This is a genomic window from Streptomyces sp. NPDC050211, from assembly GCF_040656035.1.
In the GTDB taxonomy this organism is placed as follows: domain Bacteria; phylum Actinomycetota; class Actinomycetes; order Streptomycetales; family Streptomycetaceae; genus Streptomyces.
Genome location: NZ_JBFALC010000050.1, coordinates 1 through 48,150 on the forward strand (window position 1 = coordinate 1; position 48,150 = coordinate 48,150).

Genomic DNA, 48,150 nt, shown 5'->3' on the forward strand with positions numbered 1-48,150 from the left:
GCTCCGGCCGGTGCGGGTGCCGGCTTCGGCGGCCAGGCGCCGGGTGCCCCGCAGGGCCTGACGGCCGCGGGCACGGGCGGGCCGTCACAGGGTCAGAACGCGCAGGACGCCGTATCGAACAAGGAATCCGGACGTGGTGGGCGTCGTGGCCGTCGGCCGCAGCTGCCGCCGCGGGGCGGAGCACGGGCCGAGCTGCCGGGCGGCAACGCGCAGCAGCCGCGCACGCCGAGCTGGAGCGACGAGAACGCGCAGCCGTCGGTGTCGCGCGCCTCGCTCGACACCCCGCGCGGGCACGACGAGCAGCGCGACCCGTCGCAGACCGCGCCGATGCCGCGGATCGACGACCGTGGCCCGGCATCGACCTCCGGCTTCCCGGCGGTTCCGCGCAGCGAGGGCCGGCAGGGCCCCGCGGACTTCGCCCCGCAGCAGCCGGGTGCGAACGGGCCGCAGAACACCGGGCAGTTCACGCGCCCGGGCACCGGCGCCCCGCACCACACGGGTGAGTTCCCCAGGCCGGACCAGAACTCCGGTGAGTTCCCGCGTCCCGGAGCGGTTCCGCAGAACTCCGGCTCCGGCCAGGACACGGGCCAGTTCGTCCGCCCGGACGTCTTCGGCCAGACCGGGAACCAGCCGGCCCCGCAGGCGTACGACAACAACGGCTCCACGGGCGGCTACGGCTACCCGCCGCAGCCCGGACGGCAGAACCCGGCGAGCGCCAACGGCACCAACGGCTACGGTGCCGGGCGTCCGCCCGTACCGCCGCGTCCGCCGCAGCGGCCCACCCGCCAGGAGCCGGAGGCGCTGCCGCCGGCCGGCCCGGGTGACGGACGTACGCCGCTGTACGACACTCTCGAGACCAACTGGTTCCACGGTCAGGGCAGCCAGGGCGGACCGCAGCAGGGCAACGGCTCGGCTCCCCCGCCGGCCGCCCCGCCGCAGCCGCAGCACGCTCCCGCCCCTCAGCGTCCCGCAACCGGCAACTGGCGCAGCTCGCCGAATGACGATCTCATTCGGCAGGCAGAGCGTGTGCGGCAGCCGGCCGCGGGCGGAGTCACCACCTCCGGCCTGCCGCGCCGGGTACCCAGGGCGAACCTCGTCCCGGGTACGGCTCAGCAGCAACAGCACAACAGCGGTCCGCAGGTCTCCCGTGCGCCTGATGACGTACGCGGCCGGCTGACCAATCTCCGTCGGGGTATTTCGCAGGGTCGCCAGGCCGGTAGCGGTCAGACCGGCAGCTTCCCGAACCCCACTCACCAGCAGGAGCGTTAGTTGAGGCAGATGAGCCAGGCGGCACAGAATCTGAACTGGTTGATCACCAACTTCGTGGACAACACCCCTGGGGTGTCCCACACCGTCGTCGTGTCCGCCGACGGTCTCCTTCTGGCGCTGTCGGAAGGGTTCCCGCGCGACCGGGCCGATCAGCTCGCGGCCGTCGCGTCGGGTCTCACCTCGCTGACGGCCGGGGCCTCCCGGATCTTCGAGGGGGGCGATGTGGCACAGACGGTCGTCGAGATGGAACGCGGCTTCTTGTTCCTGATGTCCGTCTCGGACGGCTCGTCCCTGGCCGTCCTCGCCCATCCCGAGTGCGACATCGGTCTGGTCGGCTACGAGATGGCGCTGCTGGTCGACCGCGCGGGCGCAGTGCTCACGCCCGACCTGCGCGCCGAACTGCAAGGAAGTCTGCTCCACTGACCCGCCCCGGATCCACCCGTCTCACCAAATCACCGTCCGGCCGCCACAATCCCCCCACCGGCCACCGTCTGACGGCACGACTGACCGACTTGCTGTCCCGCCCGGAGGATTCATGACCCCGCCCACCGCCTCTCATGATCCGTACGCGGAGCCGTACGGGGACGAAGGCGACGAGCCGCTGGTACGTCCTTACGCGATGACCGGCGGCCGTACCAGGCCGCGCTACCAGCTCGCCATCGAGGCCCTGATCAGCACTACGGCCGACCCGGCGGCGCTCATGGGACTCCTCCCGGAGCACCAGCGCATCTGCCATCTGTGCCGTGAGGTGAAGTCGGTCGCCGAGGTGTCGGCTCTCCTCGCCATGCCGCTCGGCGTGGCGCGGATCCTCGTCGCCGACCTCGCCGAGGCCGGCCTTGTCGCCATCCATCAGCCGGGCGGCGACGAGAGCACCGGCGCGCCCGATGTGACACTGCTCGAAAGGGTGCTCAGTGGACTTCGCAAGCTCTGACGGAGGTCGGGCCACCACCTCCGCGAAGATCGTGGTGGCCGGCGGCTTCGGCGTCGGCAAGACGACGTTCGTCGGCGCCGTCTCCGAGATCAACCCGCTGCGCACCGAGGCCGTGATGACGTCCGCGAGCGCGGGCATCGACGACCTCACCCACACCGCGGACAAGACCACCACCACGGTGGCCATGGACTTCGGCCGCATCACGCTGGACCGGGACCTGATCCTGTACCTGTTCGGTACGCCGGGTCAGGACCGGTTCTGGTTCATGTGGGACGACCTGGTCCGCGGCGCCATCGGTGCCGTGGTCCTGGTGGACACCCGGCGCCTGGCAGACTGCTTCCCGGCGGTGGACTACTTCGAGAACAGCGGTCTGCCGTTCGTCGTCGCCCTCAACGGCTTCGACGGACACCAGCCGTACGCGCCCGAAGAGGTGCGCGAGGCGCTGCAGATCGGTCCGGACGCCCCGATCATCACGACCGATGCCCGGCACCGGTCGGATGCGAAGAGTGCCCTGATCACGCTGGTCGAGCACGCTCTCATGGCTCGTCTGAGGTAGCGCTCACGTCACATTCAAGTCGGAAGCGCCATACGGCAGTTGTCGTAGATGTCCCGGAGCCGACTGTGTCCTTTGACACGGTCGGCCACGGTGTTCATAACGTTTCGGCAGAGGAATCGGGTGGTACCGCCACGCGTCGCGGTCGACTCGTGTCGCTGCGCACACAAAGGCCCCGTCATTTGACGGGGCTCGCTCTTTATGACCGTTTTATCTGGGGCTTACATCGCTTGTAATGATCGCTTTCCACTGTTTGGAAGAGCGCACGGCCACGTGCTGGAATGCCTGAACTGCCCAATAGTCAAAGACGTACTCATCAGTCGATGACGAACAGGGCTCTGAGACACTGCGGCACAACGAAGGTGCCGACCGCCGAGAGGTTGTTGGTCGAGTGAGGCGAAGCAAGAACGGTCCCGAGCCGTCGTCGGCGCGGGGCAACTTCACCCCGCCGCCGCGCGGAGCGGCGCCCGCCCATGTGCCCGGATCGGAGCCAACGGCCGCGCCGGCTCCAAGCGGCGGCCGTTTCTCCCCACGCAACTGGCGCGTGCCGACCCGGCTGAACGCGATCCTGCTCATACCCGTGGTGGTCGGCCTGGTCATGGGCGGCTTCCAGGTGAAGAGCTCGATCGACACGTGGCAGGAGGCCGAGGACGCGGAGAACACCGCGCGCCTGGTCCGGGCCTCCCTGAACTACGCCGACGCGCTCTACATCGAGCGTGACACCACCGCGGCGCCCCTGCTGAAGGGCAGCGCACAGAACGCCGAGGACAAGGCGACCGTCACCAAGCTGCGCGGGGCCACGGACAAGGCCGCCGACGCCTTCGACGAAGCGGCCCAGAACATGCCGCAGAAGGCGGGCCTGGAGCGCCGCCTGAAGCTGTTCCGCGACGCGGAGCCCAAGCTCGCCGATCTGCGAGCGGCCGCGTACACGAGCAAGCTGACCGGCGTGCAGACCGAAGAGGGTTACGTCGAGGTCGCGCACCCCCTCACCGAGTTCGCCAACGAGCTCGGTCTGGGCACCGGCAACATCACCAGCTACGGCCGGACCGTCTACGCCATCGAGCTGACCAAGGCGGCCCTGTCGCTGCAGCGCTCCATCGGCATGCACCTGCTGATCAAGCCCGGCCCGGACGCCCAGGGCTTCGGCAAGCAGCGCGTCGCCCTCTCCTCGTACGCGTACCTGGAAGGCATCGCCGTCGAGGAGTACATCGGCGGTGGTACCGCGGCGGACGAGCAGAAGCTCAAGGACGCCGAGGTGCGGATCAAGGCCGAGGGTGCGGCGATGGCCAAGCAGGCCGCCGCGGACGCCGCCGCGCAGGGCGAGAAGTACGTGCCGCCGCCGGCGAACACGACCACCATGGTCTCGGCGATCGCGACGATGCAGGGCATGGACCCCTCCGTCCGTGAGGCCCTCGGTGAGAAGGGCATCACCGCCCAGAACTGGTGGGCGGTCAACACCCTCAAGTACAACGCCTACCAGCAGATCGAGAACGACCTGGCCGACACCGCGGTGAACGAGGCCGCGACGATCGCCGACGAGGCCAAGCGGGACGCCATCATCGTGGGTGCCGCCGTCGTGGTCGCCCTGCTCGCCGCGTTCATCCTGGCCGGCATGGTGGCCCGCCAGATGTCCCGCTCGATGCGCCAGCTGCGCAACGCCGCCTTCGGCATCGCCGAGCAGCGCCTGCCGATGCTGGTCGACCAGCTCTCGCGCACCGACCCCGGCCGCGTCGACACCCGGGTCGCACCGATCCCGATCAACTCGACCGACGAGATCGGCGAGGTCGCCCGCGCCTTCGACCAGGTCCACCGCGAGGCGGTCCGGCTGGCCGCCGAGCAGGCTCTGCTGCGGGGCAACATCAACGCGATCTTCACAAACCTGTCGCGCCGCAACCAGTCGCTGATCGAGGGCCAGCTGACCCTGATCACCGACCTGGAGAACAACGAGGCCGACCCGGACCAGCTGGAGAACCTCTTCAAGCTGGACCACCTGGCGACCCGTATGCGCCGCAACGGCGAGAACCTCCTGGTCCTCGCCGGCGAGGAGCCCGGCCGCCGCTGGGACCAGCCGGTCCCGCTGGTCGACGTGCTGCGCGCCGCCTCCTCCGAGGTGGAGCAGTACGAGCGCATCGAGCTCTCCGGTGTCCCGGAGGCCGAGATCCACGGCCGCGCGGTCACCGACCTCGTGCACCTGCTGGCCGAGCTCCTTGAGAACGCCACCACGTTCTCCTCCCCGCAGACCAAGGTCCGCGTCACGGCGACCCGTCTCCCCGACGGCCGCGTGATGATCGAGATCCACGACAAGGGCATCGGCCTCACCGCCGAGGACTTCGCGGACATCAACCACAAGCTGGCCAACCCGCCGACCGTGGACGCCGCGATCTCCCAGCGCATGGGCCTGTTCGTGGTCGGCCGGCTGTCCGACCGGCACGGCATCCGGGTCCAGCTGCGTCCCTCCGGCGAGCAGGCCGGTACGACGTCCCTGGTCATGCTGCCCGACGCGATCACCCACGGTGGTGGCGGCGACTACCAGTCGGCCCCGGACGAGTTCACGGTCTCCCAGATCATCCCGGAGCGCAGCTTCCAGGGTGAGGACTTCAACCGCCAGCCGATGCGCACGGCCGCGGAACTCGGCTTCGACGACAGCCGCTACTCCGAGGTCCCGGACGACATACGCGAGCTGGACCCCGTAGGCCGCTCCCTGATGCGCGAGGAGCGCCGGGCGGCCCTGGAGTCCCAGAGTCCGCAGAACCCGGGTCAGCAGCCCGCCCAGGACGGTTCCGCCCCCACGTACGCCGACGCGTTCGACGACATGCAGCAGCCCTACGAGGGCGGCCAGACCGGCTACCCCGAGCAGCCCGGCGGGTACGACCAGCAGACGGCGTACGACGAGCGGCAGCAGACGCCGTACGAGGAGCAGCAGCGTCCGGCGTACGACGAGCCGTACTACGCGCCGAACGGGGGCCTGCCGCAGGGCGACACGTTCTCATCGAACGGCGGCTACCCCGAGCCCTCCTATCCGGAGCCGGTCCAGGAGGACCACTCGGCGCCCGGCGGCTCCGCGCCGGAGACGTTCGCGGCCTTCGAGGAGCGTCGCTACCAGGACGACTGGCCGCAGCAGAACGACTACCAGAACGGCTACGGGTCCGAGTACGCTCCGGAACCGGAGCCCACGCAGGCCGCTGACGTGAGTGAAAGCGACCACGTAGGCTTCGACCGTCCGGGACCGGCCCCCTCCGCGTCTCACGAGCTGACCGACGCCGGACTGCCCCGCCGCGGATCCACCCCCGCGAACGGCAACGGCTCGCGGCCCGTGAACCAGGAGCAGCCGGCCTCCGCACCGGAAAGCAACGGCAACGGCGACTGGCGCTCGGCGAACGACGCGCGCTGGCAGCAGGCCGCACAGCTCCGGAAGCCCAAGGCGGGCGGAGTGACCGCCTCCGGCCTGCCGCGGCGGGTACCCAAGGCCAACCTGGTCGAGGGCACCGCCGAAGCGACCCCTCAGGGTGGCCCACAGGTCTCCCGCGCTCCCGAGGACGTCCGGGGCAGGCTGAGCAACCTGCGCCGCGGTGTCCAGCGGGGCCGCAGCGCGGGAAGTGAAACGAACGGCCAGGCCACTAGGAATCAACACAGTGGTCCTGACAGCACCTACAACCAGGAGCGTTAGTGTGAGCCCGATGAGCCAGGCGGCGCAGAACCTGAACTGGTTGATCACCAACTTCGTGGACAACACCCCCGGGGTGTCCCACACGGTGGTGGTCTCCGCCGACGGACTCCTTCTGGCGATGTCCGAAGGCTTTCCGCGCGACCGCGCCGACCAGCTCGCGGCGGTCGCCTCCGGTCTGACCTCACTGACCGCCGGTGCCTCGCGCATCTTCGAGGGCGGCAGTGTGAACCAGACGGTTGTGGAGATGGAGCGGGGATTCCTGTTCATCATGTCCATCTCCGACGGTTCGTCGCTCGCAGTACTTGCACACCCGGAGGCGGACATCGGCCTCGTTGGGTACGAGATGGCGCTTCTGGTGGACCGTGCCGGTACGGTCCTCACCCCTGATCTGCGTGCGGAGCTCCAAGGGAGCCTTCTCAACTAACAGTCAGACGGTGCGTTTTGGCGTCCCGTGGCCGTAAGGTTTCGGGACGCGGCTCCACAGTGATGGGTGCCAGGCACAGTCGGAGGAGGAGAAAGTGGCAACACCCCCAGGCGGTTCGTCTTCGGGCAACTGGTCATACGGCCCTGCCCAGGGCCCGGGCCAGGACGACGGGTCGGCGAACCGGTACAACTTCCCCTCCGCACCGAGCCAGCGGCGGCAACCGTACGCGCCTCAGGGTCCGCAGGGTCCCGGGCCGTACGACCAGCCGCATCAGCCGCGCATCCAGCCGGTGCAGCCGCAGCGACGCGCCCCTGAGCCGGCGCCCGCCGGGGCGACGAGCAACCCCCTGGTGCGCCCGTACGCCATGACCGGCGGCCGGACGCGCCCGCGCTACCAGCTCGCCATCGAGGCACTGGTACACACCACCGCGCAGCCGCATCAGATGCAGGGCCAGCTGCCCGAGCATCAGCGGATCTGCAACCTCTGCCGAGAGATCAAGTCGGTGGCCGAGGTCTCGGCTCTCCTCACGATCCCCCTCGGCGTGGCCAGGATCCTCGTCGCCGACTTGGCGGAGGCGGGCCTGGTCGCCATCCATCAGCCCGGCGGCGACGAGAACGCCGGCGGCCAGCCAGACGTGACACTGCTCGAAAGGGTGCTCAGTGGACTTCGCAAGCTCTAGCGGAGGGCCTTCCCGCTCCACCACGTCCGCGAAGATCGTGGTGGCTGGCGGCTTCGGCGTGGGCAAGACCACGTTCGTCGGCGCCGTCTCGGAGATCAACCCGCTGCGCACGGAGGCCGTCATGACGTCTGCTTCGGCAGGCATCGACGACCTCACCCACACCGGGGACAAGACGACCACGACGGTCGCCATGGACTTCGGCCGCATCACCCTGGACCAGGACCTCATCCTGTACCTGTTCGGCACCCCCGGTCAGGACCGGTTCTGGTTCATGTGGGACGACCTGGTGCGCGGCGCCATCGGCGCGGTCGTCCTGGTCGACACCCGCCGTCTCGCCGACTGCTTCCCCGCGGTCGACTACTTCGAGAACAGCGGACTCCCGTTCGTCATCGCCCTCAACGGCTTCGACGGACAGCAGCCGTACAACCCGGACGAGGTCCGTGAGGCCCTCCAGATCGGCCCCGACACCCCGATCATCACGACGGACGCCCGCCACCGCGCGGACGCCAAGTCGACGCTGATCACGCTCGTGGAGCACGCGCTGATGGCGCGGTTGCGCTAGCCGCGCGGTGCAGCGTGAAGGGGGCGCCCTCTCCGTTTGGAGAGGGCGCCCCCTTTAGCGTGCGGCTACCGGGCTGCCCCTACGGGTAGTTGGCCGCCTGCAGGCCGTATGTGGCTGGTCGCGCAGTTCCCCGCGCCCCTTACGGGCGCGGGTCTCAGCGCCAGCTGTGCGGTGCCCGGAAGCCCGGCTCGCGCTCCAGGCGGCGCCAGCCTGCCTTGGCGCGGCCTCGGTGGGTCGGCTCGGTGGGCGGCTGGGCGGCGGCGCGGGCGAGGAGGATGGCCGTGATGGCGGCGACTTCCTCGGGCTCGGCGTGGCCCTTCTCGACGCGGATGTCAGGGGTGTTCATAGGTCTCAGTCTCCGTGAGAGAGGTTTCCGCGCGGGTAGCGCAGAGGGTCCGCCGGGTTACTGCGGAGGGTTGCCGTGCTTGCGGGAGGGCAGGTCTGCGTGCTTGGTGTGCAGCATCGCCAGGGACTTGATCAGGACCTCGCGGGTTTCCGCCGGGTCGATCACGTCGTCGACCAGACCGCGCTCGGCCGCGTAATACGGGTGCATCAGCTCGGACTTGTACTCCTTGACCATCCGCGCCCGCATCGCCTCGGGGTCCGGGGCTTCGGCGATCTGCCGGCGGAAGATGACGTTGGCCGCGCCTTCCGCGCCCATCACCGCGATCTCGTTCGTCGGCCAGGCGTACGTCAGGTCGGCACCGATGGACTGGCTGTCCATGACGATGTACGCACCTCCGTAGGCCTTGCGCAGGATCAGGGAGATCCGCGGCACGGTCGCGTTGCAGTAGGCGTAGAGCAGCTTCGCTCCGTGCCGGATGATCCCGCCGTGTTCCTGGTCGACACCGGGGAGGAACCCCGGCACATCGAGGAAAGTCACGATCGGAATGTTAAAAGCGTCACACATCTGGACAAAGCGCGCAGCTTTTTCCGAGGCCTCGATGTCGAGGACGCCGGCGAGGGTCTGCGGCTGGTTGGCGATGATGCCGACGACCTGGCCGTCGAGGCGGGCCAGCGCGCAGATGATGTTGCGGGCCCAGCGCTCGTGGACCTCGAGGAAGTCGCCGTCGTCGACGATCTCCTCGATCACCTTCGCCATGTCGTACGGCCGGTTCCCGTCCGCCGGGACCAGGTCGAGGAGGACGTCGCTGCGGCGGTCCGGGGCGTCCGTGGAGTCCACCCGGGGCGGGTTCTCGCGGTTGTTCTGCGGGAGCATCGACAGCAGGTAGCGCACCTCGGCGAGGCACGTCTCCTCGTCGTCGTAGGCGAAGTGGCACACGCCGGAGGTCTCGGCGTGTACGTCCGCGCCGCCGAGGCCGTTCTGGGTGATCTCCTCGCCGGTGACCGCCTTGACCACGTCCGGGCCGGTGATGAACATCTGCGAGGTCTCGCGGACCATGAACACGAAGTCGGTCAGCGCCGGGCTATAGGCCGCGCCGCCCGCGCACGGGCCCAGCATCACCGAGATCTGCGGGATCACCCCGGACGCCTTGGTGTTGCGCTGGAAGATGCCGCCGTATCCGGCGAGCGCGCTGACGCCTTCCTGGATACGGGCCCCCGCACCGTCGTTCAGCGACACCAGCGGCGCGCCGGCCGCGATGGCCATGTCCATGATCTTGTGGATCTTCGTGGCGTGAGCTTCGCCCAGCGCACCGCCGAAGATGCGGAAGTCGTGGGCATAGACGAAGACCGTGCGGCCCTCCACCGTGCCCCAGCCGGTGATCACACCGTCCGTGTACGGCTTCTTGCCCTCCAGACCGAAGCCGGTCGCCCGGTGCCGGCGCAGTTGCTCGACCTCCCGGAAGGAACCGGGGTCAAGCAGCAGCTCGATGCGCTCCCGGGCGGTCAGCTTGCCCTTGGCGTGCTGCGCCGTGGTCGCCTTCTCGCTCGGACCGGCTACCGCCTGCGCCCGGATCTCGTGCAGCTCGGCCACGCGCCCGCGGGCGTCGGTCGGCTCGCTCGTGGACTCACCCGGCGCCTCATCCAAAACGGTCATGTAGCGACCTTACGAAGGAGAGCAAGGAAAGAGGGCCGTCGACTCCGTACAGTCTCCGGCCTGTTTTCCTGGTACCCCTGAACAGAACCTCGACGGCATGCAGCCGTTCCGACTGGTCAGAGGGGATCCGGCTTGTAGGGGTCGCACAAACTCGTCAGCCGAGAGCCACCTCACATTCATGTGAGGCACATGCCATCGCCGGAGTGAAACTCAGGCGCGGTTCGACGGCCGGTCGAGGGTACCTCGAGGGGACCGCCCGGCCGCCTTTCAAGAACACGGCGCGAAGACGTTGAAGCTCGAACGGAATAGGTCTACGGTCGGCCGTGTTGAGCTCGTTGAACATTCAACATCACCGGCCGTGGTCTCCGCCCGGAGCCGCGACCCGTCCCCCTTGGAGCAGATCATGGGCATCTTCGGCCGCAAGGAAGCCACCACCGAGACCGCCGCCGCCGAGTCCGCCGCGGCGACCCCCGACCTGGCCGCGCTGACCGGCGACTACACCATCGACCCGTCGCATTCCGCGATCGGGTTCGTCGCCCGCCACGCCATGGTCACGAACGTCAAGGGCAAATTCCTCGACTTCACCGGCTCGCTGCACCTGGACGGCAGCGACCCGACGCAGTCCACCGCCTCCATCGACGTCAAGATGGACAGCGTCGACACGGGGTCCGCGGACCGTGACGGACACCTGAAGAGCGCCGACTTCTTCAAGATCGAGGAGTTCCCGACGATGACCTTCCGCTCCACCAAGGCGGAGGCCCTCGGCGACGAGGACTACCGGATCACCGGCGACCTGAGCATCCTCGGCGTCACCAAGCCGCTCACCATCGACCTGGAGTTCAACGGCGCCGCGAAGGACCCCTTCGGCAACGAGCGCGTCGGCTTCGAGGGCAAGGCGGAGATCAAGCGCTCCGAGTGGGGCCTGACCTGGAACGCGGCGCTGGAGACCGGCGGTGTCCTGGTCTCCGACAAGATCAAGCTGAACTTCGACATCTCGGCGATCAAGAACGCGTGACACTCCGCGACAGCGCCGGTGAGCCTCGGCTCACCGGCGCTTCGTCAACTCCCGGAGTATCGCGGCCACTTGATCCGCCCGGCGCTGCGGGGTCCGGGCGCGCAGGAGGCCCAGCATGACCTGGTAGCGGTCGGTCCTGCCCAGCTTCTCGAAGGCCGCCCTGGCGCGGGGGTTCTCGTCCAGGGCCACGGCCAGTTCCGCCGGGACCGTCGCCTCCTTCTGCGACTCGTACGCCGCCTCCCAACGCCCGTCCGCCTTAGCGGCGTTCACCTCCGCAAGGCCCGCGGGGCGCATCCGGCCGACCGCGCTCAGTTCCGCCACCCGCCGCACGTTGACCATCGACCAGAGGCTGCCCGGCCTGCGTGGAGTGATCCGCTGCAGGAAGTACGACTCGTCGAGCGCCCTGCGCTGCCCCGTGATCCAGCCGTGGCAGAGGGCCACGTCATTGACGTCGGCGGCCGTGACGGAGGCGATGCCCGAGCCCTTCTTCGCGACCCTCACCCACAGACCGGGATGCGGCGCCGGGTGAGCGGTGAGCCAGGCGTCCAGGTCGGCGACGGACGCGAAGGCGTGGGGCTGCGGCTCGTCGGGAGACGTCATGGGGGAACCGTAGGCGAGCCCTCCATGCCGCGTCGTCATCGTCGCGATCACGCCACGAAGGAACTAGGTGGTTGGCCGGTTTTCGGTCCTTGTGCACGCGCTCACAGCGTCCACATAATCCAGCAACCAGGAATTGACCGGTCCATGCCAGAAGCTTCATGTCGGACATGAGCGGGCGTGGGCCGGTCGATTGCCAACCCCCCACGGAAGGCGTCACGTTGAAGACTCTCCTCAAAGCCCTCAAGAGATGCGCGGTCGCCGGTGCGGCCGTGCTCGCGGTCGTCAGCCTTCAGCCCGTGTCCTCGGCGCAGGCCGCCCCCGCGCCCGTCGTCGGCGGAACCCGCGCCGCGCAGGGCGAGTTCCCGTTCATGGTCCGGCTCTCCATGGGCTGTGGCGGCGCGCTCTACACCCAGCAGATCGTGCTCACCGCCGCGCACTGCGTGGGCTCCACCGGCCCCAACACCAGCATCACCGCCACCGCCGGCGTCGTGGACCTCCAGTCCACCTCCGGCCGCGTCCAGGTCCGCTCGACGTACGTCTACCGCGCCCCCGGCTACAACGGCACCGGCAAGGACTGGGCCCTCATCAAGCTCGCCCAGCCGATCAACCTGCCGACGCTGAAGATCGCCACGACCAACCAGTACAACACCGGCACCTTCACCGTCGCCGGCTGGGGCGCCGCCAGAGAGGGCGGCAGCCAGCAGCGGTACATGCTCAAGGCGACCGTGCCGTTCGTCAGTGACGCCACCTGCCGGACCTACAGCGGCTACAGCGGCCTCGTCGCGAACGAGGAGATCTGCGCGGGCTTTGCCTCGGGCGGTGTCGACACGTGCCAGGGCGACTCCGGTGGGCCCATGTTCCGCCGTGACGCGTCCAACGCGTGGATCCAGGTCGGCATAGTCAGCTGGGGCATCGGGTGCGCCCGGCCGAACGCGCCGGGTGTCTACACCGAGGTCTCGACGTTCGCCTCCGCGATCGCTTCGGCGGCTTCCTCGCTCTGAGCTCCGCCTGAGCGCTCCCCCTCTCGTACGGCCCGACGGGCCCCGGTGCCGATGTGCGCCGGGGCCCGTCCCCGAACGCGAACTACCAGGTCCAGCGTGGGACTTCCCGCAGCGGATGCAGGTCGTCGTCCGTCTTCGCGTGCGAGTTCTGCTGGGCCACCCGTGAGCCGAACTCGACGTGTTCCCGCACAGCCGCACGGAACCGTTCGTCGTCGGGCAACCCCGCCTCGTCCAGCGACTCCAGATAGACCTGGACGAAGCGCTCGCGCTGTTCCTCGGTGATGTGCAGGCCGCGGTGGACGTCGATGATGTACGCGAAGCCCAGTTCGCGGGTGAAGCGGTCGGGGCCGCCGAAGGACTCGGCGGTGAACCAGGTCAGGTGGTCGACATGGGTCGGGACGCGGTGCGGGAACAGCGCGCGCAGGACGGGGTCCGCGAGCGCCTTCGCGTAGAAGATCTCCTCCAGGTGGTGGAGGGCCTCTGCGCCGCCCGCATGGTCGTAGAGACTCGTCATGGGTCCCAGGGTGCGCCGGTGGGGCGGGTTCCGCCCCGCGTGTTCAGAATCCTCCGCCGAAGTCCCCTCCGCCTCCGAAGTCCCCGCCGCCGAAGCCGCCGCTGAAGTCGTCCGTGCTGAAGTCGGCTCCGGAGACGTCGCCGCCCTCGTAGCCGGCGGTGCCGAAGTCGCCGTAGCCGGAGCCGTAGTCGGCGGCGTAGGAGGGGGTGGCCATCATGCTGCCGAGCATGGTGCCGATCAGGAGGCCGGGCAGGATGCCGCCGCCGAAGTAGCCGCCCGCCCAGGGGCCGTACGCCGGTCCGGCCTCCCAGTACGGGCGGCGGCCGGAGTCGGTGTCCACCTCGCGGACCATCGGGTCGCGGCCGTCGGCCAGCCGGGTCCGGTCGGCGGCGCAGACGGGCACCTCGCGGGGTGCGCCGCCGGACGGCGTCCACGTCTCGTCGGCGACGGACGGACCGTGCCGCGGGTCGAAGAAGCAGGGCGGACGGCGTTCGGGCAGCGGCCTCTTCTCCCGCCTCGCCTCCAGCCGGGCCAGCGAGAAGCGGCCGTCCTCCAGGGACTGTGTGACGGCACGGACGTGCTCGGGTTTCTCCGCCTCCGCCATGTGCGTCTTCGCCTTGTCGTAGGAGTCGAGCGCGTGCTCGTAGTCCTCCCGCATGGCGTCGTCCGCGCCGGGCTCGCCCGGATGGAAGTCGAGGCGGTCCAGCTCCTCGCCGAAGGCGGTGATGTCCTCGTCGACGACGACCCGCAGCTTCTCCAGCGCGGCCCGCTGCTCCTCCTCGTGCCGGCGCCGGTTGCGGCGCACGATCGTGTACGCGCCCGCGCCGCCGGCCGCCAGCACCGCGCCGATCGTGATCAGCCCGGCGACCGGCACACCGTCGTCGGTGCCGGTGGAGCCCCAGGAGGACGGGGCCGAGCCGCCCATGTTGGCCAGGGCCCGGTCGGTGAAGGCGGTGAGCTGGCTCTGGGTGGTCGGCTCGTCCTGCACGCTGGTGACGAGGTTCCGCACGGCCTCGTTCGACAGGACCGACGAGTCGGCCTTGGCGTCGAAGTCGTCGCCCAGGCGGATCGCATACGCACCCGTGATGCCCGTCGCGGTGCGCAGGTTCTCGAAGAGGTTGTCGGTGGGGTGGTCCGCGGGCAGAACCGCCACGAACAGCGGCTTGTCCGCGTCCTTGATCTGCTCGGCGAGCGCGTCCGCGTCCGACGTCGACAGCTGCGCGGAGGCGGCCGGGTCGACGTAGACGGGGCTCTCCTTGAGTGCTTCGGCTACGGCCGAGACGCTCGTGCCCGCGGAGGCGCGCGGGGCGTTCGCCGCTACGACGGTCAGCGCGGCGAGCGCCAGGGCGATCAGCAGTCCGATGAAGCCTCGGCGCGGTATCGCGACCTTCATACTGTCGAAAGTACCTGAAAGACCCGTGGATCGGACGTCTCCGTCGGGGGGAGATGCGGGCCGCGCACCGCACCTCCCCCCGACCAGTACCTCAAGCCGCCCGGTAGGCCGCCGTCAGTTTCTGCACGGCCGCCGCATAGCGTCCCGTGGTCAGCAGGTGATCGGCGTCGGCGAAGGGCCCCGCCACCGCCGCCGTGATCTTCGCGCCGGTCCTCTCCTGGACGATCAGCCGCGCCTTGCCGACGATCGCGCGGCCGGCCTCCGCAGAACCGGCCTTCTCCGCCAGCGCCGCCGCGATCCCGAGCGCCTTCAGCGTGGCCGCCCCGCCCTGCGGGACCTTCGTCAGCGTGGTCAGGCCCCAGCCGTACGGGAACTGCGGGTCGTACGCCGGGTCGCCGACGTTGATCGGCTGCTGCGCCTGCGACTTCGGCCAGGTCACGGGAAGCTGCCCGGTGAACGGCCGCCTGCCGTACAGCACGTCCGCCACCCCGTCGCCCTCCGTGCCCGGCAGCCAGGACGCCACCAGCGCGTCGATGTCGCCGAGCCGGTCGCCGATCAGCTGCGGGCGCCCGGAGACGATCAGCACCGCACACTTCATCGCCGCGCACACCTTGTCCACGGCTGCCTTGTCGGCGTCGGTCAGCTCCAGGTCGTGGCCGTTGCCGACGTCACCGACGCCCTCGGCGTACGGGGTCTCGCCGACGACCACGACACCGACGTCGTGGCCGGCCGTCGGCGCCGACGCGTCCTTGGAGTACGTCAGCTGCGCTGAGCTCTTCCGCATCCCCTCCAGGATCGTGGTGCCCTCGGTGATGTCCCCGGACGAGCCCTGCCAGGTGACCGTCCAGCCGCCGCTCTGGTTGCCGATGTCGTCGGCGTTGGACCCGGCGACGTACACCTTCTGCGACTTCTTCAGCGGCAGGACGGAACCCGCGTTCTTCAGCAGCACCTGCGACTCGGCCGCGGCCTCGCGCGCCACGGCCCGGTGACCGGCGGAACCGATCTCGGCGGCGCCGCTCGTGTCGGCGTACGGCTGCTCGAAGAGCCCCAGCCGGAACTTCTGGGTGAGGATGCGGGAGACGGCGTCGTCGATCCGCTGCTCGCTGACGCGTCCCGCCTCGACCTCGTCGACCAGCGTGGTGTGGAAGTCCTTGTACGCGTACGGGACCATGATCATGTCGAGGCCCGCATTGATCGACGTACGGACGTCGGACGGGTAGTCGCCCGGGATCTGGTCGATGGCCTGCCAGTCGCTGATCACGAAGCCGTCGAAGCCCATCCGGTCCTTGAGCACGCCGTTGATCATGTCGGCGCTCGCGTGCATCTTCACCGGGCCCTCGTCGTCGCCGAGGAGGTCGAGGGAGGAGAACGACGGCATGACCGTGCCGACGCCCCGGTCCACGGCGTCCTGGTACGGCGCGAGATGGACGGCCTCCAGCTCCCGCTCGGTGACCTTGGTGACGCCCTGGTCGATGGTGTAGGTGCCGGTGGTGGAGGAGCCGTACTCGGTGCCGCCGTCCCCGACGAAGTGCTTGGCGGTGGCGAGCACCTTGTCGTTCCGGTCCAGGTCCCGTCCGTCCGCGCGCCCTTGAAGGCCCTGGATGACCGTCTCCATGGACTCGACGAGGGCGGGGTCCTCGCCGAAGGACTCGTAGGAGCGGCCCCAGCGTTCGTCGCGGGTGACGCACAGGCAGGGGGCGAAGTCCCACGGGATGCCGGTAGCGCGGACCTCGGCGGCGGTCACCGCGCCCGCCTTGTAAGCGAGCCCGGGATCGCGGCTCGCTCCGATGCCGATGTTGTGCGGCATGATCGTCGCGCCGACCAGGTTGTTGTGGCCGTGCACCGCGTCGACGCCGTAGATCAGGGGGATCTGGAAGCGGGTCGCCTGGGCCCGCAGCTGAAAGCCGTCGATCATCTTCGCCCAGGCCTCGGGGGTGTTGGGCGTCGGCGTCGAGCCGCCGCCGGAGAGCAGCGAGCCGAGGTCGTACGCCGCGATGTCACCCGGCGCGGTGAGCGCTCCGCGTTCGGCCTGGGTCATCTGACCGGCCTTCTCGGCCAGGGTCATGCGGGAGAGGAGATCTGCGACGCGCTTCTTCACGGGCAACTTGTCGTTGAGATACGGCAGTCCGTGCGCGTCCACGACGACCTGCGCGGTTTCCGCCGGGGCCTTGGCGCCGGTGACCGTCAGCTTCAACGGGACCGTCTCCGCGGACTCGGCCGACCGGTCCTTGAGGGTGAGGACCTGGACGGTACGGGTCGTGCCGGAGGCGGTGCCGGCGGGGAAGGTGATCGTGCCGGAGACCGGGGTGAAGTCCTTGCCGGGGTCGGCGGTGCCGCCCACCGTCTCGTACGTCACCGTCACGGGCTCGTCGATCGGAGCGGACCCGGTGGTGACGACGGAGATCTGCACGCCCGCCGTGCCGCCCTCCCGTACCGGGTACACGGCGGCGCCGGTCGTCACGGACGCGCGCAGCGACTGGTCCGCCTTGCCGTAGAGCTCGACGCCGTCCATGGCGAAGTCGCCCTTGACGCCGACGGGGAGCGTGACGGCGTAGCCCCACATCGCGGTGAGGCCGAGGACCTGGTCGATGCCGCCGACGGGCTGGTAGTCCGTGCGATACGTGAAGTCGGTGAAGGGGATCTCGATCTGTTTCCAGCCACTGAAGTCGTCGGTGAAAGAGGTCGTCCACAGCTCGGAGGCCTCGCCGTTGGCGCCGCCGTCCTTGAGTTCGAAGGCGATCTTCTTGCCGTTGTTCCGGCCGTCCCACCAGAAGCGGATGCCCTTGTGGGCCGACCAGTCGTGGGCGGGCTTGTCGAAGGCGAAGTCGTGGGTGAAGCCGCCGTAGCCGCTGATGTCGTAGGTGCCGGTCAGGACCTTCTCGCCCTCTGGGGCGTCTGATCTTGGGCTGAGCTGGAGGGTGGGCGGGTCGTCGGCGTCGCTCCCCCACGTGAAGATGCCCTCGGCGGGCGGGCTCGCGAAGGGGATCTCACCCTCGAAGCGGTCGACGGGGACGGGCACGGGTTCATCGGCGCCGGCCGCCGCGCTCGCGGCGGTCAGCGGCAGCAATCCGGTCAGCAGGGCGGCGGAGACGAGCAGGGCGGTTCTTCGCATGGAACGCACAGAGCTTCCCCCTTGGCTCTCTTGGTCCACTCATCACTTACCTCACGGCGTGAGTGAACTGGCGCCCCAAAGAGCCGTCAAGGCACCCGGCAACCCTGAACTCGCACCAGACGACTTTGCCCGGATCCCGCTCCCTCACGCCCCACTTGTCGGCCGGCGCGGCCACCAGCAGCAGGCCGCGGCCGTGTTCCGACTCCGGGTCGGCGTCCGGGGTGCGGACCATGGAATGCTGCGGTCACGGGCCCTCTCACCGGATGAGAGCGTGCGTCGGCCAGGGTGGCGACTGCGTCGAGGTCGCCACCGGGCCCTCCGCCGTCCACGTCCGCGACTCCAAGAACACCGGCCCCAACCTCACCGTGACACCCGGAACTTGGGCCGCATTCCTCGGGTTCGCGCGGCAGGACAGGCACGGGTAGGAAGAGGGGGAAACCGCGCCCCAGCCACAGGAGCGGCCTCCCATTCCTCGTCACTCGCCTCCGTACAGCCGCCCCAGATCCACCAGCACCACGTCACCGGCGGCGTCCGCCGCCGCCCTCAAGTCGTCGGTGAAGCCGGCGCCGCTGTAGCAGGCCAGGCGTACCGCCGAGACGTCCTGGCCGCGCCCTGCGAGCAGGGACTTGATGTGGCGGAGCCGGTCGAGGTGGCCGGTGCTCATGACGCGGTCCCATTTCGCTTCCCCGAGGGAGAGCAGCACGCCGTTGCCCTGGCCCACCGCCCCGCGCACCACGACGTCGACCTCGTGGCTGGTGCGGGTGTGCGGGTCGGCGACCGTGCCGTACGAGACGTCGATCGGCATCCCGCCGGACTTGCCCTGACGGCGGCGCCCGGACACCACGGCCATCGTGGCTTCCGGGCCGTCATCCGTGGCGAACGCCGTCAGTTCGGGTCTCACGCCAGGGGAACCGCACTTCCGGGAAGTACGTTTCCCTGAACGAGCGCCAGGCCCGGATGGTCACCGCCCAGCTCACTCGGCGGGCTCGACCCCCGCCCGCAGCAGCCCGTACGCGTACGCGTCCTCCAGCGCCTGCCAGGACGCGGCGATGACGTTCTCGCCGACGCCGACCGTCGACCACTCGCCCTCGCCGTCGGAGGTGGCGATGAGGACGCGGGTGGTGGACTGGGTGCCGTGTTTGCCCTCCAGGATGCGGACCTTGTAGTCGACGAGCTCGAGCTTGGCGAGCTGGGGGTAGATCTTCTCCAGGGCGACGCGCAGGGCGCGGTCGAGGGCGTTGACCGGGCCGTTGCCCTCGGCGGTGGCGACGATGCGCTCGCCCTTGGCGAAGAGCTTGACCGTGGCCTCGTTGGCGTGGGTGCCGTCGGGGCGGTCCTCGACGATCGCGCGCCAGGACTCGACCTCGAAGTACTTCAGCGGCCTGCCCTCGACCTCGGCGCGCAGCAGCAGCTCGAAGGACGCGTCGGCCGCTTCGTATGTGTAGCCCTTGAGCTCCCGCTCCTTCACCCGCTCGACGACCCGGCCGACCAGCTCGCGGTCGTCGCCGAGGTCGACGCCGAGTTCCTTGCCCTTGAGCTCGATGGAGGCGCGGCCCGCCATGTCGGAGACCAGCATGCGCATGGTGTTGCCGACCTGCTCGGGGTCGATGTGCTGGTACAGGTCGGGGTCGACCTTGATCGCGGAGGCGTGCAGTCCGGCCTTGTGCGCGAAGGCGGAGACGCCGACGTAGGGCTGGTGGGTGGAGGGGGTGAGGTTCACGACCTCGGCGATCGCGTGCGAGATCCGGGTCATCTCGCGGAGGTGGTCGTCGGGGAGGACCTTCTTGCCGTACTTCAGCTCCAGGGCCGCTACGACGGGGAAGAGGTTGGCGTTGCCGACGCGCTCGCCGTAGCCGTTCGCCGTGCACTGGACGTGGGTCGCGCCCGCGTCCACCGCCGCGAGGGTGTTGGCGACCGCGCATCCCGTGTCGTCCTGGGCGTGGATGCCGAGCCGGGCGCCCGTGTCGGCCAGGACCGTCGAGACGACCGCCTGGACCTGCGCCGGGAGCATGCCGCCGTTGGTGTCGCAGAGGATCACGACGTCGGCGCCGGCCTCCGACGCCGTACGGACGACGGCCTTGGCGTACTCGGGGTTGGCGCGGTAGCCGTCGAAGAAGTGCTCACAGTCGACGAAGACGCGGCGGCCCTGCTCCCTCAGGAAGGAGACCGTGTCGCGGACCATCTCCAGGTTCTCGTCGAGCGTGGTGCGCAGCGCGAGTTCGACGTGCCGGTCATGGGACTTGGCGACCAGGGTGATCACCGGGGCGCCGGACTCCAGCAGCGCCCTGACCTGGTGGTCCTCGCTCGCCTTGCCGCCCGCGCGACGGGTGGCGCCGAAGGCGACCAGCTGGGCGTGCTGGAAGGCGATCTCCGCCTGCGCCCGTGCGAAGAACTCCGTGTCCCGCGGGTTGGCGCCGGGCCAGCCGCCCTCGATGAAGCCCACGCCGAAGTCGTCCAGGTGCCGTGCGATGGCCAGCTTGTCCGCGACGGTGAGGTTGATGCCCTCCCGCTGCGCGCCGTCGCGCAGGGTGGTGTCGAAGACGTGGAACGAGTCGTCGAGCTCGCTGGTTTCCGTCATGGTCTGAAGGCTCCTGATGAAATGGATCTCGGTCTGTACCGGAATGACCGGCTCCACCGTCCCCCAATGATCCCTCGCGCTGCGCTCCCGGCTGTAGGTGGGCCAGAAATGCGAAAAACCCCTCGCGGGTGCGAGAGGTCTGCGCGCGGGTCGAGGACGACGGTGTCCGCCCGTACCTGGTCGTACGTGGCGGTCACTGCGGACCGGCGCGCCTGCTGCCAATAATCATGGCGAACGAGAGCACGGGGGCAGTCTGGCACAGCTTTCCCCCGCGCTCACCGTCCGTCTCAGGATGCGAACAGCCAGTTGATCACCGCAGGTGGCGTACGAACGCGTCGGCGCCGTCGTTGAGGTCGCCGGCCGGGATCAGCGTCGGGTCGGACGACTGGAAGACGATACGGCGGGCACCGTCGGCGATCCGGCCCGGCAGGACCTCGGCGGTCGCGGTGCCGCCGGTGGTGTCCGGGGTGACCAGGGTGGTGGTGCCCTTCTTCAGGTCCCGCAGATAGACGGGCCACTCCTTGCCGTAGCGGCTGCCGGGCTCGGTCACCTCCGACATGAAGGTGAGATACCGGCCGTCGGCGCTGATCGCGGCGTTGCGGGTGTAGACCTCGCCGGGGCCGCCCTGGGTGCCGTGGACGCGCTGGTTGGCGCCGGTGGCGATGTCGTGGACGAGGACGTTCCAGCTGGCGTCGTTGTCATCGGGGACCAGATGGGTGTCGCGGGACTCGAAGACGACGGTGCGGCCGTTGCCGCTGATCGACGGGTTCAGGGACTCCTTCTCGGTCCCTGAGCCGTCGTAGGAGCGGTCGATCTGGGTGCGCTCGCCCGTGCCGCGGTCGTACATCCAGATGTCGCCCCAGTCGTCGCCGCGCGGGCCGTTGCGGTAGGTGTACTGGTAGACGACCCGGCGGCCGTCGTCGCTGACCGTCGGCTGGGAGGCGTTGCGCGGCTCCCCGGTGGGCCTCGGGTGGCTGATCCGCTCGGTGGTGCCTGCGACGCGGTCCCGCAGGAAGACCACGCTGGTGTCGCTCTCGGCATTCTCCTGGAGCGTGTAGACGGCATAGCGGCCGTTGGGGCTCACGGAGACGCCGGCGGGCTGCCCGGCGAAGCCCTCGGGGACCTCCAGGCCGAACCCGACCCGCTTCCCCGTGTGGATGTCGTGGATCCATACGTCCGTGTCCTCGTTGGACGGGCCGTACTGGACGTAGACGTAGCGGCCGTCGTTGAGGACCGCCACCAGGCCGCCGAACCCCGCGAAACGGAGCTTGCCGGTGTGCGGGTCACGCAGATACATACCGCCGTGCGGCACGTTGGGGTCGAGGTCCTCGGCGTCCGCTGACCGGCTCGGTGCGCGGAGCGCCGGGTGCGGCGCTCGCCGTGATCCCCGTCAGCGCCACCGTGACGGCGACGGCGACGGCAGTGAGCGCGGCAAGCCGCTTGCTGCTGTGCATGGTCGTTCCCCCGTGGTTGGACATGTTCCCCCTGAGTTCCCGTGGACGCTCTTCCCCCGGCCCCGCGCCGAGGGCTCTCTTCGAGGCAAACGCACCACGCGCTACAGGGTCAATCGCCCTTATTGCGTACAACCAGGGCGTGCGGTCAGGCGTCCGCGAGGAGGTTCTCGTCGAGGAACTCCCGTACGTGGCCGAGAATCTGCGCTCGGTCCGTGCCGCGCAGCCCGATGGCCACGTTGATGGAGAAGCCGTCGAGCAGGGCCCGCAACCGGGCGGCGAAGCGGTCCGGGTCGACCGCCCGGAACTCCCCCCTCGACATCCCTTCCGCCACCAGCGCCACCAGGTCCCGGTGCCAGACGCCCTCGATGGCGGCCTGGCGTTCACGGGCCTCGTCGTCGGCGTTCTGCGAGCGGTTCCAGACCTCCAGCCAGAGCGTCCAGTGGGGGTCACGGTGGCCGTCGGGCACGTACAGGTCGACGTACGCGTCGAGCCGTTCCCGGGCCGGTGCGGACCGCGTCAGCAGCCGGCCGCGCTCGGCGCCCAGTCTGCCCTCGCTCCACTCCAGGGTCTGGAGCAGCAGCTCGTCCTTCGAGTGGAAGTAGTAGAGGAGATGACCGCTGCTCATCCCGACCTGACGACCGAGCGCCGCCATGGTCAGCTTCTCCAGACCGCGCTCGGCGATCATCTCCATGGCGGCGGCGAGAACGTCCTCGCGGGGCGGGGCGGGGGTACGGCGACGGGCTCCCGGTGCGGTCATACGGGGGTCTCCTGCGGTCGCGGCGGCTCGGTCATCCGACGTGCGCAAGCGGCGCAGAGCAGTACGTTCACCCGTACGTTCTACCTGACCGGCACCCTGGGCTGCTGCTGGGTGATGCAGTGGATGCCGCCGCCGCCCGCGAAGATCGTCCGGGCGTCCACGAGCGTCACCGTCCGCTCCGGGAACAGCCGGCGGAAGATCCCGGCCGCGATCTCGTCGCGGGGGTCGTCGAAACCGCAGAGCACCACGCCGCCGTTGCAGAGGTAGTGGTTGATGTAGGAGTAGTCGGCCCAGTGACCGTCCGCCTCAAGGACGGTCGGGGCGGGCACCTCGACGACCTCCAGCCGGCGGCCGCGCGCGTCCGTCTGGGACGTCAGCAGGCCGACGACCTCCTTCGTCACCTCGTGGTCGGGGTGCGCCGGGTCCGGCTGCACATGGGCCACGACCACACCCGGGCGGGCGAAGGCGGCGACGATGTCGACGTGGCCCAGGGTGCCGAAGCCGTGGGGCGGGTAGTCGCCGGTGAGGCCGCGCGGCAGCCAGATCGCCTTGCGGGTGCCGAGGTGGGCGTGGATCTCCGCCTCGACCTGCTCCTTCGTCCAGCCGGGATTGCGCTCGGGGCCGAGCTGGACCGTCTCGGTCAGCAGCACCGTGCCCTCGCCGTCGACGTGGATCGCACCGCCTTCGTTGACGAGTTTCGAGGCGTACGTCTTCACCGCACCCGCGAGGTCCGAGACACACGCGGCGATCTTCGCGTCGCGCTCCCAGCGGGCCCAGCTCTGGGCGCCCCAGCCGTTGAACGTCCAGTCGACGGCGGCGAGTTCACGCCCGTCGGTCAGGAAGGTCGGCCCGATGTCCCGCATCCAGGCGTCGTCGAGTTCGCGCTCGACGATCTCGATGCCGTCGCCGAGCAGGGCTCGGTCGGCCTGCCCCGGGCCGCACACCACCGTCACCGGCTCGAACCGGCGGATCGCCCGGGCGACCGACGCCCACGCGGCACGGGAGTCCGCCAGGTCCTCCGGGTCCTCGAAGGTCGGGTTCGGACCCGGCCATGCCATCCAGGTGCGCTCGTGCGGAGCCCACTCGGCGGGCATGCGGAAGCCGTCGGAGGCGGGAGTGCTCACAGGGTTCCTCACAGGAAGTACAGGCGGTTGAGGGAGACCGAGTCGGCGGGCTCGGAGCGGAGCGGATCGCCGTCGAGGGTGACCAGGCCGGTGCGCTGGTCCACCTCGACGGTTCCGGTACGGGAGTTGCGGCGCAGGTCGGCCGGTCCGATACCGCGCGTGCCGCGCACGGCGACCCTGCGGCGCCGCGTCGGCATCGAGTCGTCGCCCTGGTCGACGGCGGCCTGGGCGACGAAGGCCACGGAGAGGTCGGCGGGGGTGGCGCCGTACGCCCCGAACTGCGGTCCGAGGACGAGGGGTTCGCAGGTGTCGGTGGCGGCGTTGGGGTCGCCGACCACGCCGTACGCCGGGAAGCCCGCCTTCAGTACGAGCTGCGGCTTGGCGCCGAAGTACTCCGGCCGCCACAGCACGATGTCGGCGAGCTTGCCGACCTCGATGGAGCCGACCTCGTGGGAAAGTCCGTGCGCGATGGCCGGGTTGATCGTCAGCTTGGCCATGTAGCGCAGGACGCGTTCGTTGTCGTGGCCGTCGTCCGGGGCGCCGAGCTCGGCCTTCATCTTCCCGGCCATCGCGAACGTACGGCGCACCGTCTCGCCCGCGCGTCCCATGCCCTGCGCGTCCGACGAGGTGATGCCGATCGCGCCCAGGTCGTGCAGCACGTCCTCGGCGCCCATGGTCCCGGCGCGGATGCGGTCGCGGGCCATGGCGGCGTCGCCCGGCAGGTCGGTCTTCAGGTCGTGGACGGAGACGATCATGCCGTAGTGCTCGGCGACCGCGTCCCGGCCGAAGGGCAGGGTGGGGTTGGTGGAGGAGCCGATGACGTTCGCGACGCCCGCCATTTTCAGCACGTTCGGCACATGTCCGCCGCCGCAGCCCTCGATGTGGAAGGCGTGGATCGTACGCCCCTCCAGGACCCGCAGGGTGTCCTCGACCGACAGGCACTCGTTCAACCCGTCGCTGTGCAGGGCGACTTGGACATCGTGCTCCTCGGCGACCCGCAACGCCGTGTCCAGCGCCCGCGTATGGGCGCCCATGTCCTCGTGCACCTTGAAGCCACAGGCGCCCCCTTCGGCCAGGGCCTCCACCAGGGGCGCTTCGTGCGACGACGAACCCCGGCCCAGGAAGCCGATGTTGACCGGCCAGGCGTCGAAGGCGTTGAACGCATGCCGCAGCGCCCAGGGCGAGTTGACCCCGACGCCCCACACGGGCCCGAACTCCTGCCCGATGATGGTGGTCACCCCGGACGCCAGTGACGCCTCCATGATCCGCGGCGACAGCAGATGGACGTGCGTGTCCACGGCACCGGCGGTGGCGATGAGCCCCTCGCCGGACACGATCGACGTGCCCGTGCCGACGACGACATCGACCCCGTCGAGGGTGTCCGGGTTCCCGGCCCGCCCGATGGAGCAGACGCGTCCCTCACGGATGCCGATGGAGACCTTCCGGATTCCCTGCACGGCGTCGATCACGACCACGTTGCTGATCACGACGTCACAGGTCTCCCGCACGGCGGCTGCCTTGAGGTGCAGCCCGTCGCGCGCGGTCTTGCCGAACCCGGCGAGGAACTCGTCGCCGTAGCGCTGCGAGTCGTCCTCGACGCGGATCACCAGACCCGAGTCGCCGAGGCGGACGCGGTCGCCCGCGCGCGGGCCGTGGGTGGCTGCGTACTCGTACGGATTCACCGCTCGACTCCCAGATATCCGCAGGCGGCGGCCCTGCGCAGGGCCTCTTCCTTCACCCCCGGCGCGTCCAGCGCCCCGTCGACCAGACCGGCGAACCCGATCGCGATCCGCTCACCCCCGATGGGCACGAGCCCGACCTCGACGCTCTCCCCCGGCCCGAACCGCACCGACGACCCGGCGGGCACGGCGAGCCGCATGCCGTAGGCCTTCTCGCGTACGAAGTCCAGGCGCGGGTTGGCCTCGAAGAAGTGGAAGTGGGACGTCACCGAGACCGGCACGGTGGCGGTGTTGGTGACCTGCAGCCGTACGACCGCCTCGGGCTCGGCGTGTTCCGGTCCCGGCAGCAGCGCACCGGGGGCGCCCTCCCCCAGACCGCCCCCGATCGGGTCCGAGACCACCGCGAGCCGCGAACCGTCGTCGAAGACGGCCTCGACATGCACCTCGGTGACGACGTCCGCGACGCCCGGCAGCACGTCATCGGGTCCCAGGACCGACCGGGCCCGCTCGATGGCCTCGGCGAGCCGGACGCCGTCCCGGGCCGCCTCGCAGACGGTGTCCGCGATGAGCGCGGTGGCTTCCGGCACATTGAGCCGGAGCCCTCGGGCCCGGCGTGCGCGGGCCAGCTCGGCGGCCCCGAAGAGCAGCAGCCGGTCGCGTTCGGTGGGGGTCAGCCGCATGTCGTTCCCTTCGTTTCGAGCGTCACTCTAAACATGAACGCACGAGAACGGAAGGGTTGACGTCTCCCATCACATAACTCACATTGAGTGGCGTTCTAAGTGTCGGGCAAGGCGAAGGAGACCAGGTATGCCGATGGAACAGCGCGGAGTCGACACCGTCCCCGACGAGGAACGCACCAGTTCCCCCCGCGACCTCGTCTCGATCCTGCTCGGCTCGAACCTCTGCCTGGGCGTGATCGTCTTCGGCTGGCTGCCGCCGTCCTTCGGCCTCGACTGGTGGGCGTCGGTGAGCTCGATCGCCGTGGGCACGGTGCTCGGCACGCTGTTCACGGCTCCGCTGGCGCTGGTCTCCCTGCGCACCGCGACGAACCTGTCGACGTCGTCCGGCGCCCAGTTCGGCGTGCGCGGCCGGTTGGTCGGCTCGGTCGTCGGCCTGCTGCTGGCCCTCGGTTACACCGCCCTGACCCTGTGGATCGGCGGTGATGTGATGGTGAGCGTCCTGGGCCGGCTGTTCGGACTGCCGACTGATGGAATGTCATATGGCACTGTGTACGGGCTGCTCGCCGCGGCGACTGTCGCGGGCGCGATCTACGGCTACCGCGTGCTGCTCGCCATGTCCCGCGTCCTCGCGATCGGCATGACGGCCCTACTGCTGCTCGGCGTCTTCGCGTACGCCCCGGACTTCACGACGGGCGCGCTGCCGGAGGCGGGCGGGTATCTGCTGGGCGGGTTCTGGCCGACGTGGCTGCTGGCGATGGTGGCGGCGGGCCTGTCCGGGCCGATCGCCTTCATCACCCTCCTCGGCGACTACACCCGGTACATCTCACCCGCCCGCCACACATCTCGCCGGGTCCTGCACGCGACCTGGCTCGGGCTGCTGCTGGGCCTGCTGATCCCCCAACTCTTCGGCACCTTCACGGCGTACGCGGCACGCGCGGCCCTCGACTACGCGGGCCCGCTGGTGGATGCCGCCCCCACCTGGTACCTGCTGCCTCTCCTGCTGGCCGCCTCCGCGGGCTCGGTCGGCAACGCGGGCCTGATGCTGTACTCCATGGGCCTCGACCTGGACGCGATCGTCCCGCGTGCCTCCCGCGCACGGGCGACCTGTGCCGTCGCGGTCATCGCCACGGCCTGTGTGTTCGTCGGGCACTACGCGTGGGAGGCCCAGTCGGCGATGACGTCTTTCGTGCTGCTGCTGACGGCGATCGGCACGCCGTGGGCGGTGATCACCCTCATCGGCCATGTCCGCTGCGGCGGCGCCTACGACGCGGAGGCCCTCCAGGTCTTCAACCGCCGCTCCCGGGGCGGCATTTACTGGTACCGGGCAGGCTGGCACATCCCGGCGACCGTGTCCTGGGCGGCCGGCGCGGTGACCGGTCTGCTGGCCGTGTCCCTGCCGTCGTACGAGGGCCCGCTGCTGGCCCTGACCGGCGGGGTCGACTGCAGCTTCCTGCTGTCGGGCGCGGTGGGCGGGATCGGCTACCTGGCGCTGACGGCGCGGGCGGGTCGTACGCCGGTGGCCGCCGAGGGTGTCGAGGGCACCAAGGCTCAGCGCGCCTCGGTGACGTCGTAGGCGGTCCGCGACTGCCGTATCTCCTCGTCGTCGGTGAGATCGCCGCTCGCCAGTGCCCCGCCGAGGAGGGCGGTCAGGATCACGGCAGCGGCGACCGGCGCCCACCGCAGTGGCCGTGGACGCCGCAGCGGCACGGCCTCCATCGGCTCGCTCCGGGCCGGCGGCGTCACCACTGCGGGGCGCCAGGCGGGGCTCCCCGCGTCCACCGCAGCAAGCCCGACGGAACCTCCCGCGTCCACCGCAGCGCGTCCCGCGTCCGCCGCCCCGCAAGCGATACGGCTGCGTGCGTCCAGCCACGCCTCGGCCTCCGCCCCGCGCACCCCGCACGCCGCCACGAACGCGGCGACGAGTTCCGCGCGGGGCAGCCGTTCGCGGCCCAGCATGGTCGCCGCCGTGGAGTACGGCAGGGTGTGGCCCGCGTCCGCCGCGCGGCGTTCCAGGCGGCGGTAGCTGAGGCCCGACCAGGCCTTGAGGCGGCGCAGTGCGGCGACGAAGGCGGCGGCGTCGGTGTCGGGCGGTGTGGGCGGTGCGGTGGTCATCGTGATCCCCCCTGGTGAGCTGGACGTACACAGGTTCGCACAAGCTCGAACGCCCTGACAGCTTGAGCAACGGCGAGAGCGGCGGTCAACCTCGGTGCGGATTCCCGCCGTTGGAGGTCACATGGGTCCGTCTCTCCGCTCCCGCTCCCGCCGCCGCCTCGCCGGCGCTGCCGCCGCCGTACTGGCGCTGCTGCTGCTCGGCGCTCCCCCGGCCGAGTCACGACCGCCGCACGACGGCGACTCGGTCGCCGACTTCGTCCACCGCACCTGGCCCAAGGGCGCCGGCGGCACCGTGCTCGCCGCACACGGTGACGAACTCGCGTACTGCGGCGGGTTCGGCACGTCGAACCGCGCCGCCGGCACCCCCGCGAGCTGCCGCACGGTGTACGACGTCGGGTCGGTCACCAAGCAGTTCACGGCGGCCGCGATCGTGAAACTGGAGGCGATGGGCCGGCTCCGGGTGAGCGACCGCATCGGCCGGTACCTCGGACCGGTGCCGGACGACAAGCGCGCCATCACGATCGAGCACCTGCTCACCCACACGTCGGGCCTGATCGAGGGGCTCGGCGACGACTACGACGCCCTCTCGCGCGACGAACTGGTGCGCGGGGCGCTGGCGTCGAAGCTCCGGTCGGCGCCGGGAGCGGAGTTCTCCTATTCCAACACCGGCTACAGCCTGCTCGCCGCGATCGTCGAGAAGGCGTCCGGGGAGGGCTACGAGCCGTTCCTGGCCCGGCATCTGTTCGCCCCGGCCGGCATGACCCGGACCGGGTACGTGCTGCCCCGGTGGCCACGGCATCTGGTCGCCGTGGAGTACGACAGCGCGGGCCGGAGCCAGGGCAGGCCCTTCGACCACCCGTGGGCCGCCGACGGGCCGTACTGGAACCTGCGCGGCAACGGCGGCATGCTCTCCACCGCGGGCGACATGCTCCGCTGGCACCGCGCTCTGCTGGGCGACGAGATCCTGTCGGCGCGGGCCAGGGACAAGCTGTTCGAGCCACGCGTGCCGGAGCCCGACTCGGACGACTCGTACGGCTACGGCTGGACCATCAGCGACACCCCCGACGGCCCGGTGGCCTGGCACGACGGCGGCAACGACTGGTCACTGGCGCTGCTCGGCCGCTCCCTGCGCGACGGCGTCCTCGTCTTCTGGGTGAGCAACCACGCCTACCGGGACGGGAAGTGGAACCTCGACGACCGGGCGGGAGAGCTGACCGAGGGCATCCTCGATCGGGTGCGGGGCGAGAGGTCCTGAGAAGGCGAAGCCCGCCCCGGACACGACCTTCCGGGGCGGGCTTCGGCGTGCGCGGTGTGCGCTCAGCCCAGCGGGTGCATCCAGCCGTGCTTGTCCTCCGTGACACCGCGCTGGATGTCCAGCAGCGCCTGACGGAGCTTCAGCGTGACCTCGCCCGGCTCGCCGCCCGACTGCTGCCACTCGGCGCCCTCGCGCTTGACGGTGCCGACGGGGGTGATGACGGCGGCGGTGCCGCAGGCGAAGACCTCGGTGAGGGTGCCGTTCTCGGCGTCGCGCTGCCACTGGTCGATGGAGACGCGGCCCTCCTCGGAGCTGTAGCCGAGGTCGCGGGCGACGGTGAGCAGGGAGTCGCGGGTGACGCCCTCGAGGATGGAACCGGTGAGCGCGGGGGTGACGATCTTGTCGCCGTACACGAAGTACAGGTTCATACCGCCGAGTTCCTCGATCCACTTGTGCTCGACGGCGTCGAGGTAGCAGACCTGGTCGCAGCCCTTGGCGGCGGCCTCGGCCTGGGCGAGGAGGGAGGCCGCGTAGTTGCCGCCCGTCTTCGCGTCGCCCATGCCGCCGGGGACGGCGCGGACGCGGTCCTCGGAGAGCCAGATGGAGACCGGCTTCACGCCGCCGGGGAAGTAGGCGCCCGCGGGAGAGGCGATGGCCAGGAAGAGGTACTCGCCGGCCGGCTTCACGCCCAGCCCGACCTCCGTGGCGATCATGAACGGCCGCAGATACAGGGACTCCTCGCCGCCGTGCGCCGGAACCCAGGCCGCGTCCTGCTTCACCAGCGCGTCGCACGCCTCGATGAACGTCTCGACCGGCAGCTCCGGCATGCCGAGGCGGCGGGCGGACGCCTGGAAGCGCTTGGCGTTCTTGTCCGGGCGGAACATGGCCACGGAGCCGTCGGGCTGGCGGTAGGCCTTCAGTCCCTCGAAGATCTCCTGCGCGTAGTGCAGGACCATGGTGGCGGGGTCGAGGGAGAGCGGCGCGTACGGGACGAGCTGGCCGTCGTGCCAGCCGCGGCCCGCCGTCCACTTGATGACCACCATGTGGTCGGTGAAGTGGCGGCCGAACCCGGGGTTGGCCAGGATCGCCGCACGCTCCGCGTCGGAGAGTGGCGAGGCCGAGGGCTTGAGCTCGATCGTGGGCGTCGTCATGAGTTGTCCTTCACCGGTTGTGTGTGACGGGCCGCGCTCACGCCAGTACTGCCAGTGGCCAGTGCTAGGACGTCCGAGCATTCCCTCATACCGCGGCTCCGCGTTCGATTATCGCAAGCGCGGGCCGTGGAAGATATCGGCGTGAATGCGACCCAGAGGATGATGGTGGCACCCGGCGGGGACATAGAAAAGCCGCCGGGTACTTGAAGACCCGGCGGCTTGTTGTAGCGCGGCGGGTCAGCCGGCTACTCGTACCGCGAGTGCGTCGCCGATCTCGGCGGTGCTGCGGGCGGGCTTGCCGGTGCGCTCGGCCAGGTCGACGGAGACCGCCTCGTCGATCCGGGCGGCCTCGGCCTCGTAGCCGAGGTGGCGCAGGAGCAGGGCGACGGACAGGACCGTGGCGGTGGGGTCGGCCTTGCCCTGGCCCGCGATGTCGGGCGCGGAACCGTGGACCGGCTCGAACATCGAGGGGAACTCGCCGGACGGGTTGATGTTCCCGCTCGCGGCGACGCCGATGCCGCCGGAGACGGCGGCGGCGAGGTCGGTGATGATGTCGCCGAAGAGGTTGTCGGTGACGATCACGTCGAACCGCTCGGGCTGGGTGACCAGGTAGATGGTCGCCGCGTCGACGTGCATGTACTCGGTGGTGACCTCGGGGAACTCCTCGGCCACCTTGTTGAAGATGTTCGTCCACAGGTGACCCGCGAAGGTCAGCACATTGTTCTTGTGGATCAGTGCGAGCTTCTTGCGGGGACGAGCCTGCGCACGGGCGAACGCGTCGCGCACCACGCGCTCGACACCGAAGGCCGTGTTCACGGAGACCTCGGTGGCGACCTCGTGCTCGGTGCCCTTGCGGATGGTGCCGCCGTTGCCGGTGTACGGGCCTTCGGTGCCCTCGCGGACCACGACGAAGTCGATGGACGGCTCACCCTTCAACGGCGTGTCCACACCCGGAAGCAGCTTCGACGGACGCAGGTTGACGTGGTGGTCGAAGAGGAAGCGGAGCTTCAGCAGGAAGCCGCGCTCCAGCACGCCGGATGGGACCGAGGGGTCGCCGATGGCGCCGAGCAGGATGGCGTCGTGCTTCCTCAGGGCGTCCACGTCCGCGTCGGTGAGGGTCTCACCGGTGGCGTGGTACCGCTGGGCGCCGAAGTCGTACTCCTTCGTCTCCAGCTTCACATCCTGCGGGAGGACGGCGGAGAGGACCTTCAGGCCTTCGGCCACGACCTCCTGGCCGATGCCGTCACCGGGGATCACTGCGAGATTGAGGCTGCGAGACATATCGGCACCCTACCTCTCGTCCCATGGGATGACACAAGGAGTCCGGGATGCGGACAGACGGCCGACGGCAACACCACGGCGTCGGCCTCCGTTCACCCGTACGTATGGCGGGTGTTGGGCTTCGCTGGGAAGTTCACAGCCATGGACCTTCCCGACTTCGGTATTCCGCCGCAGCTCGCGCGCCGGATGAGCATGGCCGAGCAGCACGAGTACCTGCGCACCAGACTGACCCGCCGCCGCACGCTGGTGACGGCGGGCGCGGTATCGGGCGGACTGCTCACCGGATGTTCGGAATCGGGAACGACGACGACCAAGCCGTCACCCTCCGCCACGACCTCCGCCACCACCAAGGTCCCCGGCTCCGTCGTCACCCCCTTCGGCCGCCATCTCGCCTTCGGCGCCGACCCGAAGACGCAGATGCGGATCTCCTGGCAGGTTCCGGCCGCGGTGAAGAAGCCGTACGTCCGGATCGGCACCCGGCCCGAGGAGCTGAGCCGGAAGATCGAGGCCGAGGTGCGCGATCTGCACACCCCCGAACTCCAGGGCGTGCGCCCGGCGTTCGAGCAGTACTACGTGCACGCGGCCCTGGACGGCCTGCGCCCCGGCACCACGTACTACTACGGCGTCGGCCACGACGGCTTCGACCCGGCCTCCCCGGACCGCCGCTCGACGATCAGCTCCTTCCGCACGGCGCCGGCGACTCCCAAGACCTTCGTCTTCACCGCGTTCGGCGACCAGGGCGTGGGCAAGGACGCGGCAGCCAACGACCACGTACTGCTCCGCCAGGACCCCGCCTTCCATCTGCACGCCGGCGACATCTGCTACGCGAACGTCAACGGCCGGGGCAAGGAGTCGGACTCCTACGACCCCGGGCACTGGGACCTGTTCCTCAAGCAGACGGAGACGGTGGCCAGATCGGTGCCGTGGATGGTGACCACCGGCAACCACGACATGGAGGCCTGGTACTCGCCGGACGGCTACGGCGGCCAGGCGGCCCGCTTCTCCCTCCCGGACAACGGCTTCGACCCGCGCAGCGCCCCGGGCGTGTACGCGTTCACCTACGGAAACGTCGGTGTGGTGGCGCTGGACGCGAACGACGTGTCGTACGAGATCCCGGCCAACCTCGGCTACACGGACGGCCGGCAGACGAAGTGGCTGGACGAGAAGCTGCGTGAACTGCGGTCGTCCGCGGACGTCGACTTCATCGTCGTCTTCTTCCACCACTGCGCCTACTCCACGTCGACCCACGCCTCCGACGGCGGCGTACGCGCCGAGTGGCTGCCGCTGTTCGCGCGGCACGAGGTGGACCTGGTGATCAACGGACACAACCATGTGTACGAGCGGACGGACGCCATCAAGAACGGCGAGGTCGGCAAGCCGGTACCGATCGGCGAGTCGACGGATCCGACGCGCGACGGGATCGTGTACGTCACCGCGGGCGGCGGCGGCAAGGATCTGTACGGCTTTCCGGTCGGCGCTGAGGAGAGTTACGAGGGTCATGTCCGCGAGCGCGAGTCGGTGACGACCTTCCAGTGGACCAGGTCACGGCTCGCCAAGACGGAGACCGTGGAGTGGTCGCGGGTGCGCTACCGGGGCTTCTCCTTCCTCTCGGTGGAGGCAGAGAGCGGTGCGGCACCCCGGCTGAAGGTGTCGGCGCTGGCGCAGAGCGGCGAACGCATCGACCACTTCGAGGTGCGGCGCGGAGCATAGGCCCCGCACCGCACCCCGTACGGGCGCGGCTCCCGGTATGGGGTTTCTCTGTGCGACAGGCGCCGGCTCAGTGGCCCGTCGCGCCGCCGTTGTCCCGGCGGTCGAGGGCGCGCTGGAGGGCGGCGGCCGCGTTCTTGCGGTCGGACTCGCTCGTGCGGGAGAGGTGACGGACTCGACGGCGGGCGGTCGTCTCGGCCATGAGAAATCGACTCCTTCGAATAATCCTGGAGTTCGGGCAGGGGTTACGAGACGCCGGGTGGGGCGGGGAGCGGTGGCCGCAGGGGTTGCCTGCACGGGGCCCGGCTCACGTCCGCCATTCGCTTGATCGAGCGAGACGTTCGGCTCCTACAAAGTTAAGGGAGGACGGAGCGTCTGTCTCCACAATTACTCGGACTTCCTACTATCTGAGACGGCGGATTACGTCACACCGCGCTGACCTGGGATTTCACCGGATCCCCCTCCCCCACACGACTGATCCTTTTCGCGGCATGCGACTTCGTCCCGCGGCAGCGGGAACCCGTGACCTCATGAGTGACACGGCCAAGGCACTGCTCGCGGGCGGCCCCGACGATCTGCCCGAGCGGATCGTCCCGGCCCCGCCCCCGGGGACAGACGTGAAGATCAAGTTGCGCGGCGGATACGAGCACTTCCGGGCGACCGAGCGGCACGAAGACACGACGGAGGGCCGGCTGCCCGTGTACGAGTGGTGGGAGCGGACGGAGATCGCCGAGTAGGTCACCGCAGCGCCGGCACGACCGCCTCCCGAAAGCCCTTCGGATCCTCCACCCACGGCAGGTGCCCGGCCTCCGGCAGGCTCACCCGGCGGACGTTCGGCAGGGCCCGCTCCAGGGAGTCGACGGCTGAGCGCGGGCGGATGTCCTGGGCACCGTCGACGATGAGGACGGGCAGGTCCAGGGCGCGGCAGGCGTCGTACAGCTGAGGGGCGCCCCAGGTGCGCCGGCTCTCGGCGTTCAGGGCCGTGTTGCACTCGGTGTTGATGCCGAACCAGGGGTCGGCCATCCGCCCGGCATGCTCCAGCGCCCGCTCACGGTCCTCGAACTCGGCGGACCACTGGAGCACCGCACGCTCCCGGTCCTCCTTGGGCAAGTCCTGCCAACGGGACAGCCGTTCGGGATCCTCACCGAGCCGCGCGAGGAAGTTCTCCTTGACGGGGCCGTGCCAGTCCGACTCCGGCACGATGCCCGTACCGCTGACGTAGATCAGCGCATCGACCCGTTCCGGACGGTCCAGCGCATAGCTCAACGCCAGCTGCGCGCCCCAGGAATGGCCGAGCAGCGCCATCCGGTCGAGGCCGAAGTGCCGTCGTACGGCGTCCAGGTCGGCCACGAAACGCTCGGTCGTCCATGGCCCCGCGCACCGCTCCGAACGCCCGCAGCCGCGCTGGTCCCAGCGCACGACCGTGGCCGTGTCGGCGAGCAGGGAGGCCACGTCCTCGAACATGTCCCACAGTCCCGGTCCGCCGTGGCACAGCACCAGCGGCTCGCCCCGGCCCGACCGGCTCGCCCACAGCCGTACGCCGTCGTCCGTCGTGACGGTCTCCATGGGTGTCCAGTGTGCCCGCCGGGGCATGGAAACCGCCCCCGCTCCGGAGGGGGGATCCGGAACGGGGGCGGAGTTTCGCCGGGGCCGTCAGCCCATGTGCGGGTAGGTGTAGTCGGTCGGCGGGACCAGCGTCTCCTTGATGGCGCGGGTCAGGGTCCAGCGCATCAGGTTCTGCGGAGCGCCGGCCTTGTCGTTGGTGCCGGAGGCACGGCCGCCGCCGAAGGGCTGCTGGCCGACGACGGCGCCGGTCGACTTGTCGTTGATGTAGAAGTTGCCGGCCGCGTAGCGCAGCTTGTCCATCGTGTACGCCGCCGCCGCGCGATCGCCCGCGATGACCGAGCCGGTGAGGGCGTAGTCGGTGACCGACTCCATCTGGGTCAGCATCTCCTCGTACCGGTCGTCCTCGTAGACGTGCACCGCGAGGAACGGGCCGAAGTACTCGGTGGTGAAGACCTCGTTGGCCGGGTCCGTGCACTCGACGACCGTCGGGCGGACGAAGTAGCCGACCGAGTCGTCGTAGGCGCCGCCCGCGACGATCGTGCAGGTCGGGTCCTCCTTGGCCCGGTCGATCGCGGCCTTGTTCTTGGCGAAGGCGCGCTCGTCGATGACCGCGCCGATGAAGTTCGACAGGTCGGTGACGTCGCCCATGGCGACGCCGTCGACCTCGGTCGCCAACTCGTCACGGAAACCGGAGTTCCAGATCGACGCCGGGATGTACGCCCGGGAGGTCGCCGAGCACTTCTGGCCCTGGTACTCGAAGGCGCCGCGGGTGAGGGCGGTCTTCAGGATCGCGGGGTCGGCGCTCGGGTGGGCGACCACGAAGTCCTTGCCGCCGGTCTCGCCGACGATGCGCGGGTAGGAGCGGTACTTCTCGATGTTGGCGCCGACCGTCTTCCACAGGTACTGGAAGGTCTTGGTCGAGCCGGTGAAGTGGATGCCGGCGAGGTCGCGGTGCTCGAGGGCGACCTTGGAGACCTCGATGCCGTCGCCGGTGACCAGGTTGATGACGCCCTTGGGCAGGCCCGCCTCCTCCAGCAGCTGCATCAGCAGCACGGCGGCGTGGGTCTGCGTCGGGGACGGCTTCCAGACGACGACGTTGCCCATCAGGGCGGGGGCGGTGGGCAGGTTGCCCGCGATCGCCGTGAAGTTGAACGGCGTGATCGCGTAGACGAAGCCCTCCAGCGGGCGGTGGTCGAGGCGGTTCCAGACGCCCGGGGAGTTGGCGACCGGCTGCTCGGCGAGCAGATCGCGGGCGTAGGCGACATTGAAGCGCCAGAAGTCGATCAGCTCACAGGGCGTGTCGATCTCCGCCTGCTGGGCGGTCTTCGACTGGCCGAGCATGGTGGAGGCGGCCAGCGTCTCCCGCCACGGGCCGGACAGCAGCTCGGCCGCGCGCAGGATGATCGCGGCACGGTCGTCGAACGACATCGCACGCCAGGCCGGAGCGGCGGCGAGGGCCGCGTCGATGGCGTCCTGCGCGTCCTGCTGGGTGGCGTTGCCGTACGTGCCGAGACGCGCCTTGTGGTTGTGCGGCTGCACGACGTCGAACCGCTCGCCGCCGCCCATCCGCTTCTCGCCGCCGATCGTCATCGGCAGGTCGACCGGGTTCTCGGCCAGCTCCTTGAGCCTGGCCTCCAGCCGGGCACGCTCGGGCGAGCCGGGGGCATAGCCGTGCACCGGCTCGTTGACGGGGGTGGGGACCTGGGTCACAGCGTCCATAAGTTCCGTAACTCCTTACTGAGCGGGTGGGTCAGCCCTTGGTGAGGGTCGAGCGAGCGAAGAAGAGCAGGTTGGCCGGCTTCTCCGCGAGCCGTCGCATGAAATAGCCGTACCAGTCGGTGCCGTAGGCGGTGTAGACGCGCATGCGGTGGCCCTGGGCGGCGAGCCGGAGGTGCTCGTCGCTCCTGATGCCGTAGAGCATCTGGAACTCGTACTCGTCGAGTTTGCGCCGGGCACGCCGGGCCAGTTCCTGGGCGATGGAGATCAGGCGCGGGTCGTGGGACCCGATCATCGGGTACCCGTCGCCCTCCATCAGAACCTTGAGGATGCGGACGTACGCCTTGTCGGTCTCGTGTTTCTGCTGGTAGGCGACGTCGGCGGGCTCCTTGTACGCGCCCTTCACGAGCCGTACGCGGCTGCCGTTCGCGGCGAGGCGGCGGGCGTCGGCCTCGGTGCGGAAGAGGTAGGCCTGGATGACGCAGCCGGTCTGCGGGAACTCCTTCCGCAGCTCGTCGTGGATCGCGAACATCGAGTCGAGGGTGGTGTGGTCCTCCGCGTCCAGGGTGACCGTGGTGCCGATCGCGGCGGCGGCCTCGACGACGGGACGGACGTTGGCCAGTGCCAGGTCGTGACCGCCGTCCAGCGCCTGGCCGAACATCGACAGCTTCACGGACATCTCGGCACGGGCGCCCAGCTCCAGCTCCTTGAGCCGGTCGATCAGCTCCAGGTAGGCGTCGCGGGCCGCCTCGGCCTGCTCGGGGTTGGTGATGTCCTCGCCGACGACGTCCATGGTCAGCTCCAGGCCCTTGGACGTCAGGTCCTGGATGATCGGCACGACCTCGTCGACCGTCTCACCGGGGATGAAGCGGTCGACGACCTGCTTGGTCACCGGGGCCGCCGAGATCAGGCGTCGCATCCGGTCGCTGCGCGACGCGGCAAGAATCACGGGACCCAGCACGGGGCACCTCCACAAACAGCAGATAGAACCACCGTGAAACCTAAGGATCCCTCCGATCGTCGGCCATCGACAGCTGTCACGCATCCGTGCCGCAGATCTCAGACAGATGTATGAAGGCCCGGTGATTCTGCGGGAGAATGCCCGAGTGACGGCCGACACTCCTTCTTTTCACCGAGCGGACGACTACCAAGAGCTGGTCGACGAGATCTCCGAGTTGCTCGGCGTCCCCGCGACGCTGGAGAACCGCGACTTCGAGCTGATCGCCTTCGGCGCGTACGACAGCGAGGACGAGCTGGATGCGTCCGCCCTGGACCCGGTGCGCGCCCGCTCGATCCTGACCCGGCGCTCGACGGCGGCGGTCCGGGCGTGGTTCGAGGGGTTCGGCATCACCCGCGCGACCGCCCCGGTCCGCATCCCGCCCACTCCGGAGGCCGGGGTCCACCGGGGACGGATCTGTCTCCCCGTACGCCATCGGGGTGTCGTCCTCGGGTACGTCTGGCTGCTCGAGGGCGAGCCGGGCCCCACCGAGCAGCAGCTCGCCGCCGCGATGGATGTGACCGGGCGGATCGGCGCACTGCTTGCCGACGAGGCGCAGGCGGGCGCGGATCTCACACGGGAGCTGCGGGAAGTGCTGACCGCCGAGCGCGGCTGGCAGCGGGACATGGCAGTGGCGGCGCTGCGTACGGCCCTCGGCCCGCGCGGCGAAGGCCTGCACGCCGTCGTGTGCATCGCGCCCTGGCCGTCGCCCGACCCGGACGACGCCCCGTCGGCCCGTACGGTCCCGCACGCGACGGCGCTGTGCACGGTCCCGTGGGGCACCGCCGGCCAGAGCCTCGCCGTACTGGTCCGGCTGCGGTCACCGGACGCCCGGACCCCGGCGCTGGCGGCGGCGACACGGCTGCTCAAGGAGGGGGCGGGCGCGGCCGGGGTCGGCGAACCGCGCACCGGACTCGCCGAGTTGGGCACCGCCTGGCAGGAGGCCTCGGCAGCCGCGCGCGCCGCCCTGGCCGAACCCCGGTTCGGTCCGGTGGCCGAGTGGCACCGCATCGGCCCGTACCGGCTGCTCACCTCGCTGCCCCCGGACGCCACCCACGACCCGGCCGTCACCCCTCTCCTCACCCCCGCCCACCGCGACCTCGCCCGCACCGCCGAGGTCTACCTCGACTGCGCCGGCCAGGCCGCCCGCACCGCCGCCGAACTGGGCATCCACCGGCAGACGCTCTACTACCGCCTCTCCCGCGTCGAGAAGTTGACCGGCCTGGACCTGGACGACGGCGAGCACCGGTTGCTGCTGCACATGGCGCTGAAAGCGGCAAGGCTGTAGATCCGGACACTCTTCTGAAAACGATTGTCATCATGCTACGGTCGTCGCACGCTCAACCTTTGACCACCCCTTTACTCGGAGTGTCCCCGTGCGCGTCCCTGCCCGCTTGCTCTCCCTCACCGCGGTCTCTGCCGCCTCCGTGCTGCTCACCGGTTGTTTCTCGGGCTCGGGGTCCTCCGCCGGGGACGACGGCAAGCGCATCCGCGTCGCCCATATGCAGCCGCCGCGCTCAGGTCTCTCCCCGCTCTCCGACGACGCCTTCAAGCTGTCGCGCTGGTCGACAGCGGAGACGCTGGTGAAGCTGGACGCGGAGGGCGACGCCGAACCCGCGCTGGCCACCAAGTGGCGGCAGTCCGGACGGACGTGGACCTTCGAGATACGCGACGGCGTCACCTTCCACGACGGAACCGCGCTGGACGCCGAGGCCGTCGTGCGGTCGCTCACCGCTGCGGCCGCCGCCTCCCCCAAGCCCCGCATCCTCGACGGCGTCGAGCTGACCCTGAAGGCACAGGGCTCCGGCACCGTCACGGTCACCACCGCCGACGAGGACCCTCTCGTCCCGCAGCGGCTCAGCTCGCCCCAGCTGTCGATCCTCGCCGCGAAGGCGTACACCGGAAAGACGGTCAGTCCCCTCGGCGCGGGCACCGGCCCCTTCGAGCTGACGAAGGTCAACGGCACCGTGTCCGCCTCCCTCGATCGCTATGACGACTACTGGGGCAAGAAGGCCAAGGCCCCCGGTATCGACGTGAAGTTCGTGCCGGACGGCACCGCCCGCGCCGCCGCCCTGCGCAGCGGCGAGGCCGACATCGTCGAGGCCGTCCCGGTGTCGCAGGCCGCGCTGCTGGACGAAGAGCTGATCACCGAGGTCCCGATGCCGCGGACCAACACGCTCTACCTCAACACCGAGAAGGGCGTCTTCAAGGACGCCTCCCTGCGGGCCGCCGCCCGCGAGGCCATCGACGCCGAGTCGATCGTGAAGGGCGTGTACGAGGACCGCGCCGATGTCGCCGAGGGGCTGCTCGGACCCGCGCTGCCGTGGGCCGCCGGCCTGCGCACCGAGGTGAAGCGGGCGGCGGCGAAGAAGGCCAGCGGCCAGACCATCACCATCGGCACCTTCACCGACCGCGCCGAACTGCCCGAGGTCGCCGCCACCCTGCAACAGCAGCTCCAGAAGGCCGGCTTCAAGGTGAAGCTGGACGTCCGGGAGTACGCCAACATCGAATCCGACGCGCTGGCGGGCGAGTTCGACGCGTTCATCCTGTCCCGGGCCACCGTCCTCGACTCCGGCGACCCGACCGCGTACCTCTACAGCGACTTCGCCTCCGACGGCTCCTTCAACATCTCCCAGCTCGCGGACGACTCCGTGGACAAGGCGCTGAAGAGCGCGGGCGAGACCGCGGTGGGCGACGCGCGCCGCAAGGCCGTCATCGCGGGCGAGGCCGCCGTGCTGGCCACCGACGCCGCCGTCCCGATGCTCCACGAGCGCGTGATCCAGGGCGACGCCACCGGTGTCGTCGACGCCGCGCACGACCCGCGCGAGCGTGAGCTGGTCACGGCGGACACGTACGTCAAGTGAGGCCGACCGCCGCTGGGGTGACCCGGGTTCTCTGTCTCGTCGCGGTCCTGGCCGCCGTAGGACTGCTGCCCTGGCTCTCCGGCAGGGACCCCGCGCTGACGGTGCTGCGGGCGCGCTCCGCCGAGCAGGAGCCGACGAAGGAGGCGCTGGACGCCGTACGACAGGATCTCGGTCTGGACGCCGGTCCCCTTTCACTGCTGGGGAGTTGGGCCTCCGATCTGGTGCGCGGGGACCTCGGCCTGTCGTGGGTGTCCGGCACCGAGGTCCTGCCGTCGGTGACCGCCGGGCTCCAGGTGTCGCTGGGGCTGATGGGCGCGGCCTTCGGTTTCGCGGTGGTGCTGGCCTGCGTGCTGGTCGCGCCGGTGCTGGTACGGGGGCGGGGGTCGGCCGGGGCGGGGGCCGCGATGCTGGCCGCCGTACCCGAATTCCTGCTGGCCACCGTGGCGTTGCTGGTCTGCGGGGTGTGGCTGGGCTGGCTGCCGACCTCGGGCTGGCAGGGGCCGCAGTACATGGTCCTGCCCGCGCTCGCGCTCGGCGTCCCGGCGGGCGGCGTCCTCGGCCGGCTGGTCGCGGACGCGCTGCCCGCCGTGCTGGACGAGCGGTGGGTGGAGCTGTGGCGGGGCGCCGGGGTGAGCAGGGCGCGCATCTCGGCGGCGGCGCTGCGGCGTGTACTGCCGCCGCTGGTACCGCAGTTCGGGATGGCCGCCGTCGGTCTGACCGGGGGCGCGGTCGCGGTGGAGACGGTGTTCGCCGTGCCGGGCATCGGGCGTACGGCGCTCGGGGCCGCCAAGTCGCAGGATCTGCCGCTGCTCCAGGGGGCGGTGCTGGCCCTGCTGGCGCTGGGGCTGGTGACGGGTGCCGTCGCGGCTCTGTTGCGGCGGCGGCTGCTGGGGCCCGCGCTGCGTGACGCCGAGCTGTCCCTGCCGCCGGTCCGGCCGGTCCGTACCCATCCGGCCATCCCGATGACGCTGTTCACGGTCCTGGCCGTGGCCATCGGCTGGGGTCTGCTGCGCGATCCGTACGCCGTGAACACCGCCGCCCGGCTGGCCTCGCCCTCCTGGGCGCACCCGCTCGGCACCGACGGACTCGGCCGTGACGTACTGGCCCGGCTCGGGCACGGCGCCGCTCCGACGGTCGGCACGGCGGCCGCCGTATGCCTGGCCAGCCTGCTGCTCGCGCTGGCCCTCGGCTTCCTGCCGGGCGTCGCGGCGGGCGCGTCGGACATCGCGAACGCGCTGCCGCCGGTGATCGTCGGAATCCTGGTCGCGGCTGCCGCCGGGCCCGGCACCGGCGGTGCGGCCTTCGCGGTCGCGCTGATCTCCTGGCCGCCGTTGGCCGCCCATGCGGCGGCGCTGGTGCAGGAGGTGCGCGCGTCGGCGTTCCTCACCGCGCAGCGGGCCATCGGGGCGACGCCGTGGTGGATCCTGACCCGGCATGTGCTGCCGTCCGTGGCCGCGCCGGTCGCCCGGCACGCCCTGCTGCGGCTGCCCGGCATGGCCCTCGCACTGGCCTCGCTGGGCTTCCTGGGCCTGGGCGCACAGCCGCCGGCACCCGAGTGGGGTCTGCTGCTCGACGAGTCGCGCGCCTATGTGGAACGGGCGCCGTGGGCCGCCCTCGCGCCCGCCGTGGCGCTGGCCGTGCTGGCGGGGCTCGCGGTGTCGGGAGCGTCGTATGCGCAAGGAAGGCAGGTCACCCGCGTGAAGCGGGCGACCCGTGTGCCCGGCGTTGGGAAGGAGGCCTCCGATGGAGTCGGACGTGCTGTTGTCGGTGCGTGATCTGCGGATCGCCTTCGACGGGGTGGAAGCCGTGCGCGGGGTGTCCTTCGAGGTGCGCCCGCGTGAAGTCCTCGCCGTGGTGGGCGAGTCGGGCGTGGGCAAGTCGCTGACGGCGCGGGCGCTGCTGGGCATGCTGCCGGCGGAGGCGACGACGAGCGGCACGATCCGGCCCGACCTCACGTCCCAGCGGGGACGCCGTATCGCGCTCGTCCCGCAGGACGCCCTCTCCGCCCTCTCCCCCGTGCACCCGGTGGGCGACCAACTCGCCGCCGCCGTACGGTCAGTGGCCCGCGTCTCCCGCCAGGAGGCCCGGGCGCGGGCGGTGGCGGCGCTCGACCGGGTGGGGATCCCGGATGCGGCGCGCAAGGCGCGGGCGTATCCGCACGAGTACTCCGGCGGCATGCGTCAGCGCGCGGTCATCGCGATGGCCACGGTCAACGAACCGGACATCGTCGTCGCCGACGAGCCGACCACCGCGCTCGACGAGGAGCACCGGGACCAGGTACTCCGGGTGCTCGCCGAGCAGCGCGAGGCGGTCGGGGCGGCGCTGGTGCTGGTGACGCACGACATGGACGTCGTACGGGAGCACGCCGACCGCGTGCTGGTGATGTACGCCGGGCGCGTCACCGAACTCGGCCCGGCGGACGAGGTGTTGGCGCGTCCCCGGGCGCCGTACACGGCGGGCCTGCTGGCCTCGCTCCCGGACGGCGGACCCAGGCGTCGCCGTCTTCCCGCCCTCCCGGGCACCCCGCCCGCTCCGGGCGCCCTCCCGCCCGGCTGCGCCTTCGCGCCGCGCTGCTCGCTCGCGGCGGACGCGTGTCACGAGACGGAACCGGAGCCCCAGCAGGTGGAGGGACGGCTGATCGCCTGCCACCGCTGGGCCGACGTCCCCGACCTGCTCCAGGAGACGCACCGTGCCTCTTCTTGACGTCCGCGACCTGGTCGTCCGCTATGGCACGGTCACGGCGGTGGACCACCTGTCCTTCGCGCTGGAGGCGGGCGAGACCCTCGCCCTGAACGGCCCTTCCGGCTGCGGCAAGTCGTCCACCGCGCTGGCCGTGCTCCAGCTGCGCCGCCCGGACGGCGGTGAAGTGCACTTCGAGGGACGGGAGTTGACGCGCCTGACAGACCGCGAACTGCGCCCTCTCCGCCCCCGGATGCAGCCGGTCTTCCAGGACCCGTACGGCTCCCTGAGCCCCCGCCACCGCATCCGCGACGCCATCGCCGAGCCCCTGAAGATCCACGGCCGCTGGACCCCCACGGACGGCCCCGCCCGCGTCGCCGAACTCCTCGACCGGGTCGGCCTCGACGCCTCATACGGCGACCGCCACCCGCACGAACTCTCCGGCGGCCAGTGCCAACGCGCCGGAATCGCCCGCGCGTTGGCCTCCGACCCGCGCCTGCTGATCCTCGACGAGCCGGTGTCGGCCCTGGACCCCTCGGTCCGCGCCGGCGTGCTGAACCTGCTCGCCGACCTCCAGGACGACCTCGGCCTCGGCTACCTGTTCATCTGCCATGACCGGGCGGTCGTACGGCACTTCGCGGACCGGGTCGTGGAGATGCGGGACGGCCGCATCACGTCCGAGTGGCGCCTTCCATCACCTGACGCAGTCCCTCAGTGAGCGCGTCGGCGTCGGGCGCGCGCTCGGGGTCGAAGGTCCACTGTGCGATGAGGCCCGTCATCAGGGTCGTGTAGAACCTGCCGAGCGTGTCCAGGGTCTTGTCGGGGATCTCGTCCTCCGGCACCCCCATGAACAGCGCCACGAGAGCGCGCTCGGCGTCCCGCTGCTGCGCCGCCAGATGGTCGCGCACGGCGGGCAGCTGATCCCCCATGGCCACGATCTCCACGCTGAGCCGCCACATCGAACCGGGCCCCCGCATGGTGCCGATGATGTTCGACCACACTTCCTGGAAGCGCTCGACGGAGCCGGGCGCGGTCGCGCTCTCGACAGCCCCGTCGCCGTCGAAGGCGTCGGAGAGCTCCCCGACCAGCGCGAGATAGGCCTCCGCCAGCAACGCGTCCTTCGAGCCGTAGTGATAGCCGATCGACGCCAGGTTCGTCCCCGACTCCTTGACGATGTCGCGCGCGGTCGTGCGCACGAATCCCTTCGCCAGCAGGCAGCGCTTGGCGCCTTCGAGCAGATCCTCACGGTGTCCCATGACGCCCACGTTACTCCGGATCCATACGGCCGTCCTATACAAGCGTCATAGACAAGCGTTTAAGACGTGTGTACATTCCCCGGCATGACAACGAACACGACTCCACCCACCCGTGCCGGCCGCCGCGAATGGACGGCGCTCGGCGTGCTGATGCTGCCGCTGCTGCTGGTGTCGATGGACGTCTCGGTCCTCTACTTCGCCATCCCGGCGATCAGCGCGGACCTGGAGCCGACCGGCACCCAGCAGCTGTGGATCTTCGACATCTACGCCTTCGTCCTGGCCGGCCTGCTGATGACGATGGGCTCGCTCGGCGACCGCATCGGCCGGCGCAAGCTGCTCCTGATCGGCGCGGCCGCTTTCGGGGCCGCCTCACTGGCCGCGGCGTACGCTGACAGCGCCGAGATGCTGATCGTGGCCCGCGCGGTCCTCGGCATCGGCGGCGCGACCCTGATGCCGTCCACGATGGCGCTGGTCCGCACGCTGTTCACCGACCCGGCGCAGCGGACGAAGGCGATCGCCCTGTGGTCCGGCGTGATGACGGCCGGCGTCGCGCTCGGCTCGGTGCTGAGCGGCGTACTGGTCGAGTTCTTCTGGTGGGGCTCGGTCTTCCTGGTCAACCTGCCCGCGATGGCCCTGCTGCTGGTCCTCGGCCCGGTCCTGCTCCCCGAGGCGAAGAACCCCGAGCCCGGCCGCTTCGACTGGCCCAGCATCCCGCTGTCCATGGCCGCGGTGCTGCCCGTGGTCTACGGCCTCAAGGAGATCCCCTCGGAGGGCTGGAACGTCCGCTACGTCGTGTCGATCACCGTCGGCCTGCTCTTCGCCGCGCTCTTCGTCCACCGCCAGCGCACGACCGCCGCGCCGATGATCTCCCCGGACCTGTTCCGCCGCCCCGGCTTCGCACCGGCCCTCACGCTCTACCTGATCACCATGTTCGCGATGATGGGCTCGGCGTACTTCACCACCCAGTACATCCAGTCGGTCCTCGACAAGAGCGCCCTGGAAGCGGCCATGTGGGCCCTGCTCCCCTCGGTGCCGATCGGCCTCGCGGCACCCCTGTCGACCCAGCTGGTGCACAGGGGCCTGAGCCGCGTGCACGTCGTCACCGCCGGCTTCGCGATCGCCGCCTGCGGCTACGTCCTGCTGGCCCTGACCGGAACGGACTCCATGTGGCTGCTCCTGACCGCGTGCGGTGTCCTCGCCTCCGGCGTCACCCTCGTCACGGTCCAGATCGCGGACCTCGCGCTGAGCGCGGCCCCGGTGGAACGGGCGGGCGCCGCCTCCTCACTCATGGAGACCGGCGCGGAGTTCGGCGGCGCCCTCGGCATGGCCCTGCTCGGGTCCATCGGTACGGCCGTCTACCGCCACGAGATCCCGGCCTCGGCGCCGGACGCGGCCCGCGAGACGCTGGGCGGTGCGCTGGCGGTCGCCGACCGGTTCCCGGGCCTGGCCACCACGGCCCGCGAGGCGTTCACCCACAGCATGCAGGGGGCGGCGATCGCGGGAACGGTACTGCTGGCCGGGGCCGCGTGCCTGACTCCCCTGGCTCTGCGCCGGACGCGTCGGCACGGCAAAACGCCGGCCGAGCCGAGTTCCCTCAGCCCGTCCGGCGTTTGAGGACAACCTCAGGCCAGGTTCACCGCGCGAGCGGACGTCGCCCCGATCTCCGCCTCGACCTCGGCCAGCACCCCGGAGGGCACCGTGTCGTCGACCGTCAGGACGGCCAGCGCCTCGCCACCGGCGACGGCTCGCGACACCTGCATGCCGGCGATGTTGATGCCGGCTTCGCCGAAGATGCGGCCGACGGTGCCGACGACACCCGGCCGGTCCTCGTAGCGCAGCACCACCATGTGGTCGGCGAGCGCGAGGTCGACGTCGTAGTCGCCGACCGCGACGATCTTCTGCAGGTGCTTGGGACCGGCCAGCGTGCCGGAGACCGAGACCTCCTCGCCGCTGCCGAGCGTGCCGCGCACGGTGACGACGTTGCGGTGGTCGGGGGACTCCGAGCTGGTGGTCAGCCGCACCTCGACGCCGCGCTCCTGGGCGAACAGCGGGGCGTTGACGTACGACACCGTCTCGTCGACGACGTCCTCGAAGACACCCTTGAGGGCGCTGAGCTCCAGCACCTTCACATCGTGCTGGGTGATCTCGCCGTACACCTCGACGTCGAGGCGGACAGCGACCTCACCGGCGAGCGCCGTGAAGATCCGGCCGAGGCGCTCGGCGAGCGGCAGGCCCGGCTTGACGTCCTCGGCGATGACGCCGCCCTGGACGTTCACCGCGTCCGGGACCAGCTCACCGGCGAGCGCGAGGCGCACCGAGCGGGCGACGGCGATACCGGCCTTCTCCTGTGCCTCGTCGGTGGAGGCACCGAGGTGCGGGGTGGAGACGACCTGGTCGAACTCGAACAGCGGCGAGTCCGTGCAGGGCTCCTTCGCGTACACGTCGAGACCGGCACCGGCGACCCGGCCCTCCTTGAGGGCGGAGTACAGCGCCTCCTCGTCGACGATCCCGCCGCGCGCGGCGTTGACGATGCGCACGCTCGGCTTGACCTTGCGCAGCGCCTCGTCGCCGATCAGACCGAGGGTCTCGGGGGTCTTGGGCAGGTGGACGGTGATGAAGTCGGAGACCGCGAGCAGCTCGTCCAGCGACAGCACCTTGACGCCCATCTGCGCGGCCCGCGCGGGCTGCACATAGGGGTCGTAGGCGACGACCTTCATCCCGAACGCCGACATGCGCTGGGCGACGAGCGCGCCGATGCGGCCGAGGCCGACCACACCGAGGGTCTTCTCGGCCAGCTCGACGCCGGTGTACTTGCTGCGCTTCCACTCGCCGTTCTTCAGCGCGGCGTTCGCCTGCGGGATGTTGCGGGCGGTGGCGAGGATCAGACCGCAGGCCAGCTCGGCGGCGGTCACGATGTTCGAGGTGGGGGCGTTGACGACCATCACGCCGGCCTTGGTGGCGGCGGAGACGTCGACGTTGTCCAGGCCGACGCCGGCTCGTGCGACGACCTTCAGTTTGCTCGCGGCGGCGATCGCCTCGGCGTCCACCTTCGTGGCCGAGCGGATCAGGATCGCGTCGACGTCGGCGATGGCGGGGAGCAGTTCGGCTCGGTCTGCTCCGTTGCAATGCCGGATTTCGAAGTCCGGCCCCAACGCGTCGACGGTGGCGGGCGACAGCTCTTCAGCAATGAGTACGACGGGGTTCGAGCTCACGTGAGTCCTCACATGTCCAATGCGGACGGCCGTCCCGACGGCCGCATGCGGTGGAGGGGTGCTTGGCCGCGTGGAGACGCACGACGCTGTGGGCCTGACGCGTATGTAGTACGGCAGTGTAGTGCTGCGGCGGAGGTCGTCTTACGGCTCTGGGGAAGGATCACCCGGACGTGGGTGGCCACAAAACCAGCCCCTTGGGGGTCCCCCCTCTGGGGGAGTTTGAGGAGCGGGGTCCGGGGCGGAGCCCCGGGGGGGGCCCCCCGCACCCGCGGCCCCCCACCCCCGCGGCCCGCACCCCCCGGCGGCCTCGAAGACCCACAGAAACAAGGTCGCCTGCGGGGACGGGGGCGTCGGGCCCGCCAC

At 70.5% G+C, this 48,150-nt stretch carries 43 protein-coding genes and 2 pseudogenes; 21 read left to right on the forward strand and 24 right to left on the reverse strand.

Features of this window, described 5'->3' with window-relative positions:
• From AB0I98_RS35725 to AB0I98_RS35760, 8 genes and pseudogenes are all read left to right on the forward strand, one after another.
• Positions 1-1,269: pseudogene (locus AB0I98_RS35725) on the forward strand (hypothetical protein); the annotation flags it as partial.
• A gap of 9 nt (positions 1,270-1,278) precedes the next feature.
• On the forward strand, positions 1,279-1,692 hold the full coding sequence (locus tag AB0I98_RS35730; protein ID WP_030231800.1) for a roadblock/LC7 domain-containing protein: 414 nt from the start codon (positions 1,279-1,281) through the stop codon (positions 1,690-1,692).
• A gap of 112 nt (positions 1,693-1,804) precedes the next feature.
• Complete coding sequence (locus tag AB0I98_RS35735) at positions 1,805-2,200, forward strand: DUF742 domain-containing protein (protein WP_210577342.1); 396 nt, start codon at positions 1,805-1,807, stop codon at positions 2,198-2,200.
• A complete protein-coding gene (locus tag AB0I98_RS35740) occupies positions 2,181-2,756 on the forward strand; it encodes an ATP/GTP-binding protein (RefSeq protein ID WP_362949191.1) in 576 nt (191 codons plus the stop codon). The genes AB0I98_RS35735 and AB0I98_RS35740 overlap by 20 nt, the downstream gene beginning before the upstream one ends.
• A gap of 388 nt (positions 2,757-3,144) precedes the next feature.
• Positions 3,145-6,420, forward strand: a complete 3,276-nt coding sequence (locus AB0I98_RS35745) for a nitrate- and nitrite sensing domain-containing protein (protein WP_362949193.1) — start codon at positions 3,145-3,147, stop codon at positions 6,418-6,420.
• Between the two features lie 10 nt (positions 6,421-6,430).
• A complete protein-coding gene (locus tag AB0I98_RS35750) occupies positions 6,431-6,844 on the forward strand; it encodes a roadblock/LC7 domain-containing protein (protein ID WP_033321188.1) in 414 nt (137 codons plus the stop codon).
• 94 nt (positions 6,845-6,938) lie between these two features.
• The gene (locus AB0I98_RS35755; RefSeq protein WP_362949194.1) at positions 6,939-7,523 is read left to right on the forward strand and encodes a DUF742 domain-containing protein; all 585 of its coding nucleotides are present in this window, start codon (positions 6,939-6,941) and stop codon (positions 7,521-7,523) included.
• On the forward strand, positions 7,504-8,085 hold the full coding sequence (locus AB0I98_RS35760; RefSeq protein ID WP_026243582.1) for an ATP/GTP-binding protein: 582 nt from the start codon (positions 7,504-7,506) through the stop codon (positions 8,083-8,085). The genes AB0I98_RS35755 and AB0I98_RS35760 overlap by 20 nt, the downstream gene beginning before the upstream one ends.
• Positions 8,086-8,239: 154 nt before the next feature.
• On the opposite strand, the gene AB0I98_RS35765 is transcribed toward AB0I98_RS35760, so the two are convergent.
• Both AB0I98_RS35765 and AB0I98_RS35770 read right to left on the reverse strand, forming a co-directional pair.
• Complete coding sequence (locus AB0I98_RS35765) at positions 8,240-8,431, reverse strand: acyl-CoA carboxylase subunit epsilon (protein WP_210577335.1); 192 nt, start codon at positions 8,429-8,431, stop codon at positions 8,240-8,242.
• A gap of 57 nt (positions 8,432-8,488) precedes the next feature.
• Positions 8,489-10,084, reverse strand: a complete 1,596-nt coding sequence (locus AB0I98_RS35770) for an acyl-CoA carboxylase subunit beta (RefSeq protein WP_362949195.1) — start codon at positions 10,082-10,084, stop codon at positions 8,489-8,491.
• 403 nt (positions 10,085-10,487) lie between these two features.
• Between AB0I98_RS35770 and AB0I98_RS35775 the strand changes: the two genes are divergently transcribed.
• On the forward strand, positions 10,488-11,099 hold the full coding sequence (locus AB0I98_RS35775) for a YceI family protein (protein WP_362949281.1): 612 nt from the start codon (positions 10,488-10,490) through the stop codon (positions 11,097-11,099).
• 30 nt (positions 11,100-11,129) lie between these two features.
• On the opposite strand, the gene AB0I98_RS35780 is transcribed toward AB0I98_RS35775, so the two are convergent.
• Positions 11,130-11,699, reverse strand: a complete 570-nt coding sequence (locus tag AB0I98_RS35780; RefSeq protein ID WP_362949197.1) for a YdeI/OmpD-associated family protein — start codon at positions 11,697-11,699, stop codon at positions 11,130-11,132.
• A gap of 218 nt (positions 11,700-11,917) precedes the next feature.
• Between AB0I98_RS35780 and AB0I98_RS35785 the strand changes: the two genes are divergently transcribed.
• Positions 11,918-12,700: a serine protease gene (locus tag AB0I98_RS35785; RefSeq protein ID WP_362949199.1), complete on the forward strand. Its 783-nt coding sequence runs from the start codon at positions 11,918-11,920 to the stop codon at positions 12,698-12,700.
• Between the two features lie 82 nt (positions 12,701-12,782).
• Here the strand turns inward: AB0I98_RS35785 and AB0I98_RS35790 are convergent, their stop codons facing one another.
• The 4 genes and pseudogenes from AB0I98_RS35790 to AB0I98_RS35805 all read right to left on the reverse strand — a co-directional run.
• A complete protein-coding gene (locus AB0I98_RS35790; RefSeq protein WP_362949201.1) occupies positions 12,783-13,214 on the reverse strand; it encodes a group II truncated hemoglobin in 432 nt (143 codons plus the stop codon).
• A 43-nt stretch (positions 13,215-13,257) separates the two neighbouring features.
• Positions 13,258-14,607, reverse strand: a complete 1,350-nt coding sequence (locus AB0I98_RS35795) for a hypothetical protein (RefSeq protein WP_362949203.1) — start codon at positions 14,605-14,607, stop codon at positions 13,258-13,260.
• Positions 14,608-14,698: 91 nt separating this feature from the next.
• A complete protein-coding gene (locus tag AB0I98_RS35800; RefSeq protein ID WP_362949204.1) occupies positions 14,699-17,719 on the reverse strand; it encodes a glycoside hydrolase family 3 N-terminal domain-containing protein in 3,021 nt (1,006 codons plus the stop codon).
• Between the two features lie 46 nt (positions 17,720-17,765).
• Positions 17,766-17,930, reverse strand: a pseudogene (locus tag AB0I98_RS35805) (ATP-binding protein); the annotation flags it as partial.
• 19 nt (positions 17,931-17,949) lie between these two features.
• On the opposite strand from AB0I98_RS35805, the gene AB0I98_RS35810 reads away from it, so the two are divergent.
• Positions 17,950-18,144 (forward strand): DUF397 domain-containing protein, encoded by a 195-nt coding sequence (locus tag AB0I98_RS35810; protein WP_362949206.1) that lies wholly within the window; start codon positions 17,950-17,952, stop codon positions 18,142-18,144.
• A 50-nt stretch (positions 18,145-18,194) separates the two neighbouring features.
• Here AB0I98_RS35810 and AB0I98_RS35815 read toward each other — a convergent pair whose 3' ends face one another.
• The 8 genes from AB0I98_RS35815 to ureA all read right to left on the reverse strand — a co-directional run bounded on the left by AB0I98_RS35815 (position 18,195) and on the right by ureA (position 25,991).
• A complete protein-coding gene (locus AB0I98_RS35815) occupies positions 18,195-18,620 on the reverse strand; it encodes a hypothetical protein (RefSeq protein WP_362949207.1) in 426 nt (141 codons plus the stop codon).
• Positions 18,621-18,692: 72 nt separating this feature from the next.
• The gene (gene cimA / locus AB0I98_RS35820) at positions 18,693-20,297 is read right to left on the reverse strand and encodes a citramalate synthase (protein ID WP_362949209.1); all 1,605 of its coding nucleotides are present in this window, start codon (positions 20,295-20,297) and stop codon (positions 18,693-18,695) included.
• Between the two features lie 310 nt (positions 20,298-20,607).
• The gene (locus tag AB0I98_RS35825) at positions 20,608-21,609 is read right to left on the reverse strand and encodes a hypothetical protein (protein ID WP_362949210.1); all 1,002 of its coding nucleotides are present in this window, start codon (positions 21,607-21,609) and stop codon (positions 20,608-20,610) included.
• Entirely contained in the window at positions 21,581-21,751 is a 171-nt protein-coding gene (locus AB0I98_RS35830; protein ID WP_362949212.1) for a hypothetical protein, read from the reverse strand. The genes AB0I98_RS35825 and AB0I98_RS35830 overlap by 29 nt, the downstream gene beginning before the upstream one ends.
• Before the next feature lie 145 nt (positions 21,752-21,896).
• A complete protein-coding gene (locus AB0I98_RS35835; protein WP_362949213.1) occupies positions 21,897-22,508 on the reverse strand; it encodes a TetR/AcrR family transcriptional regulator in 612 nt (203 codons plus the stop codon).
• A gap of 80 nt (positions 22,509-22,588) precedes the next feature.
• Positions 22,589-23,632, reverse strand: coding sequence for an agmatine deiminase family protein (locus tag AB0I98_RS35840; protein ID WP_362949215.1), 1,044 nt, complete (start codon positions 23,630-23,632; stop codon positions 22,589-22,591).
• An 8-nt stretch (positions 23,633-23,640) separates the two neighbouring features.
• A complete protein-coding gene (locus tag AB0I98_RS35845; protein WP_362949216.1) occupies positions 23,641-25,314 on the reverse strand; it encodes an urease subunit alpha in 1,674 nt (557 codons plus the stop codon).
• Positions 25,311-25,991, reverse strand: a complete 681-nt coding sequence (ureA, locus tag AB0I98_RS35850; protein WP_362949218.1) for an urease subunit gamma — start codon at positions 25,989-25,991, stop codon at positions 25,311-25,313. The genes AB0I98_RS35845 and ureA overlap by 4 nt, the downstream gene beginning before the upstream one ends.
• 127 nt (positions 25,992-26,118) lie before the next feature.
• Between ureA and AB0I98_RS35855 the strand changes: the two genes are divergently transcribed.
• Positions 26,119-27,564 carry a cytosine permease gene (locus AB0I98_RS35855; RefSeq protein ID WP_362949220.1) on the forward strand — a complete coding sequence of 482 codons (1,446 nt, stop codon included), beginning with the start codon at positions 26,119-26,121 and terminating at the stop codon, positions 27,562-27,564.
• On the opposite strand, the gene AB0I98_RS35860 is transcribed toward AB0I98_RS35855, so the two are convergent.
• Positions 27,540-28,103 carry a hypothetical protein gene (locus AB0I98_RS35860; protein WP_362949222.1) on the reverse strand — a complete coding sequence of 188 codons (564 nt, stop codon included), beginning with the start codon at positions 28,101-28,103 and terminating at the stop codon, positions 27,540-27,542. The two genes, AB0I98_RS35855 and AB0I98_RS35860, sit on opposite strands and share 25 nt — an antisense overlap.
• Positions 28,104-28,224: 121 nt before the next feature.
• Between AB0I98_RS35860 and AB0I98_RS35865 the strand changes: the two genes are divergently transcribed.
• Positions 28,225-29,358 carry a serine hydrolase domain-containing protein gene (locus AB0I98_RS35865; protein WP_362949223.1) on the forward strand — a complete coding sequence of 378 codons (1,134 nt, stop codon included), beginning with the start codon at positions 28,225-28,227 and terminating at the stop codon, positions 29,356-29,358.
• Between the two features lie 62 nt (positions 29,359-29,420).
• On the opposite strand, the gene AB0I98_RS35870 is transcribed toward AB0I98_RS35865, so the two are convergent.
• Both AB0I98_RS35870 and AB0I98_RS35875 read right to left on the reverse strand, forming a co-directional pair.
• Complete coding sequence (locus AB0I98_RS35870; RefSeq protein WP_362949225.1) at positions 29,421-30,509, reverse strand: branched-chain amino acid aminotransferase; 1,089 nt, start codon at positions 30,507-30,509, stop codon at positions 29,421-29,423.
• Between the two features lie 237 nt (positions 30,510-30,746).
• Complete coding sequence (locus AB0I98_RS35875) at positions 30,747-31,790, reverse strand: 3-isopropylmalate dehydrogenase (RefSeq protein WP_362949227.1); 1,044 nt, start codon at positions 31,788-31,790, stop codon at positions 30,747-30,749.
• Positions 31,791-31,931: 141 nt separating this feature from the next.
• Between AB0I98_RS35875 and AB0I98_RS35880 the strand changes: the two genes are divergently transcribed.
• Positions 31,932-33,500, forward strand: coding sequence for a metallophosphoesterase family protein (locus AB0I98_RS35880; protein WP_362949229.1), 1,569 nt, complete (start codon positions 31,932-31,934; stop codon positions 33,498-33,500).
• A gap of 67 nt (positions 33,501-33,567) precedes the next feature.
• On the opposite strand, the gene AB0I98_RS35885 is transcribed toward AB0I98_RS35880, so the two are convergent.
• Positions 33,568-33,699: a hypothetical protein gene (locus tag AB0I98_RS35885; RefSeq protein ID WP_301984497.1), complete on the reverse strand. Its 132-nt coding sequence runs from the start codon at positions 33,697-33,699 to the stop codon at positions 33,568-33,570.
• A 328-nt stretch (positions 33,700-34,027) separates the two neighbouring features.
• Between AB0I98_RS35885 and AB0I98_RS35890 the strand changes: the two genes are divergently transcribed.
• Positions 34,028-34,234, forward strand: a complete 207-nt coding sequence (locus AB0I98_RS35890; RefSeq protein ID WP_362949231.1) for a DUF5988 family protein — start codon at positions 34,028-34,030, stop codon at positions 34,232-34,234.
• Between the two features lies 1 nt (position 34,235).
• Here the strand turns inward: AB0I98_RS35890 and AB0I98_RS35895 are convergent, their stop codons facing one another.
• The 3 genes from AB0I98_RS35895 to AB0I98_RS35905 form a co-directional block, all read right to left on the reverse strand.
• Positions 34,236-35,063, reverse strand: coding sequence for an alpha/beta fold hydrolase (locus AB0I98_RS35895; protein ID WP_362949233.1), 828 nt, complete (start codon positions 35,061-35,063; stop codon positions 34,236-34,238).
• An 87-nt stretch (positions 35,064-35,150) separates the two neighbouring features.
• Positions 35,151-36,782, reverse strand: a complete 1,632-nt coding sequence (gene pruA / locus AB0I98_RS35900; RefSeq protein ID WP_362949235.1) for an L-glutamate gamma-semialdehyde dehydrogenase — start codon at positions 36,780-36,782, stop codon at positions 35,151-35,153.
• A gap of 31 nt (positions 36,783-36,813) precedes the next feature.
• Positions 36,814-37,740 (reverse strand): proline dehydrogenase family protein, encoded by a 927-nt coding sequence (locus AB0I98_RS35905; RefSeq protein ID WP_362949237.1) that lies wholly within the window; start codon positions 37,738-37,740, stop codon positions 36,814-36,816.
• 106 nt (positions 37,741-37,846) lie between these two features.
• Here AB0I98_RS35905 and AB0I98_RS35910 point away from each other — a divergent pair, with 106 nt between their 5' ends.
• The 5 genes from AB0I98_RS35910 (at position 37,847) to AB0I98_RS35930 (ending at position 44,037) form a co-directional block, all read left to right on the forward strand.
• The gene (locus tag AB0I98_RS35910) at positions 37,847-39,064 is read left to right on the forward strand and encodes a helix-turn-helix domain-containing protein (RefSeq protein WP_362949239.1); all 1,218 of its coding nucleotides are present in this window, start codon (positions 37,847-37,849) and stop codon (positions 39,062-39,064) included.
• 88 nt (positions 39,065-39,152) lie between these two features.
• Positions 39,153-40,640: an ABC transporter substrate-binding protein gene (locus AB0I98_RS35915; RefSeq protein WP_362949241.1), complete on the forward strand. Its 1,488-nt coding sequence runs from the start codon at positions 39,153-39,155 to the stop codon at positions 40,638-40,640.
• Entirely contained in the window at positions 40,637-42,415 is a 1,779-nt protein-coding gene (locus AB0I98_RS35920) for an ABC transporter permease subunit (protein WP_362949243.1), read from the forward strand. Before AB0I98_RS35915 ends, AB0I98_RS35920 begins: the two co-directional genes overlap by 4 nt.
• Entirely contained in the window at positions 42,384-43,343 is a 960-nt protein-coding gene (locus AB0I98_RS35925; protein ID WP_362949244.1) for an ABC transporter ATP-binding protein, read from the forward strand. The genes AB0I98_RS35920 and AB0I98_RS35925 overlap by 32 nt, the downstream gene beginning before the upstream one ends.
• Entirely contained in the window at positions 43,330-44,037 is a 708-nt protein-coding gene (locus AB0I98_RS35930; protein WP_362949246.1) for a dipeptide/oligopeptide/nickel ABC transporter ATP-binding protein, read from the forward strand. Before AB0I98_RS35925 ends, AB0I98_RS35930 begins: the two co-directional genes overlap by 14 nt.
• Here AB0I98_RS35930 and AB0I98_RS35935 read toward each other — a convergent pair.
• Entirely contained in the window at positions 43,991-44,575 is a 585-nt protein-coding gene (locus tag AB0I98_RS35935; RefSeq protein WP_362949248.1) for a TetR/AcrR family transcriptional regulator, read from the reverse strand. The two genes, AB0I98_RS35930 and AB0I98_RS35935, sit on opposite strands and share 47 nt — an antisense overlap.
• Before the next feature lie 84 nt (positions 44,576-44,659).
• Here AB0I98_RS35935 and AB0I98_RS35940 point away from each other — a divergent pair, with 84 nt between their 5' ends.
• Positions 44,660-46,189: an MFS transporter gene (locus AB0I98_RS35940; RefSeq protein ID WP_362949249.1), complete on the forward strand. Its 1,530-nt coding sequence runs from the start codon at positions 44,660-44,662 to the stop codon at positions 46,187-46,189.
• Positions 46,190-46,197: 8 nt separating this feature from the next.
• Here AB0I98_RS35940 and serA read toward each other — a convergent pair whose 3' ends face one another.
• Positions 46,198-47,787, reverse strand: a complete 1,590-nt coding sequence (serA, locus tag AB0I98_RS35945) for a phosphoglycerate dehydrogenase (protein ID WP_362949250.1) — start codon at positions 47,785-47,787, stop codon at positions 46,198-46,200.
• Positions 47,788-48,150: the final 363 nt, after the last annotated feature.

Bases quoted from the DNA above. Each gene is read 5' to 3' on its own strand.
- AB0I98_RS35730 (WP_030231800.1), top strand. From the start codon at position 1,279: ATGAGCCAGGCGGCACAGAATCTGAACTGGTTGATCACCAACTTCGTG.
- AB0I98_RS35735 (WP_210577342.1), top strand. From the start codon at position 1,805: ATGACCCCGCCCACCGCCTCTCATGATCCGTACGCGGAGCCGTACGGG.
- AB0I98_RS35750 (WP_033321188.1), top strand. From the start codon at position 6,431: ATGAGCCAGGCGGCGCAGAACCTGAACTGGTTGATCACCAACTTCGTG.
- AB0I98_RS35765 (WP_210577335.1), bottom strand. From the start codon at position 8,431: ATGAACACCCCTGACATCCGCGTCGAGAAGGGCCACGCCGAGCCCGAG.
- AB0I98_RS35770 (WP_362949195.1), bottom strand. From the start codon at position 10,084: ATGACCGTTTTGGATGAGGCGCCGGGTGAGTCCACGAGCGAGCCGACC.
- AB0I98_RS35775 (WP_362949281.1), top strand. From the start codon at position 10,488: ATGGGCATCTTCGGCCGCAAGGAAGCCACCACCGAGACCGCCGCCGCC.
- AB0I98_RS35780 (WP_362949197.1), bottom strand. From the start codon at position 11,699: ATGACGTCTCCCGACGAGCCGCAGCCCCACGCCTTCGCGTCCGTCGCC.
- AB0I98_RS35790 (WP_362949201.1), bottom strand. From the start codon at position 13,214: ATGACGAGTCTCTACGACCATGCGGGCGGCGCAGAGGCCCTCCACCAC.
- AB0I98_RS35795 (WP_362949203.1), bottom strand. From the start codon at position 14,607: ATGAAGGTCGCGATACCGCGCCGAGGCTTCATCGGACTGCTGATCGCC.
- AB0I98_RS35800 (WP_362949204.1), bottom strand. From the start codon at position 17,719: ATGCGAAGAACCGCCCTGCTCGTCTCCGCCGCCCTGCTGACCGGATTG.
- AB0I98_RS35810 (WP_362949206.1), top strand. From the start codon at position 17,950: ATGGAATGCTGCGGTCACGGGCCCTCTCACCGGATGAGAGCGTGCGTC.
- cimA (WP_362949209.1), bottom strand. From the start codon at position 20,297: ATGACGGAAACCAGCGAGCTCGACGACTCGTTCCACGTCTTCGACACC.
- AB0I98_RS35830 (WP_362949212.1), bottom strand. From the start codon at position 21,751: ATGCACAGCAGCAAGCGGCTTGCCGCGCTCACTGCCGTCGCCGTCGCC.
- AB0I98_RS35835 (WP_362949213.1), bottom strand. From the start codon at position 22,508: ATGACCGCACCGGGAGCCCGTCGCCGTACCCCCGCCCCGCCCCGCGAG.
- ureA (WP_362949218.1), bottom strand. From the start codon at position 25,991: ATGCGGCTGACCCCCACCGAACGCGACCGGCTGCTGCTCTTCGGGGCC.
- AB0I98_RS35855 (WP_362949220.1), top strand. From the start codon at position 26,119: ATGCCGATGGAACAGCGCGGAGTCGACACCGTCCCCGACGAGGAACGC.
- AB0I98_RS35860 (WP_362949222.1), bottom strand. From the start codon at position 28,103: ATGACCACCGCACCGCCCACACCGCCCGACACCGACGCCGCCGCCTTC.
- AB0I98_RS35865 (WP_362949223.1), top strand. From the start codon at position 28,225: ATGGGTCCGTCTCTCCGCTCCCGCTCCCGCCGCCGCCTCGCCGGCGCT.
- AB0I98_RS35870 (WP_362949225.1), bottom strand. From the start codon at position 30,509: ATGACGACGCCCACGATCGAGCTCAAGCCCTCGGCCTCGCCACTCTCC.
- AB0I98_RS35875 (WP_362949227.1), bottom strand. From the start codon at position 31,790: ATGTCTCGCAGCCTCAATCTCGCAGTGATCCCCGGTGACGGCATCGGC.
- AB0I98_RS35880 (WP_362949229.1), top strand. From the start codon at position 31,932: ATGGACCTTCCCGACTTCGGTATTCCGCCGCAGCTCGCGCGCCGGATG.
- AB0I98_RS35885 (WP_301984497.1), bottom strand. From the start codon at position 33,699: ATGGCCGAGACGACCGCCCGCCGTCGAGTCCGTCACCTCTCCCGCACG.
- AB0I98_RS35890 (WP_362949231.1), top strand. From the start codon at position 34,028: ATGAGTGACACGGCCAAGGCACTGCTCGCGGGCGGCCCCGACGATCTG.
- AB0I98_RS35895 (WP_362949233.1), bottom strand. From the start codon at position 35,063: ATGGAGACCGTCACGACGGACGACGGCGTACGGCTGTGGGCGAGCCGG.
- pruA (WP_362949235.1), bottom strand. From the start codon at position 36,782: ATGGACGCTGTGACCCAGGTCCCCACCCCCGTCAACGAGCCGGTGCAC.
- AB0I98_RS35910 (WP_362949239.1), top strand. From the start codon at position 37,847: ATGTATGAAGGCCCGGTGATTCTGCGGGAGAATGCCCGAGTGACGGCC.
- AB0I98_RS35925 (WP_362949244.1), top strand. From the start codon at position 42,384: ATGGAGTCGGACGTGCTGTTGTCGGTGCGTGATCTGCGGATCGCCTTC.
- AB0I98_RS35935 (WP_362949248.1), bottom strand. From the start codon at position 44,575: ATGGGACACCGTGAGGATCTGCTCGAAGGCGCCAAGCGCTGCCTGCTG.
- AB0I98_RS35940 (WP_362949249.1), top strand. From the start codon at position 44,660: ATGACAACGAACACGACTCCACCCACCCGTGCCGGCCGCCGCGAATGG.